Below are 57,140 nucleotides of genomic sequence, written 5' to 3'. Positions count from 1 at the left end.
GCATGTTGATGCCGGCCGCGGATCCGATGAGGATGATCGAGCCGCCCCGACCCCCGTCGATGATGTGGTGAGCGCCGGCCATCACGGTGTTCCAGGTGCCGATCACGTTGGTGTCGATGGTGTCGCGGAACGCCTGCGGCGTGATTTGATCCCAGGGCGCGGGGCTGCAGATGCCCGCGTTGGCGACGATGATGTCCAGGCGGCCCAGCTCGCCGACGGCCGCGTCGACGGCCGCTCGGAGCGCGTCGAGGTCACGGATGTCGACCGCCGAAGTGATGACCCTCCTGCCGTTGGCGCTGACCAGTCGCGCCGTCTCGGCGAGGTCGTCGGGTGTCGGTGAATCGTAGGGAACGCTGGGCGGCAACGGCCCCGCGATGTCGACCGCGATGACGTCCGCGCCTTCGGCGCTGAGCCGCACCGCGTGCGCCCGTCCCTGTCCGCGCGCGGCGCCGGTTATCAACGCCACCCTTCCCGAAATCGATTGGCTCACCGAACCCCTCCATGCTGAACGTCGTTTCTGAACAGTCGTAACAGTTCAACTCGGCGAAGCGTAGCGTCGACCTGGCGCCACCGGACGCCCGGAAGGAGACCAACATGACCGTCGAGGTTGTGGACGAGGGGCCCCGACAGGTGAGTCGGTCGGTCGAAGTGGACGCGCCGGCCGCGCAGTTGTACGCGATGGTTGCAGATCCCCGGCGCCACCACGAACTGGATGGATCGGGCACCGTCGGCGGCAACATCAAAGTTCCCGCGGATCTCGTTGTCGGCTCGAAGTTTTCGACACACATGAAGATGTACGGCGTGCCCTATCGCATCACCAGCACCGTGACCGCGCTCAAACCGGACGAATTGGTCGAATGGCGCCATCCCGTGGGGCACCGCTGGCGATGGGAGTTCGAGTCGCTCTCGCCGACCCGGACACGGGTCACCGAGACGTTCGACTACAGCCAGGCCGGTGCGGTCAAGAACGGGCTGAAGTACTACGAACGGATGGGTTTCCGGAAGGCCAACGCCGCGGGCATCGAGGCGACGCTGGCCAAGCTGCGCGACCGGTACGCGGCGCAGTAATTCGTCGCCGCCGCCGGGAAGCGATTGGGTGGCTGAACCCAATCGAGGTGTGGATCGTGGTCCGGGTGGAGTGACATCCCGTCGCCGCCCCGCCCCGCAGGAAGGACCCTCCGCCGATGATCGACCACGCCCTGGCCACCGCCGCGACACCCCATCGCCTCGCGCAGTCGCTTACCCGATCGGGGCAGCTGATCAGCCGATGCGGACTGGTGGTCGTGTTGGCCTGGATCGGGTTCGGCAAGTACGTGAAGATGGAATCCCGGGTGCTCATCGAACACAGCCCGCTGATGAGCTGGATCTACCACGTGGCCGGCGTCACCGTGGTCGCGCGCGGGCTGGGAACCATGGAAATCGTTGCCGCGCTTCTCATTGCGCTGCGCCCGGTATGGCCCCGCGCGTCGGCGGTTGGCAGCGCCCTGGCGGTGGTGCTCTTCATGGGTACGCTGAGCTTCTTGTTCACCACCCCGGGCGTGGTCTCGACGCACGCCGACGGCCTTCCCGTGTTGTCCGCGCTGCCGGGCCAATTCCTGCTCAAAGATCTCGTCTTGATCGGCGTTGCGCTGTGGACCCTCGGCGACTCGCTTGCGGCGCGAAAAGCGTTCCCCTGATCAGTTTCTTGGCCGATGCCACCGTGGCCGCGTAGGCATCCGGTGTCAGGTTGGCCGCACGCTCCGTCAGGCCGCGAGCCAGGGCATAGATCGCGTTGACCGCCGCGCCGGGGTCGGTGGCCGGTGGCAACGCTTTGCGCGCCAGGGCATCCTCGAGGATCTCATCGATGATGTCGCGCAACGCTTTTGAACCGGGGTTTCGCGCCCGGCCGCCGCGCGGGCGGGCGGTGCGTTCGGCCCGCATCACCCGATCGAACGCGGCGAGGTACGGATACTCGCGCATCAACCGCTCGATCTCGTCCAGCACCGCCTCGAGGCGATCGACGGCGTCGCCGGACTGCGCCGCGGCGGCCCGTAGCCGTGCCGACGTGATCTCGTCGATTTCCCTTGCGGTCGCCGCGAGCAACGCGGACTTGTTCGGGAAATAGTGATACAGACTGCCGCTGGTCATGTCCGCTGCCTTGGCGATCTCACGAATCGTCGCCTTGGAGTAGCCCACTTCGGCGACGCAGCGCATGGCCGCGGCGATTATTCGTGCCCGGGTGTGCTCGCCGCTGGCGCCGACGGGGCGGCCGAGCGGCGACGGCGTGGCGGTCATGCGGTCACTCACCGCGCACCTCCGCGCCGAAGCCGAGCAATAATTGATCGGCCGATTATATTCGAGGGGGCCGCCATCGGGCCGTCCCGGGAGCCGGCCGACCGGACGCAGGAGTGAGGACAGTGCGATGACGCGGGCGCAATTGGGCCGCCCGGTCGGTGCCAGCGGCGAAGAGACCCGCCGGCGGATCATCGTCGCCACCATGCGCTGCGTCGCCGACGTGGGCTACTCCAAGGCGACCATCCGCGAGATCGCCCGCACCGCGGAGGTGACCAGTGCCAGCCTGTACAACTACTTTCCCAACAAGGCGGAGTTGATCAAGGCGGCCGTCGCGGCCAGAACCGATATCGCGTTGCCGCGGCTGCGCCGGGCCGCCGCCCGCCCCGGCGACGCCATCGACCGGATCGAGGCGGTGCTCGACGAATCGGGCCGGTTGATGAGCGAGTTCCCCGACCTCGCGGCTTTCGAGTGGGCGATCCGCGCCGAAGGCGCGGTGGCGCTCGACTCCCGGTCGGCGGGCAGCGCGGGGTTCACGGCTTTTCGCGACATCATCGAGGGCATCGTCGAGGGCGCTCCGGAGGGCGCCGTGGAGGCGGTCTATTCGCTGATCTACGGCCTTACCGAGCTGGGCGCGTCCCTGCCGCCGGAGGACTATCAGGCGGCTTTGGGCTCGGCCAAACAACTGATCCGGGGCACGTTGCTGAGATCCAGGCGAACACCGCCGCGCTGAGCGCAGGGTCGAGCCGTCGCCGAAGAAATCGCTGACCATTGATATGATCAATTGATTGATTATATAGTCGGCTCACGATGAGGAAGTCCATGCCGTGACCGAGACGACCATTGGCGTGACGTTCGATGTCGACGCTCTGCGGCGGCGCTACGCCGAAGAGCGGGCGCGGCGTCTGCGCCCGGACGGCATCGCGCAGTACGTGGAGACGTCGGGTGCGTTCGCCCGCTTCGCCGAAGACCCATGGGTGGACGGAAAGTTCACCCGCGATCCGCTCACCGACGAAGTGGACGTCGCGGTCATCGGCGCCGGTTTCGGCGGGCTGTTGACGGGCGCGCGGCTGCGAGAGCTCGGTGTCGGCAGCGTGCGGCTGATCGACCGGGCGGCCGACGTTGGCGGCACCTGGTACTGGAATCGGTATCCGGGGATCGCCTGCGATGTCGAGTCCTACGTCTACATGCCGCTCTTGGAGGAGCTCGGCTCCGTCCCGTCGGACAAGTACGCCAAGGGCTCGGAGATCTTTGCGCACTGCCGCCGCATCGCCGAGAGTTACGACCTCTACCGCGACGCGTGTCTGCAGACCGATGTGCACGAGATGCGTTGGGATCCGGCGACTTCCCGCTGGGTCATCCGGACGAACCACGGGGACGAGATGCGGGCCAGGTTCGTCTCCATGGCCAACGGATATCAGGCCAAGCCCAAGCTGCCGGGGATCGACGGCCTGGGTCGCTTTCGCGGGAAGGCCTTCCACACCAGCCGCTGGGACTACGGCTACACCGGCCAAAGCCTGGAGAACCTGGCCGAAAAGCGCGTCGGCATCATCGGCACCGGCGCCACGGCGGTCCAGTGCGTCCCGCACCTGGCCGCGGCGGCGGAGCGCCTTTATGTCTTCCAGCGCACGCCGTCCTCCGTTGACGTGCGGGCCAATCGGCCCACGGATGCCCAGTGGGCCAACGCATTACGCCCCGGCTGGCAGCGCGAACGCATCCGCAACTTCCAGGTCCTGACGGCCGGCGGGCGGGCCGAGGAAGACCTGGTCGCCGACGCGTGGACGAGCATCACCCGGAAACTTCCGGTCATGCGGCACGACGGGGCCGGCTCGGCGGCCCCCGACATCGAACTGGCCGACTTCGCCAAGATGGAGGAGATCCGGGCGCGAGTCGACGAGATCGTGGCCGATCCTGCCACCGCCGAGGCGCTCAAACCCTGGTACGGCTACTTCTGCAAGCGGCCCTGTTTTCACGATGAGTACCTGCAGACCTTCAACCGCGACAACGTCACCCTGGTCGACACCCACGGTCGCGGGGTGGAACGCATCACCGAGGGCGGTGTCGTCGTCGACGGGGTGACCTACGAAGTCGACTGCCTCATCTTCGCCACGGGTTTCGAGGTGGGCACCGACTATTGCCGGCGCACCGGGTTCGAGCTGATCGGCCGCGACGGCACGACGCTGACGGAGCGGTGGCGCGACGGCGTGCGCACGTTTCAGGGCCTGTGCGCCAACGGTTTCCCGAATTGCTTCATCGAAAGCATCGCCCAGGCGGGGCTGACGGTGAACTTCCCGTACCTGCTTGACGTGCAGGCAAGCCATGCCGCGTGGATCATCGCCTGGGCGCTGGCCGGCGGCGCCACCGAGATCGAGGCGACACCCGGCGCCGAAGCCGCCTGGGTCGACATGGTTGTGGCCCGCTCGTCGGCGACCGCCGAGCGGGCGAGGACCTGCACCCCGGGCTACTACAACCGGGAAGGCAAGGCCGACGCCAAGACTCGGCAGGGCAGCTTCTTCATCGGCGCACCGACCGAGTACGCCGACATCCTGGAGGCATGGCGGGCGAAAGGGGACCTGGAGGGGTACCAGATCCGCCGCGGAACGGCCGGACCGTGACGAGCCGAGGGGCCCGCCGCCGCTATGCGGTCGGGCGGCTGCGGGCCGCGACGCGGCATCGCCGCCCGCCGAAGGTGGCGATCATCGGCGCCGGCTTCGGCGGACTCGGCGCGGCGGTGGCGCTGCGCCGCGCCGGCATTGACGACCTGGTGATCATCGAGGGCGACGACGGGGTCGGCGGCACCTGGCGGCGTAACACCTATCCCGGCGCCGCCTGCGACATCCAGAGTCACCTGTACTCGTTCTCGTTTGCGCCCAACAAGTCCTGGACCCGCACCTACGCCCGGCAGCCCGAGATCTTGGCCTACCTCGAGTCGGTGGCCGACGACTTCGATCTGCGCCGCTACCTCATGCTCGGCACGAAAGTGCTTTCGGTCCAGTGGAACCCCGACACGTGGAGCTGGGATTTCCGGTTGGACCGGGCCGGGCAGCCCGCGACGCTGAGCGCCGACGTCGTCGTCTGCGCCGTCGGATTGTTCGGCGCGCCGAAGCTCCCCGCGATCGAGGGCCTGACCGACTTCGCCGGCACGCTCATGCACACCGCGCGGTGGGATCACGGCGTCGGGCTGGCCGGTAAGAAGGTGGCGGTCATCGGGACCGGTGCCAGCGGCGTGCAGGTCGTCCCGGAACTCGCGAAGACCGCCGAACGGGTGACGGTGTTCCAGCGCACCCCGCCGTGGATGGTGCCAAAGGACGACCGCCCCTATACCGCAGCCGAATTGGCCCGCTTCCGGCGCAATCCCCTCGCGGTGCGCCGCACGCGTTGGCAGATCTGGAAATTTCAGCACGACAACACGGCGACCTTCGCCGACGACCCGGTGGTGACCGCGCGCACCCAGGTCGCCACGTCGTTCCTGGAGCGCACCGTGGCCGACGGGCGACTGCGCCGCGCGCTGACGCCGGACTACCCGTTCCGCTGCAAGCGGGTGCTGCTGGGCGACGAGTACTACCGGGCGCTGCAGGAAGACAATGTCGACCTGGTCACCGATCCCATCGTGCGGGTCACAAAGTCGTCGGTGATCACCGCGACCGGCCGGGTCGTCGACGCCGACGCGATCGTCCTGGCGACGGGATTCGAGACCTCCCGCTACCTGTCGGGCATCGACGTCACCGGGATCGGGGGGCAGCGGCTGCATGAGCGCTGGGGTGCCGAGCCGAGCGCCTTTCTGGGCGTGGCCGTCGGGGGCTTCCCGAACTTCTTCGTGTTGTACGGCCCCAACACCAACCAGGGCGGCAACTCGATCGTCTACATCCTCGAGGCCGGCGCGCGACTGGTGGTTAGCGCGGTGAGTCGGGTGGCGCGTCGGGGTGGCTACGTCGACGTGCGTCCGGAGGCCGAAAAGCGTTACAATGAACAGCTTTCCGCGGACCTGGAGCGGACGGTCTGGACGCAGTGCGACAGCTACTTCCGTTCCCCCACCGGGCGCATCGTGACGCAATGGCCTTATACCGAACTGGAATACGCGCGCCGCACCTGGCGGCTGCGGCCGCGGGAGTGGCTGCACCGCACGGACCGCTACCAGGCCGGATCGTCGGCCACCTCGATGTCGCCGGCCGCGGCCGCCGCGCGCAGTTGGTGAAAGTCATCGAGCGACTTGTCGGCGTATGCGTATGACCATTCGGCGACCGCTTGACGCACCGAGTCGTTGGTGCCGACGTATCCGCGCAGAATCGACGCATTAGCGCTCTGGGAGTGCGCCCGCGCCAGCAGCACCGCACAGGCGACGACGTATTCGCCGAATGTGGCGGCCGACATCCCCTCGATTTCGACGCTGCCCTTCATGTCGTGGAACTGGCGGATGTAGTAGTCGCGGCCGTCCCGGCGCGTCGTCCCGAGGAACACGTCCGACATCGCCTGCAGGACCTGCTGGCCATTGATGACGCGCACGCCCTGTCCTTTGGCCTCGACCGCGGCGTTGACGCTTTCCGGTTGAGCCCACCCGCCGTATTCCTCGAGCACTGATCGCGCGGCCTCCTTGATCTGCAGGATGAGTGGCGTGCCGTTAGGACCCACCAGGATGACCAAGTAGCAACGGGTGCCGACGCTGCCGACGCCGACCACCCGCAGCGCGACATCGGTGATCCGAAAGTGCGACAGCAGCAGCGCCACGTCGGCGGGGACGGCGGCCAGATACTCCCGAACCGCCTCCACCAATGGCGCCTCGGTCTGCTCGTCGACGTGCTGCAGCACGGGGGGCGCCTCTCGTAAGCGAGGGGTCCCGTCGGGCCCAATCTCGGTGATTTGCTTGAAGGTTCGCGCTGACGTCCGGGTGCGCGCGCGGGATATAGTTTTCTGGATCACCGCCTGCAGGCCCTTGGATACCTTCCCGGTGTAGTGCTCGGGCTCCACCCGCAGGTAGTAGCGCTGGAGAACGTCCATCTCCTCGAGCATCGCCTGCAGACTCTTCTGGTAGCCACCCACAGCATCCTCGACGCAACGGCGGATGGCGTCGCCGGGATAGCCGGCACGGCGCCCACCGACGATGGCGCTGGTGATCAGGCGTTTGACGTCCCACTCCGCGGGGGCCACGCCGGCTTCGTCGAAGTCGTTCAGGTCGAAGACGATTGATCGGTCCGGCGCGGCATACATGCCGAAATTCGACAGGTGGGCGTCACCGCAGCAAAGTATTTCGATCCCGGTCGAGGGGCCGGCGGCGAGGTCGGCGGCCATGACCGCCGCCGAACCTCGGTAGAACGAGAACGGGTCGGCGAGCAGCCGGGCGAACCGCAGCGGGACGAGTTCGCTTAGCCGGCCCGCGTTTTGGGTCACGAGAATTTCTGTTGCCGTTCGGCCGGCGGGAGTCAGCTGGGCAAGGGCGCGCCGCGGGACAGTTTCCCGCAGCGCCCGGCCGCGCGCCACATCGTCGCTGGGGACTTCGAGTTCGATCAGGCGATCGCGCAACACCCGTTGCGGCATTCGATCAGCATATTCCCGGTGGAAAATCCGTGAGGCGTGTATCTAGCCTGCCGGGTTGCCCGCCTTGATGGCTGCGATGACGCCGCCGTCGACGAGGACGTCGGTGCCGGTGACGAAGGACGCATCGGGGCCGAGCAGGAAGGCAACGGCCGCGGCGATGTCGTCTGGAGTTCCCAGGCGGCCGGTCGCGGACATGGCGACCATCGCGCGCATGCCCTCACCGACCGGGGACGCGAGTTCCTGCTGCCCCATGGGCGTGGAGATGATGCCCGGGCTGATCGAGTTGATGCGCGCCCCCCGTCGTCCCCAGTGCGCGCTGGCGGCGCGCACGCGGATGTGGTTGGCCTGCTTGGCGATTGGATAGGCGAAGTTCGGGTCCGTGATGCTGCTGATGAAGTCCAGTTGCAACAGTTCGCTGGGCGGGTTGTGGGCCAGCGCCCGCTCCTGCTCGGCGGAAAGCGGCGGAAACATGTGGCCCGCCATGCTGGCGATGACGACCCCCGCCCCGCCGGACGCGACGACGTCGCCGAATTCCTGCAGTACCAGCGCGGTACCCAGCAGGTCTACGGCCAGGATCGCCCCGGCCGGCGCCTGCGACGGGGACAGGCCCGCGGTGTGTGCCACCTGTGTGACCGCACCCAGCGAAGCGGCGTGCTCGGCAAGCGCGCGGACCGAGTCGGGCGACGCGACGTCGACGCTGCGGCTTTCGACGTGATGGCCGTCGGCGGACAACGATTCGCTGACCGATGCCAGCGTCGCTTGGTTGTAGTCGGCCAACAGCACCGTTTTGCCGGAGCCCAGCCGCCTGGCAATCGCCTGGCCCATGCCGCCCACACCGATAACGGTCAACACCTCGCGAGCCACGGCGCTCCCATACGTAGTTCCGCCCAATCCCGCGATGCTAGAGGCTGCCACCGTCTTCGGCGTGATGGGGGTGACCGCTGTGCCGGACAGCCCTCCCGACGAACGGGGCCTTTACGGTGCTGACCACGTAGCGGCGGTTGACGATCAGCCCGCCGACGGCCACCGCGGTGTAGACGCCACAGAGCACCAGACGCCCCGTCGTCGAAACGATCGGGAACTGGACGATGAACAACGTCAGCAGCGCGCAGGCCGAGGCCCGACTGAAACGCAGCCCAAGGATCAGCGCGACCCCCATCATGGTCTGGGTCGCCGTCAGCAATACCTCCTCGACCTGACGCGAATCGAGCACCAGAGCAGGTCCGCCCCCGCCGAGGATGTGGGCCACGGGCAACGAACCGATCAGCAGCGTCCACTGGTTGACCTTCGAAGAGATCAGCGTCGCGATCGCCGCCGTGCCCTTGCCGCGACTGGCGAAAATGACCGCGATGATGAACTCGGGGGCTTCGGAGGCCAGCGGGGCGAGCCACTGAACGAGCAGGAACCGGTCGATGCCCAGCTCCGTACCGGCCGCGACCAGGTTATCCGCGAACGGCTTGGCGCAGAGCACAATCACCGCGCCCGACACCAAAAACAGCGCGACGACGGCGACGCGCCGGGCGCGATCGGGTAGCTCCCCGAGCGCCGCGGCGGTACCGATGAGGTCGGGTTCCTCGACGTCGCCGTGGCCGATCTTGTACAGGTAGAAGCCGAACCAGGCCAGCAGCGTCAGCCCGAGCGCCAGGTGGATCTGTCCGGTCGCGGGCATCACGAACGCCACCACGCCTGCGAACAGCAAAAATCCGAGCTCGACGCGATTGGCGGGCTCGAGTGCCACCGCGTCGGTCTTGGCTCCGGATTTGCGGGAGCCCGCCTTGCGCGCCACGACGATGCTGACCAACACCACGACGGGCCAGCCCAACCCCATCAACAGCCGGTTGGAGCCGGTCATGTTGGCGGCGGCGTATTGGGTGTAATCCGGGTTGTGGCCGGACACGTACGCGTAGTAGAGGTCAACGGCGTACTCGGGCAACACCGCGACCAGGGCGAGGGCGGCGATGGCCAGCCCGCCGGAGACGTCGATCTGCGCGGCTTCGGCGGCCCACGCCAGCAGGAAGCTGGCCGCCACCACCGCGGCCCCATAGGTCAGCAGCGCGGCGACCGGGTCCAGGCGAAGACCGACGATCCGGACCACCACCGCCGGCGCGATGAACGCCGCGGTGATCACGGCCGAGCGGAGCAGGGTCAGCCGCCGGGCGCGTGACGGCGAGACTGTGGGCCGGTCTGTGGCCAGAATCGTCATCCTTCAACTCAAAGAGGGGTGCCGATCGATGATGCTTGCGCGGGTTCGCGGCCAAGGCTTGACCAGCCCGCTCAAACCTACCCGCCATACCGGGGCCCAGCAACGTGCTCGGCACGTGAACCCGCGGCATCTCGGATCCCGTCTTTGCTGGCTAACACGATCTATTTCAAAAGTTAGGGCCGGCTAATCGAAAACTTTGGCAAAGCTTGAGCGATGCACACGGCTCGATCAGGTTCGGGCGAGTGCCCTGCGACGGACAACCTTGGAACGTCAACATCCATTACGACGGGCTGCTGGACTCGAAGGTTCCGCTCACCGCCCGACGGTTCTCGACGTCGGGTGCAGTGACGGATTCAGCGCGCCCAGGCTCGATTTGCCGCAGCGCCCGTCAGGTGGGTGCGGGGTGACGTCATCACCTTCCCCGAGCGGGTTTCGACGCTGTCGTGTCCAATGCCGCCCTGCATCACATTGAAGACACTCGCGCGACACTGCAACGCCTCGCCGGTCCGGTCAACCCGGGAGGGACGCTGGCCGTCGTCACTTTCGTCAAACGGTCGCCCCGAAACGCCTTGTGGCACTTGACAAGCTGGACGGCGGGTGGCGTCGCCAACCGGATCAGGGGCAAGTGGGGACACACCGCTCCGATCAAGTGGCCGCCGGCGGACACCCTGCTACAGCTGCGCGGCCACGTCCGCGCGCTTCCCGGCGCCCAGGTCCGGCGGCTGCTCTACGGCCTGGCGCTGATCTCCTGGCGCGCGCCGGGTTAACCCGACCGACCCATCGCGGCGGCGCTCGCCTGTTTCATCAGTTCGACGATCTGATTGCGGGTGAGGGACACCATCATCTGCACGGCGGCGCGCATGTCCTCGCCCACCATCCACGTCGGACCGTTGGTCAGGTTTTCGAAGGCCTCCGCGATGACGTCGTCCACGGCGGCGGCGCCCGGCCGCACGTCGTCGGGCGAGCTGATCTGTCCGCGGCTGTGCTCGAGTCGTCGCAACGCGGGCGTGTTGGTCTTGCCCAGGATGAGACCCAGGACGTCGATGCCCTTGTCGTGCAGCTCGGCCCACAGCGCCTCGGCGAAGACCATATCGAACGCTTTGGAGGCGCCGTAGGCCACCATGTTGGGGCCGCCGGCCAATCCGGCGCCGGACCCGAAGATGACGATCCCGCCGCGGCCGCGCTCGACCATGGCGGAAGCGAAGTGGTGGCACAACTGCACCGGCACCATGCAGTTGCGTTGCACCATCGCTTCGGCGGCTTCGATCGGGCTGTCAAGGAACGGCTTGAAGTTCGGGTCGGCGCCGGCGCAATACACGAGGAGCCCGATCTGGAGGTCGCCGGTCGCCGCCGCGATCGCCGATGCCGCGCCCGGCTGCGTGAGATCCATGGCCAGGGTGCGGGTTTCGACGGAGTGTTGTGAGCTGAGCTCCGCCGCAACGTGATCCAGCGCCGACTGGCGGCGCGACAACAGCACCACGTTGACACCGCGCTCGGCGATTCCCGCGGCGAACGCGGCGCCCAGCCCGTCGGACGCGCCGGCGACGATCGCCCACGGTCCGTATCTGGTTGCAAACGTCACCTAAGCACTCCCAACGGTGGTCAGTCGAACCTGGGTGTACCGGCGGCGTGAGATGCGCCAGCCGTCTTCGGTGCGGACGATCTCGTCGTCGTAGAAGCCGATCGCGTTCACGCCGGATGTGTTGTCGGGCGCCATGATCAGCCCGTCGATGTACGTGCGGGCCGCGGCCTTGTCGCCGTTGACCGTGATGGCGTGGTTGCTCAGGCGGTGCATGGTGTGACCCGCCAGCGCATGCACCCGTTCCATGAAGTCGGTGACGGCGTCGACGCCCTTCCACGCGCCGATCACGCCGTAGTCGAGTTCGCAGTCGGCGGTGAACACAGTCCGGAACAGCGCCCAGTCGCGTCGGTCGATGCCGGTGGCGTAGCGGACCAGCAGATCCGAGATGTCTTGGCGGTCGTCTCGTTCGCTCATGCGACGTCTCCGTTCGGATGTACCACGATGCGCCGCGGGCCGTGCCTCGCGGACCCGTGACCGGCCGTCCCTCAGCACCACGGCACACAACGAAATCGACCTCGTTTATATTCTCGAATAATCGATATATAATCTCGAATCTTCGCAGTCACTGTATGAAGCTCGCCGCGAAGGAGTCAAGCCATCCGCGGATCGTCGTCGGCGCCGACCGCCCGCGTGCTCGACGTCGTCGAGCTCCTGGCGCGGTCCGCGCACGCCCGGCTGCGGTTCTCCGACATCGTGCGCGAGCTCGATCTCACTCAGGCGACCGCACACGCGATCCTGAAGACACTTTGTGACCGCGGCTGGGCCAGCCGCGATCCCGTCGCGAAAACGTTTACCCTGGGCCCCGCGCTCGCCGTGGTGGCCGCGCGAACGGACACCGCACGCCCGCTCGCGCATGCCGCGCGGTCGGCCGCGCTGCGACTCGCCCGCGACGTCGGCTATGCGGGCTCCGTGGTCGAGCGATTCGGTGATTCGCTGGTGGTCACCGCCTTTCAAGGCGACCCCGCCACGCAGCCGGCGGGCATCCCGGGCGATCGGATCCCCTACGCTCCGCCGTTCGGCGTCGCGCTCGCCGCCTGGGACAGCGAGGAGGAACAACGGGCGTGGATCCGTCGCGGCGCGGGCGACAACACCGATCGGATTCGACGCCTCGAACGCGTCTTGGAGCACACCCGGGAGCGTGGATACGACGTCGACTGGACGACGCCCGCGTTGGCACAGGCCGTCCACGTCGTCGGCACGCTGGACAGCCATGAGATGCCGACCCCAGTGCGGCACATCCTGGACCAGCTTCTGGCCGAGTTCAGCACCATCGGCTTCCTGTCCGACGACAATCCCGGGCGCCGCAAACAACCCGTGGTCACCATCGCCGCACCGGTTTTCGACCATCGGGGACAAGCCGCCCTGATGCTGGCCGTGCATCCGCTGTGCCCGCTCAGCGCAAGGCAGATCCGGGCCATCGGGAGGAAGCTCACCGACGAAACGACGGCCATCAGCGCATCTCAGCAACACCAGGCTGCGGCGGATCGTGTCGGCCGGCGCGCGCCTGGCTGAGCGCGCCGCCGCCCGCAGTGCAATTGATGCAATTGATCTGGTGAGCTGACAGCGACGGGGCGGGCTACACCGTCGTGCATCTGCGGTCGGCGGTTATGCTTCCTCGCGGCCGGGTACGCCGGCGTCGAACGCGTTCAGTGTCACGGCGACCATCGAGAAGCAGCCCACGAGAAACACGATCTCCGCAGGCCCCTGTGCACCGAATCGTGCTACGGCGGCTTGATAGGTGGTCTCCGGAAGGACCCCGCCGCGGTTGAGCGCGGCCGCCACGTCGTAGGCGACGCGTTCCTCATCGGTCAGGTCGGCGGGGCGCTCGCCGGCGGTGATGGTCGCGATTTTGTCTTCGGAAAGACCCGCGCGATGGGCGAAGTACTCATGGCCGTAGATCTCGTAGCGCGCCCCGAACTTCGCGGCGGTGACCAGGATGACCAACTGATGGATGCTGCCGGGCAGTAGGGCATGCTCCCACAGCGACCTGTTGAACGCCCAAGCCGGCGAGCCGAATTGGGGGAAATGCAGCCAGCCGTTGAACGGCCCGATCAGCGCGCCGTCGCCGCGGTAGGCGACGAGCTCGCCGAAGCCGCTGTCGATTACGTCCCGCATGTCGCCGTACAGGTCTTGTTGTGCCGCGGTCAAACTGTTCGGCGGCAACAGCGGGAGTCGCATCGAGCTGCTCCTCACGTGATCGCGTTGGTTTAGCCAAGCGAATCGTGACAAAGGCGGCGTGTCCACGACCCACTTCCGACCACTGGTAGGGGGTTCTTCCTACCGCAGCTTGAGCCACCTAGGCTCACCCTATGGAACTGCGGCAGCTGCGCTACTTCGTGGCGGTTGCCGAGGAGCTGCACTTCGGCCGGGCCGCCGAGCGGGTGCACATCTCGGGGCCGGCCCTGTCGCAACAGATCATCGCTCTCGAACGCGAGCTCGGGGCCGAGCTTTTCGCGCGAGACAGGCGTAGCGTCCGATTGAGCGAAGCGGGACGCACCTTGCTGCCCGATGCGCGCAGGATATTAGCCCTGGCCGACGACGCCAAACATCGGCTGCAGCGGGCGGCCGCCGAGAGTTCCCCGGTACGGCTGGGCTATGTCAGCTGGTTGCCCAACGAGATCACAGGCGCGGTGAGTCCGGCCGTGTCGTTGCGACTCGATGAATGGGTGCTGCCGTCGCACGTCCAGGTCGATCGCGTCGCGGAGGGCACTCTGGATGTGGCGCTGACGTGGGTCACTGCGCAGCAAGCCAGGGAGCGGGGCCTCACGACACACTTGTTGCGCGCCGAGCCGTTACACGCGGTGCTTCCCGGTGCGAGCTCGGCGGAACCCGTTGCGGCAGAGGGGATCACGGTATTGCTCGACGCCGACGAGTCGGCCTGGTCATCGTGGAACCGCTTCGCAGGGGAGTTCGCGGCCGGTACCGGCGCACGTGTCGTCCGGATTGACGACGGCGGCATCACCGGCGACGCGTTCTACGCGCACGTCCGCCGGATCGGTGTGCCGGTTCTGGCTTCGCCCAAGCGGCACACCGCAGTAACCCCACCGAGATTGGGCCAGCGGCCCGTCGCCGATCCGGTGCCGCTATGGACGTGGTCACTGGTACACCGCCGAAAGGACGACCGGGTCGGCGTGCGCCGCGTCGTGGGATCACTGCTGGAGCTGGCGCACAGCCGCAATTGGCGGACGCCTCCCGCCGACACGTGGTGGATCCCTTCCGACGACCCCAGCAGAAGCGTGCTCGACGGCACTGAGCAGCGGTGGGAAGTCTGAGCGAGCACATGTAGGCAACCTGTCCTGGACGCCGGGTTCGTTGTGGCGCTTAGCTGGTGGCAAACGCAGCGGAAGGGACCAAAGGTCATGTCACATAACTACGTTGTGGATGATCTCGCCGGCTTTGTCGTCGGCGCCGAACAGGCGGACCTGGGCGAGCGGCCCCGGGCGCTGCTGAAACGCAACGTGCTGGACAGCGTCGCCTGCGCCGTCGGTTCGCTGGACGGTGAGCTCATTTCCACGATCCGTGAGCACGCCTGCCAATTCAGCGGCGTCCCCACCGCCACGCTGGTCGGAGGGGGGCGGGCCTCGGTCGATCAGGCCGCGTTCTTCAACGCGGTGCTGGTGCGCTACCCCGACCTGCTCGACACCTACCTGACGGTGGGGGGACTGTGCCACCCCGCCGACAACTTCGGCGCCGTCCTGGCCGTGGCCGAGCATGTCGACGCCGGCGGGGCGGAGTTCCTGCTGGCCCTCGCGGTGGCCTACGAGGTGCAATGCCGGTTCAGCGCCGAGGTTCCGGTCATGGCACGCGGGCTCAATCATGCGCTGCAACTGGCGATGTCGGTCGCGGCCGGATCGGCGAAGCTGCTGCGGCTGGACGCCGAACAGACCGCCAACGCCATCGCCGCCGCAGCGGCCGACAACGTCTCCCTGGCGGCGGTGCACGCCGAACCGGTGTCGAACTGGAAGGGCATTTCGCCGGCGGTCACCGGGATGCGAGCGGTCTACACGACGATGTTGGCCGGCCGCGGCATCACCGGGCCCAAGTCATTGTTCGAAGGCCCGCACGGCCTGGTGCAACTTTTCGATCAGCCCATCGATTTCCACACCGCCGACCGGTCGCTCGCCTGCGTGGAACAGACCTACCTGAAGCAATACTGCTCACTTATCCACGGGCAGGCCATCATTGACGCGGTGTTGGCGCTTCGCACCGACAATGACCTGCATGGCGAAGACGTCGCGCGGGTGACCCTCGAGGTCTTCCAGGGTGCATATGACTTCGCCGGCGGCGGAGCCTACGGCGGCAAGGATCACCCGCTCACCAAGGAGCAGGCCGACTACAACCTGAAATACCTGAGTGCGGTCGCCCTGCTCGACGGCGGCGTCGGCCCCGAGCAACTCGAGACCGAACGCGTGTTACGCGGCGACGTTCAGGACCTGCTGGCCCGCGTCGATGTCCGGGCCGCCGCCGACCTGACCGCCGACTACCCGCAGCGCACGGCGGCCCGCGTGCACGTGGTGACCCGCGACGGGCGCGAATTCAGCCGCGAGCAAGCCGATTACGAGGGATCACCCACTCGTCCGATGTCCTGGGATCGCGTCGTCGACAAGTTCGGCTGGCTTGCCGAACCCTTCTGCGCAGAACCGCTGCGCAATGACATCATCGCCGCCGTCGATCACCTGGACGAGATGCCCGCCGCCGAGTTCGCCGCCTTGCTGGGCGCGGTAAGCCCCACCGGCCGGCGCCCGCGCAGCAAGACGCGCTTCTGACCCCCCGCTGACCCGCACTGTGCGCGCCCGCTTGCATCGGTCGCCATGGGCATTCAATGATCGGCCATGGCCAAAGATCGCGACAAGAACCGGTTTGAATTGGTGACCTGCGCCGTGGCGGGGCATGTCACGTACGCGCCGGACGAGGAAGGGCTCGCCTACCGGCTCAGCGGCACCACCGGGCAGGGCGAGGTCTGGCGTTGCCTGCGCTGCGCTGAATTCATAGTCGGTGAGCCGCATGGGCGGGGCCGCGCCGAAGACGCGCCGATGATCATGCGCGGCAAGGCCTTACGCCAGGCCATCATCATCCGCGCCCTCGCGGTCGAACGGCTGTTTCGCGCGGTGGTGATCGCGCTGGCGGCGTATGCCGTGTGGAAATTCCGCGGCGCCCGGGGAGCCATCCAGGCCACCCTGGACCGTGATCTGCCGATCTTTCGGGCGGCGGGGTTCAAGGTCGATCAGATGACCATCGTGCATGAGCTGGAGAAGGCGCTCGCCACCAAGCCGTCCACGCTGGCCCTACTGACCGCGATGCTGGTCGGCTACGCGCTGATCGAGGTCGTCGAAGGCGTCGGCCTGTGGTTGCTGAAGCGCTGGGGCGAGTACTTCGCGGTGATTGCCACGTCGGTCTTCTTGCCGCTGGAAATTCACGACCTGGCCAAGGGCGTCACGATGACCCGGCTGGTCACCTTCGCGATCAACGTGGCCGCCGTCATCTATCTGCTGGTCTCGAAACGGCTGTTCGGCCTGCGGGGTGGCCGCAAGGCCTACGACGAGGAGCGGCGAGGCGAGCAGCTTCTCGACGTCGAGCGGGCCGCGGCCGGCGGCTGACGGGCATACTGCGCCAGGAACGGAGGTCTTCGATGGGCACCTATGCGATCAGCGGATCCGCGTCGGGGATGGGCCGCGAGACCGCGCAGCGGCTGCGGTCCGGGGGACACACCGTGATCGGCGTCGACGTCAAAGACGCCGACATCTTCGCCGACTTGTCGACGCCGCACGGCCGCACAGCGGCCGCCGACGGCATCCTGGCGGCCTGCGGCGGCAGGCTGCAGGGCGCCGTGCTGGCCGCCGGTCTGGGACCGAGCCGGGGCCGCGATCGGCCCCGCCAAATCGCTCAGGTCAACTACCTCGGGGTGGTGGATCTACTCGCCGCCCTGCGACCCGCCTTGGCCGCGGCCGAACGCGCCAAAGTGGTTGTTGTTTCGAGCAATTCGTCGACGACAGTGCCCGCGGTGCCCCGGCGCACGGTGCGAGCGTTGCTCGCGCACGACGCCGACAAGGCGCTGCGGTCCGTGCGGCCCTTCGGCCCGGCCGCGCCGACGATGATGTACGCGGCCTCGAAGATCGCCGTCGCCCGCTGGGTGCGGCGGCACGCGGTGCTGCCCGAGTGGGCCGGTTCGGGTGTGCGGCTGAACGCCATCGCGCCGGGCGCCATCATGACGCCGTTGCTGGAGGAACAGCTGTCGGACCCCAGGCAGGCCAAGGCGGTCCGGTCGTTCCCGGTCCCGGTCGGCGGCTTCGGCGACGTTCGGCACATGGCCGACTGGATGTGCTTCATGCTGTCCGACTCCGCCGACTTCCTGTGCGGCAGCGTGATTTTCGTCGATGGCGGGACCGACGCGTACTTCCGCGCCGACGACTGGCCGAAGCCGGTGCCGGCGCACCGGCTGTTCGGCTATCTCCGCCGGTTCAGGGGCAACGTGTGACGGGAGCGGCATGTCGTGGCTAATGTGGGTTACGCCACACCATGCCTTTTCGTGATGTTTACCGCGGCGCGGCGCGTCCGTAAAACGGCCACGGTGCAATTCAATGAGTCAGCGAACTGGCCGAACGGACAAGGGATCAGAACCGTGCCAACACTGCAGGACGGGATGGGTCGGCGCCCAACCAACCGCGGCGTCGTCGCCCCGATCAAGGCAGGTGCCTGCGACGCCCTGCTGGCCGTGCTGAAAAGCACGCGACGGCAAACGGCCGCCGACCCGCGCATCATGCCCAGGGGTGTCGAGCGCTGCTGACCGGCCCGGGCCCCTATCCGCCCGCAGGCTCCCGCGCCGCGCGGTCGCGTTCGCGTCGACGGGCGCGGGAAGCCCGCAAATTGGCGGCGTTGCCGCACGTCTTCACGTCGTGCCACACCCCGCTGTTGTTCTTCGAGCGGTCGTAAAACGTCGACGCGCACCGGGGGTTGTGGCATCGCTTGATCCGCCGCCAGCTGCCGTCATGCTGGCTCAGCAGAATCTCACCCCACAGCGCCGACGCCAGCCAGCGCCAGCCGGTGCCGGCGGGTTCGAGCCGCACCTGACCGGTTTCCGGCAGCGCCAAGGACGCCACGACGGGGCCCGGTCCTCCCCGCGCCGGCGGTTTCCCGTCGACCAGCCCGGCGATCGTGTCGCGCAGCGCGCGAAGCCTCGCTACGTCCGCGTCGCCGAGCGGCGGCGGTTGCGCGTCCAGCTCCCGCGCGGCCGACCACGCCCGCACCGCGCCGGCGATCCAGTCGCGCGCGAGCGCGGAGTCGGCCAGCAGGTCCGGTCCGTATCCCTCGATGGCCGCCGTGTTGAGAAAGTCCTGAACCAGGCCCAGGCCGCCCGGCGCCGGAGCCAGCCCGAAGCGCTGTGACGCACACCATTCACCAGACATAACCAAAATATACTTGCCTATGTCGGACATCGTCAACTATCCTGACAGAGGCAAATAGCTTTTGATTACGTCAGAAAGGATCATCATGGTCAACATCAAGGGTTCGACGGTCGTCGTCACCGGCGGGCAGCGCGGGCTGGGCAAGGCCGTCGTGGACGAGTTCTTGCAGCGGGGCGCGGCCAAGGTGTATGCCACGGCGCGGTCGCCCAAGCCCAGCGAGGACCCCCGGGTGGTCAGCGTCGAGCTGGACGTCACCAAGACGGATTCGGTTGCCGCGCTGGCTATCACCGCGGCCGACGCCGACATCGTCATCAACAATGCCGGCATCATCGGTGGGCGCAATCTGCTCAGCAGCGACATCGAGGAAGTGCGGGCGGTGTTCGAGACGAACTACTTCGGCGCGCTTCGGGTGGCCCAGGCGTTCGCCCCGATCCTGGCCGACAACGGCGGCGGAGCGCTCGTCGACATCGCTTCGATCTTGTCCTGGGTGGCCGGCTTCGGCGGCTACGGCGACTCGAAGGCGGCCCTGTGGTCGGCGACGAACTCGTTGCGCGTCGAGCTGGAAAAGCAGGGCACCCTGGTCACCGGCGTGCACCTGAGCTTCACGGACACGGATATGGCCTCGGGTTTCGACGTGCCGAAGAACACCCCGCAGCAGGTGGCGCGGCAGATCGTCGACGGCATCGAGCGCGGCGACATCGAGGTGCTCGCCGACGACGACACCCGCCACGTAAAGGCGGCGCTGTCCGGACCGGTCGAGGCGCTTCGGGTGGCCTGAGGGGCAGGGCGACGTGGAAAGCCTGTCCGAAGGCAGGTCCCCGTCTGGTGACGGTGGGTCAAGCAGGCCGTGGGGGCCTCACCCAAAAATGGGCTTGCTGCACTTCGGACAGGCCAACCGGGTGGTCCCGGCACGACCACCATCGCAGCCGACCCGGGGACGCTTCGACGGTCGAAGGTCCCCAACGTGCCGGGGCCAAAGTCACATCCGCGCGACGAGGCGCGCCCGCCCGGGCGGCGTGTTTGGATAGCGGCATGGAACCGGAACGCATCGTGAGCGCCACCCGCGTGATCTCGGCCAGCGCCGAGCGGATCTTCGAACTGATCGCCGATCCCGCTCACCAGCCGAGCTGGGACGGCAACGACAACCTTGCTTCGTCCGCTCCGGGGCAGCGCATTCGGCAGGTCGGTGACGTGTTCAAGACGACGCTGACCAATGGGGCCGTGCGGGAGAACCACGTGGTGGAATTCATCGAGGGCAGCACGATCGCGTGGTGCCCGGCGGAACCGAAAAGGCAGCCGCCCGGCCACCTCTGGCGCTGGGAGCTCCACCCGATCAACGCGAGCCTCACCAGCGTGACCCACACCTATGATTGGACGGCGCTGACGGACAGCACCAGGCTGGCCAAAGCCAGTTCGACGACGCCCGAGATGCTGCGCGAGTCGATCGACCGGCTCGCCACGCTCGCCCAGGCGAACCAGGGGTGACATGGCCCTGCCGCCCCCCGCCAACGACCGCGCCGCCATCGTCGCCGGCGCATCGTCGGGCATCGGCGAACAGTTCGCCGAGATCCTTGCCCGGCGCGGCTATCAGGTGGTGTTGGTGGCCCGCAGCGCCGAGCGCCTCGAAGCGCTCGCCGGACGGCTGGGCGCGCAGGCGCACCCGCTACCGGCCGACCTGGCCGACCGAGCCGCGCGGGCGGCCCTGCCGGACCGCGTCGCCGCCCTCGGACTGGTTCCCGACATCCTGATCAACAACGCCGGGTTCTCGACGCTCGGACTCGTCGCGAAATCCGTTCCGGAGCAGGAGGTCAACCTGGTCGAGGTCGACGTGGCCGCCGTGGTGGACCTGTGCAGCCGGTTCCTGCCGGGCATGGTCGAACGCCATCGGGGCGCCGTGCTGAACGTGGCGTCGGTGGCCGGATTCGGTCCGCTGCCGGGACAGGCGGCGTACGGCGCCGCCAAGGCGTTCGTGTTGTCCTACACCCACAGCCTTCGCGGTGAGCTGCGCGGCACCGGGGTCAGCGCGACCGCGCTGTGCCCGGGGCCGGTGGATACGGGGTTCGGCGAGGCGGCCGGTTTCTCCAAGGAGGAAGCCGAATCGGCCCTGCCGCGAGTGATGTGGGTTCCCGCCGCCAAGGTCGCGCGGGCCGGGATCGACGGGCTCGCGGCCGGCACGGCCGTCGTCGTCCCCGGTCGCGTCAACCGGGTGGCGGCGGCGTTGTTCCGGGTCGCGCCGCCCGAACTGCTGTTGCCGGTGCTGGCCCGCGGCCACCCGGCTCTGAAACGGGACTGAAACGGTACTGACTCAGCCGTTCTTGCCCCGCACCCACTGAAACGTGCCGTAGTTCTTGATCCGCACGCTGACGAATCCGTTGCTTTCCAGGATGTCGCCGATTTCGTCGTCATCGAACACGTGCGCACCGACGTCCGGCAGCCTTTGCCACAACCGAGCCGCCCGCCCGACGGTCGGGACCAAAATAGCCAGCCGGCCGCCCGGCCGCAGCACCCGCGCCATCTCGGCGACGGCCGCCGCCGGATTCGGAACCAGCTGCAGCACGCCGATCGAGACCACCGCGTCAACGGTGTTGTCCCGCAGCGGAAGTCGTTGCGCGTCGGCCTTGATGAAGCCGACCTGCGGCCCGGCCTCGTTGCGCACCGCGCGGGCCAGCATCGGCTCGGAGATGTCGACACCCAGGGCCAGCCCCCCGGGACCGGCCGCGCGTGCCAGCGACGCGGTGACGTTGCCCGGGCCTGAGCCGACGTCCAGCGCCACGCCTCCCGGCGGGATGTCCAGCCACTCGATGGGCAATCGCCATAAACTGAACAGCCGGCGCGACAGGGCCTGGACGTTGTCGTAGAGCATCGAACCGATCGGCGACGCCCACACCGCCTGGATCGGGCCGGAGTTCTTCGGGACGGCGTCGTCCGCGCCCGATTCGGCGCCGAGCAGATCCAGGTAGCCCTTGCTCACGTCGGGATCCGCCGGCGGATCGGTCAGCAGATCCAGCGCTCGGCGCAACGCGGGCGACATCGAGACGTGCACGTCGGTCACGCGTACTCCTTCGATCAAAAACCATGCTGTAGAACGACAGTCGGGCCCGGGACGAGCTTCGAACGAGCCCGGAACAAGCCTAGCCGAGCGGTCGGGTGCGTCGACCGTCTCCAGGTGTCGGGTTTGTTACCGCCTGACGATGGCGCGCTCGCGGACCAGCGCGTGCAGGCGCCAGTGACCCGGAACGCCCTTGAGCGCGCTCTCGCCGCGGTCGGCGAACCTGTGACGCGAGCCGGTGACGATGTCGCGCACCGTCGAGGAGACCAGCACCTCGCTGGCCTCGGCGAGCGCGGCCACCCGCGCACCGATGTGCACGGCCATCCCGGCGATGTCGTTTTTCAAGGCGCCGCGCACCTCGACTTCTCCGGCGTGAATGCCCACCCGCACCTCGATGCCCAGCACCCGCACCGCGTCGACGATGTCGTCGGCGCAGGCGAGCGCGGCGCTGGGGCTGGAGAACGTGGCGACGAACCCGTCGCCGGCGGTGTTGACTTCACGCCCCCCGAACCGCTGCAGCTCGTGGCGAATGATGGTGTCGTGGTTGTCCAGCAGGTCGCGCCACCGGCCGTCGCCCAGCACGGCGGCCCGCTCCGTCGAGCCGACGATGTCGGTGAACACGATCGTGGTCAGCAGGCGCTCGGCGTCGGAACCGCCCCGCATGCCGGTGATGAACTCTTCGATCTCGTCGAGCATCGGCCCGGTGTTGCCGACCCAGTACAGGGTGTCGTCGCCCGGTAGCTCCACGAACCGCGATCCGGCGATGTGCTCGGCGAGGTAGCGACCGTGCGCGACCGGGGTGAAGTCGGAGTCGGTGCGGTGCAGGATCAGCGCCGGCGCGGTGACGCGCGGCAGCGAGTCGCGCACGTCGGCATGCCGGACGGCCATGATCATCGCGCGCGCCATGCTGGGCGAGGCCGCACGGTTGCCGGCGGCGTCCCACCAGGCGCGGAACGCGTCGTCGCGGGCGACGCTGGGAGCGATGATGCCGAGCATGTCGAAGCCCTGGTCGACGGCGTCCGGGTCGATCGCCAGAGTCGTGAACGGGTCGAGAATCTCGATCGCGGCGCCCATCGGGTAGTCCGGGGCGTACAACGTGCGGGCCGCGCCGTTGATGATCACCAGGCTGCTGACCCGTTCGGGATACTCGGCCGCCAGCACGAGGCCCGTCATCGAGGTGAAGCCCGGCGCCACGATCGTCGCCCGCTCGCATCCCACCGCGTTCATGACCGAGATGACGTCCTTCGCCCAGAATTCCGGCCCGATCACGTCGGTCGAGGGGACGCGGGACGACAGCCCGATCCCGCGCTGGTCGAGCCGGATCACCCGGGCGAACGACGCCAGCCGCCGATGAAAGCGGTACATCGAGGGCTCGGCGTCGACCGAGTCGATCGGGATCGACGGCCCGGGCAGCAGCAGCAGGTCGATCGGTCCGTCGCCGAACACCTGATAGGCGACGTCCGCATCGCCGCAACTGGCGTATCGGGTTCGTGGTGCGCCAGAAAACCCAGCCACGGCTATCAGGCTAATTCAGGGCTGTGACAAGTCGAAGACAAGTCGAAGCCCGCTAGCGGCCGATGATCGGGACCAGGTACCGGGCGGCGTAGTCGCGCACGGCCGCCTCGTTCGAGGTGTCGAGCCGGTCGGTGGGGAAGACGATGATGCCCAGCGCGACGCGCAGCAGGATGTCGGCGATTTGGCCAGGTCGGGTTCTGCGATGTCGGCCCCGCAGCGCCGCAGGGTATGGGCGATTCCGTCGGCGAATTGGCGAATCGGGAAGACCTGCGACCGGGAAAACATGCCCAGCAGCTCGGGCTCGCTTTCGGCGATCCGCGAATACAGGGGCGAGTCCTGGACCAGGCGCACCCCGAGCGCGAACGCCTCGATCACGGCCTGCCGCGGGTCACAGCCCGCGGTGGCCCGATCGAGCGTCCGGAAGAACAGTTCGGCCTCGCGGCGCACCACGTGTTCGAACAGGTCGTCCTTGGTGGGAAACCGCCGGTAGATGGTGCTGCGGCTGACCCCGGCGCGGGCGGCGACATCCTCGATGTTGGCGCGCCGCACGCCGTAGGTCTCGAAGACCGCTCGCGCTGTGTCCAGGATCTTCTCGTCCAGAGTGCCCTCAAGGCTGTGGTTCTGCATGAACACGACCCCCTCGGCAATCTCGGCGCACCGCTGCTACGGCGGACCGCACCGCCCCTGATGAAGACCGTCTACTCCGACCACCCGCACGAGTGGGGCCGCAGGGTCCGGGACTTCCACAAGCCGATCAAGGGCACCGTCAGCGACGGCTCCAGGTATCACGCGCTCAATCCGGAGTTGTTCTATTGGGCGCACGCCACGTTCGTCGACCAGGTCATCTACACGACCGATACGTTCATTCGCCGGTTGTCGCGTGCGGAGAAGGAGCAGATCTTCAATGAGGGCAAGGTCTGGTTCGGGCTCTACGGCGTCAACGACCGCGGACAGCCGCGGACGTATGACGAGTTCCTCGCCTACTGGGACGAGATGCTCGAGCGGTTCGTCCCGCACAAAACCATCCTGTACGGCACCGGCTACATCCGAAAAGGGATACCGGGCCCGCGGTGGATTCCCAAGGCGGTCTGGAGGGCGCTGTCCGCGCCGTTGAACGCCTACACCCGCCTCGTTCTCGTCGGGACCCTGCCGCAGCAGATGCGCGACGTATGCCAGCTGGAGTGGGATGCGAAGAAGGAGAAGCGATTCCAGCGGTTCACCGCCGTGGTGCGCGCGCTCAATCCGCTCATCAACCGGCTGCCGCTCGCGCTCGTCTACCTGCCCTGGGCGGCCGAGGCGTGGCGCCGGGCGGGCGTCGACCCGCGCCGGCTCCATAACCACGCGGCTTAACCGATGCCCAGCAGCCGTTCGGCGTTGCCGTGGGCGATCCTCTCCCGGTCGGCGGCCGGCAGCGTCGTCCGCTCGAATCCTTGGACCGCCTCGCGGGAGGACTCGTAGGGATAGTCGACGGAAAACATCACGGCGTCGGCGCCGACCTCCAGCACCGCTCCCAGCATGACCGCCGGCGAGAACACCCCGCTGTTGGTGAAGACGATGTTGGTGCCCAGGTACGCCGAGGGCGAGCGCTGCAGCGGAGTGGTCGTGTGCATGCCCCGGGAGCGGGAGTCCAGTCGGCTGCGCTGAAACGGCAGGAACTCACCCATGTGCCCCAAGATCAAGGTGGCGCCGGGATGCCGGTCGAACACGCCGCTGAACAGGATCCGCAGCGCGTGCCCGCTGACCTCGGCGGCCCAACTCCAGGTTGCCCCGTAAAGTTCCGGGCGGCCGTCGAGGACGCGCCAGCGATCGGCCGGCGGTGCCCCTGGGTGCAGGTACAGGGGAACGCCAAGGGATTCCAGCGCCGACCACACCTCGTCGTATTCGGGTGCATCCAGGTAGCGCCCGCCCGGCCCGCTGATGCAATCGTTGACCAGCGCCCCGCACAATCCGTCCCGGTTGACGGCGCGCTCCAGCTCAGCCGCGGCCGCGGCCGGGTCCTGCAATGGCAGAGCGGCGAACCCACGGAACCGATCCGGGTGTCCGCCAACGATTTTCGCCAGGTAGTCGTTGGCGAACCGTGCGCTGTCGCAAGCCTCTTCGGCGTCGACGTCGACCTGCAGTCCCGGGACGGTCAGGGACAACACCTGGATGTCGATGCCGGCGTCGTCCATCTCCGGCAGCCGGTATTCGGTGAAATCCGTCAGCCGGCGTTCATAGTGCTCGCCCATTCCGGGCTTGAACCCGAGCGACTGCAGCAGCCGCCGGCTGTCCGACATGGGCAGGCGCTCGACCAACTCCGGAATGACAAAGGCTTCCTCCAAGGCGATGTAACGCATCGGTCTTCCTCGCTGTCGTCACTGTCATCGCTGTCGCTGTCGCCTTCGACTGTGCGCGGCACCCGCGGATTTGGGAAATGAACAGTCCGTATCGCCCGTAGGCATCGACGATCCGGGTGACACGCGGTTCCACGCGGTATGGTTCCGGCTCTACCCAGCGGTCCCCGAAGGGACGAAAGTGGGTGGGGTTGGTACGACTGATCGGCGGTTACACAGGACTGGATCCGACGAGGGGAGCGGCCATGCAGATGACGGGCAATACGGTGCTGGTGACCGGAGGCGGCAGCGGGATCGGTCGCGGCCTGGCGGAGGCGTTCCATCGGCTCGGCAACACGGTGGTCATCGCGGGCCGGCGGCGAGAGCCGCTGGCGGAGGTCGCGAAAGCCAACCCGGGCATCCGGGTGCTGTCGCTGGATCAGGGCGACCCCGCCGACATCCGCCGCTTCGCCACCGAGGTGACCGACCACTATCGGGACCTCAACGTCCTCATCAACAACGCCGGCGTCCAGCGCTTCGAGGACCTCACCACGACCGGTCCCAGCGTGGCGGAGCTGACGGTCGCGATCAATCTGCTGGGCCCGATCCGGCTCACGGCGGCGTTGCTGCCGTCGCTGCTGAAGAAGCCGCGGGCGGCGATCCTCAACGTCACGTCGGGCCTGGCCTTCATGCCCAGCGCCGTCACGCCGACGTATTGCGCGACCAAGGCGGCGCTGCATTCCTACACCGAGTCGCTGCGTTTTCAGCTCCGCGGGACTGCGGTCCAGGTGATCGAGATCGTTCCACCGCACCTGCAGACGGGGCTGCAGCGTGGGCGGGGATTCGACACCAGCGACCCGCGGGCGATGCCGCTGGACGAGTACATCACCGAGACGATGGCCCTCCTGCAGGCGCAGCCGGACGCGGAGGAGATCCTGGTGGAGCGGGTCAAGCCGTTCCGGTTCGCCGAACGCGACGGCCGCTACGACGAGATGTACCCCGCCTTCAACGAGGCGATCACCGAAGCCGTCCGCCAGGCGCGCGACGGCTGAAACCGGTTGGCCACCAGGCGTTCCCCGCACCGTGGGGCAACGTTCACCGCCCGTGTGTCCGGCGCCCCGGCGCGCGGGGTTGCCGGGCCGGTCCTGTGACAGGATCGGTGCCATGGGCGATTTTTCGCTGCTGGACGTTCCCCGATCGGTCCCGATCGAAGACCCCGAGGCCTACCTGGCCGCCGCGATGGCCTGGCACTTCGGCGAGGACACCGGTTCCGCGTTCTGGCTGCGGACCGCCCGGACCCTGGACTTCGACCCGCTGACCGATGTCAAAGGCTTTGGGGATCTGCGCCTGTTCCCCAACCTGGTCAACGAATTGCGCGCCGTGCCGGTGGAGGATCTCATTCCGCGCGGTTATGGATCGTCTCCGCCGCTGCCCCAGATATTCGAATCCGGCGGCACCACCGGGGCCCCGAAACGGACGGTGCAGATGCCGGACTGGATCGCGCAGGTCGTGCAGTGGCAAACCGAGGACTTCGACGGCGGCGGCTTTGTCCGCGGACGGGGGTTCCTGTGCCTGATGCCCGCCGGCCCGCACGGCGTCGGCTACTTCTCGCGGCTGGTCTCCGAGCGACTCGGCGCGGTCTTCCACGCGGTCGACCTCGACCCCCGCTGGGTGAAAAAGGTCGCCGCGCGCAACGCGGCCGCCGAAGTCGCCGCCTACGTCGACCACGTCGTCGAGCAGGCGGTGTTCGTGCTGCAGACGCAGAACGTCGCCAATCTGCACACGACCCCGCCGCTGCTGGAGGCCATCGCGCGCAACGACCGCGTGGTGGATCTGGTAAACGACAAGATCCGCTACCTGCTGCTCAGCGGCGCGCACGTGGACGCCGACACGCTCGACGTGCTGCGCGAGATCTTCCCCGACACGACGATCACGATGGCCTTCGGCAGCACCATGGTGCTCTCGCAAGCGGTCACCCGAAGCGACGGCGACTCGTTCGTGTTCGACCCGCGGACACCGTACGTCGTGTTCTGGGTGGTCGATCCCGACGCCGGGGAACGAGTGCCATACGGGCAGCGGGGCCAGGTGGTGATGAACCACGTCAGCAAGGGAATGTTCATACCGAACAACCTGGAGCGCGACCTGGCGATCCGGATGCCCGGCCCGGCGGGCCAACTCAGCGATTCGGTCAGCGAGGTGCGGCCGGTGACCACCTTCGACGGCGAGGCCGTCATCGAGGGCGTCTACTGAACATGGCGCGCGAACGAGCCGTTGCCGCGACCGATTTGGTGTGTATCGACGCGCTCGGAGCCGGTGGCGATTACCGTACCCGCAACCGCGAGCTCATCATGAGCACCGCCGGTGTTGCGGTTGCCGAGCTGAGCATTGTTCCGCCGCTGTATGTTTCGCGTACCATCGGCGCGCAGCGCAAATGCCGGCCGCTACCGGTCGCCCAACGCGAGGCGGCGCTGGGCAACGCGGCCGAGGTCTTTGCCACCGCGACCATCGGCGGCCTCGGCTTCGACGACTACGTTCGCCTGGCCAGCGGCGTATCCGGGCTCCCGATCGCGGTGACGCGGGCCGGGGCGCGCGGCGTTGCCCGCGCCGTCGCCACCGCGTTCGATACCGTGCGACCGGCCCGGCCCACGGGCGCCGCGCTCGACTGGCGCGAGGAGGGTGCCCGCGGCGGCGGCGCGGTGTGGGTCCGGCGCGGAGAGGTGTTTGCCGTGCACGCGGCCGGAAACGGCCCGGGCGTCCACGCCCTGTGGCCCCAGGCGCTGGCGCTGGGCTACCGCGTGGCGGTGCGGCCGTCGCGCCGCGAGCCGCTGACCGCACACCGGCTGGTGAACGCCCTGCGCCAGGCGGGATTTCGTCGCGAAGACGCGGTGTATCTGCCCACCGACCATGGCGGCGCGGACGAGCTCATCCGGCGGGCCGACCTTGCCATGGTCTACGGCGGCCAGGACGTGGTGGACAAGTACGCCGGCGACCCCGGGGTGGTGGTGAACGGCCCCGGGCGCACCAAGATCCTGATCACCGCCGACCAGGATTGGCGTGACCACATCGACCTCGTGGTCGACTCGATCGCCAACCTGGGCGGGATGGCGTGCGTCAATGCCACCGCGGTGCTCTACGAGGGCGACCCCGCCCCGCTGGCGCGGGCGATCGCCGGGCGGCTGGCGGCGATCCGGCCGCTGCCCACCGACGACGAGCGCGCGATCCTGCCCACCCAGCCCCTCGAACAGGCGCGGACGCTGGCGAACTACCTGGCGGCCAGGGCCGCCGGGACGACGCCGCTGCTCGGCGCCGACCAGGTGGTCGCCGCGGTCGGGGACGGGTACGCCGCGCTGCGTCCGGCGGTGCACCTGCTGGCCGAACCCGGCTCCGGCCAGCTCACGGACAAGCTCAACGTCGAGCTGCCGTTTCCGTGCGTGTGGGTGTCGTCGTGGTCGCGCGCCGCCGGAGTCGAGCCGCTGCGGCACTCATTGGTCGTCACTGCCATCACCGGCGACGACCGGCTGGTCGACGACCTGCTCGCCGAACCGACGGTCGCCAACGTCTACCGCGGCCGGCATCCGACCCTTTACGCTGCGCCCGAGATCCCGCACGACGGGTTCCTGGCGGATCACCTGATGCGCACCAAGGGCTTCATCAGGGACTAGCCCTGATGGTGGCGACCCGCTTCGCCCGGCGACGCCGCGCTCGCGATCGCCACGTAGTGGCCGACGGTGCCACCGCGAGCGTCGTTGGTCGCGGTGGCGACTCAGGCGCCTCAATCAGCTCAGCTGCCGAAGCCACCGCCGGGAGCCCCGACGGTCGTGGCGGCTGAACCGCCGAGGTGGCTGGCGGCGAATGCCGCGCCCTTATCGATCATCTGGCCGTCGGACGCGTAGGTGTCGTGCGCGGCGAAGTTCATCCCGTCGGAGCAGACCGGGTCCTCGGGCGCGCAGACCTTGATGGTCTTGGGCTGGTAGAGCGGGCCGATGGCGACCGGGGGCTCGTTGAGGAAGTTCATCGCGCGGACGTTGGGCATGCCGAAGAGCACGACCGAGGACACGTGGTCGGCCACCGCGGGGTCCATCGGCTTGGGCACGGTGTTGGGGTCGACCCCGTCGGGCACGGCGGCGGAGGTGACGAAGCCCATCACGGCCGCGCCCTGGGAGAAGCCGCTGAGCACCATCTTGGTGTTGGGGCAGTCGTGCGCCATCGAAACGACGTGCGCGCCGGCGTCCCGGATGCCGTCGAGGCCGGTGTCCCAGTCGTTGCTGGCCGGATAGTTGACCGGATAGACGTCGAACGACTTTCCGCCGACGCGCGAGCGCAGGTCGTCGGCGAATGCCTGTCCGGTCGCGCCAAGACCGGGGGGCTCACCGGTGCCGCGGGCGAATACCACCTGCACGTCCGGACATTGGGCGGAGGCGAAGGGGAGGGCAGGCGCGAGGACGGAGGCGCTGAGGCCCGACGCCGCGACTACCGCGGGACCAAGGAAACGAGCGAGTTGACGTGCGATCATGCCGCAATTGTGCCCTGGTGCACCGTCGGCTAAACAGAGATTTCTCTGGCAATTGTTTCAGAGTCGTAAAACGTCCCGTCGGCGATGCGCCGGCTCGCTCCGCCAACCGCGCGAACTGCCGATAATCGCGGGCCGGGCGGCGGAGCCGAACCCCGATGTGGTCTGCTAGCTGTAACCCGAGTCGAGGCACACGGTCAAGCCAGAGCCGCACCCCTCGGCGCGCAATCCGGAGTGAATGCGGCACCGAACGTGAACCTGATAGCACAGCCCTTTCAGCGAGCCTTTGCGGCGGCCACGGACCGACTGGCCAACCCGGCGCGGGTCTCGGACCCCGACAAGCTGCGCGACACCGTTTCGGGCAAGACGGTATTGGTGACCGGCGCGTCCTACGGAATCGGCGAGGCCACGGCCCGCACGATGGCCGCCGCGGGAGCGACGGTGCTGGTCGTCGCCCGATCGGCGGAACGGCTGGAGGACCTCGCGGCGGCGATCAACGCGGGCGGCGGGCGGGCGGTCGCCTACCCCACCGACCTCACCGACGAGGCCGCCGTGGGCGTGCTGACGAAGCAGGTCACCGAGAACCACGGCGCGGTCGACGTCGTGGTGAGCAACGCGGGCAAGTCGTTGCGCCGGTCGCTGCACGACCAGTACGACCGCCCGCATGACTTTCAGCGCACCATCGACATCAACTACCTGGGACCGATCTGGCTGCTGCTGGGGCTGCTGCCGGCCATGCGAGAGCGCGGCGGCGGGCACATCGTGAACGTGTCGAGCGTCGGGGTGCGCGTCGTACCGGGGCCGCAGTGGGGCGCTTACCAGGCGTCCAAGGGCGCCTTCGATCGCTGGCTGCGCAGCGTGGCACCGGAATTGCACGCCGACGGTGTGGACGTCACGACGGTCTACTTCGCGCTGGTGCGCACCCGGATGATCGCACCCACGCCGATGCTGGGCCGGCTTCCCGGCATGTCCGCGGACGAAGCCGCCGACGCGATCGCCAAGGCGGTCATCGAGCGCCCCCGCACCAACGAACCGCCCTGGGTGTGGCCGGCCGAGCTGGCGTCGGTGCTGCTGGCCGGGCCCGCCGAGCGCGCGGCCCGGTGGTGGCACCGCCGCTTCTTCGCCAATTCCGGTGTGCGCGAGGGCCGGCCATGACCCTTCTGGTGTCCCAGAACGGTGTGGTCGCGACGGCGGCGCGGGCGCTGCTGCGGTCCGGGTTGCTCGGCCCGCCTTCCCCGGCAGCGGTGGTCCGGGTGATTCGCGAGGCGCGACGCGGCGGCACGAATCCCTACACGCTGCTGGGCGTCACGGCGGCCCGGTGGCCGAACCGGGCGGCGATCATCGACGACGACGGCGCCCTCACCTACCGGGAGCTGCGGTCGGAGGCCCGAGCGCTGGCGGGCCAGCTGTCCGGCGCCGGAGAAGGGCCCGGTCGCGCGGTCGGGGTCATGTGCCGCAACGGACGGGGTTTCGTCAAGGCGTTCTTCGCCGCCGCCCTGGTCGGCGCCGATGTCGTGCTCGTCAACACGGATTTCCGCACCGATGCGCTGGCCGCCGCGTTGGGCGCACACCGGATCACCACGATCGTCGCCGACGACGAGTTCGCGGAGCGGGTGCGCGCCGCGCAGGCATCGGTGACCGTCGTCGATCCGGCGACGGTCGATGCGCGCGACGGGGACCCGCGATCCCCGCGACCCGCAGTGGCCGCACCCGGCCGGATCATTCTGCTGACGTCGGGCACGACCGGCAAGCCCAAGGGCGTGCCCCGCACTCCGCAGCTGCGTTCCGCGGTGGGCGTCTGGGTGACGATCCTCGATCGCACCGGGCTGCGAACGGGTTCGCGGATCTCGGTGGCAATGCCCATGTTCCACGGGCTGGGCCTCGGCATGCTGATGCTGACGGTGGCCCTGGGCGGCACGGTGCTGACGCATCGCCACTTCGATGCCGAGGCCGCGCTGGCGCAGGCGTCGCTGCACCGCGCCGACGCGTTCACCGCGGTGCCGGTGGTGCTCGCGCGCATCCTGGACCTGCCGCAGCGGGTGCGGGCGCGAAACCCGTTGCCCTACCTGCGCGTGGTGTTGTCCAGCGGGGACCGGTTGGATCCCACCCTGGGGCAGCGGTTCATGGATGCCTACGGCGACATTCTCTACAACGGCTACGGCTCAACCGAAGTCGGCATCGGTGCGCTGGCAACACCGGCCGACCTGAGGGAGGCTCCGGAAACCGTCGGAAAACCGGTCGCCGGCTGCCCGGTGCGCATCTTCGACAAGAAAGACCGACCCGTCGGTCCGCGCGTCACCGGACGCATCTTCGTCGGCGGCGAGCTGGCGAGCGAGGGCTACACGGAGGGCTCGGGGGAGGCCAAAGCCGTCGTCGAGAACATGACGAGCACCGGGGACATGGGTTACCTCGACAATGCGGGACGGCTCTTCATCGTCGGCCGTGAGGACGACATGATCATCTCCGGGGGAGAGAACGTCTACCCGCGCGCGGTGGAGAACGCACTCGCCGAGCACCCCGACGTCGCCGACAGTGCGGTCATCGGCGTTCCCGACGAGCGGTTCGGTCATCGACTGGCCGCCTTCGTGGTCCCGCAGCCGGGAAGCGGCATCGACCCGTCGGCATTGCGGGATTACTTGCAGGGCAGGGTTTCCCGCTTCGAACAGCCGCGCGACATCAACATCGTCGGGAGCATTCCGCGCAATCCCGCGGGCAAGGTCGTGCGCAAGGAGCTATCGACCTGAGCCTGCCCCGGGCTCGAGCTGCTTGGGTTCGAGCGCGGCGACCCTCTTGGCCAGCCAATTGGGCGCCAGCACCGACACGGCGGTGGTGCCGGCCGTCGCGCCGATCACACCGGACCAGGCGACGGGCCCCAGCGGTGTACAGCCGAAGAACTGGCTGACGCCGGGGGTCTGGACGATGGCCACCAAGACGCCGGCGCTGCCCAGCGCCGTGGCGATGACCAGCGGGCTGTGGCGCCGCGTTAGCAGGGTCTGCGCGAGCTGCGTGGTCACCAGCGCGGTGAGACCCATTGTCGACGTGCGGCGTTCGGTGCCCGGAGTCCAGCGCCCGATGGCCCAGGCTGCCGTCGCGCCGGCGGCGGTGACGGCGCCGCGGGTGACGATCTGGCGCATGAGCGGCGCGTCGAGCGACGGCGGGGGTTCGGACAGCGCCGCAAGCTGGAAGGCGCGCTGGGTCTCGTCGGCATCGCGGTCCGCGCCGTCCTCGTCCTCTTCGGGCTGGGGGTACTGCGGGGTGACGGCGACCGCGAGCGCGGGGAACATGTCGGTGAGCAGGTTCACCAACAGGAGTTGACGCGTGCCCACCGGCGCGCGACCGGTCCCCAACGCCGTCCCGATGATGGTGAAGAGCACCTCGCCCACATTGCCGCCGACCAGGATGCTGACCGCGTCTTTTACGCCGCCCCACATGCCGCGGCCCTCGACCAGCGCGTCGACCAGCACGCCGAGATCGTTGTCGGTCAAGACGATGTCGGCGGCGCCGCGCGCGGCCGACGAACCGCGACCGCTCACCCCGATGCCCACGTCGGCCATGCGAATCGCGGCGGCATCGTTGGCGCCGTCGCCGACCATCGCGACCGCCTGCCCGCTGTGTTGCAGCGCGGCGACGATCTGCACCTTCTGCTCCGGGCTGACGCGTGCGAAAACCTGCACGTCGGAGGCGAGTTTGGCCCGGTCGTCCTCGTCGAGGGCGGTGAGCTCGGCCCCGGTGACCTCGCGTGCGTCCGACGGCAGGCCCAGCTGGCGGGCGATCGCGCGGGCCGTCACCGGGTGGTCGCCGGTGATCAGCACCACCCTGCGACCGGCTTCCACCAGCGTTTCGATCAGCGGCCGCGCCGAGGGCCGTGCGGTGTCCGCCAATCCGACGTAGCCGACCAGTTCCAAGTCGTGCGCGGCGGCGTCGACTTTGTCGACGTCGGTGTCGTCCTCGGTGGTCCCGCCGTCCCAGCGCCGCTTTGCGACGGCGAGCACGCGCAGGCCTCGCTCGGCCAGGCGCATGACCAACGACTCCGCGTGCTCGAGGGCGGCGTCCTGATCTTCGAACCGGCAACGCGGCAAAACCTCCTCGGGGGCGCCCTTGACCATCAGCATCGCGCCCGCCGCGCCGTCGGTGCCGATCGCGGCGGAGTAGCCGCGACTGGACTCGAATGGCACCTCCGCGAGCACCGTCCACTCCGAAACCCATTGGCCGTCTAAGGCATTGGCCGCCTCGAGGATGGCTTCGTCGGTGGCGTGCGCGTGTCCGCCCCCGTTGTGGGGTTGGGTGCTGCTGCGCGCGGCGGCCCGCAACACCTCGGCGCCCCCGGGGTCGGCCGGATCGAGAAATGGGCCGTCCGGACTTGTTCCGTGCGGCACGCTGCACACGACGCGCAGGTGGTTTTCGGTGAGCGTGCCGGTCTTGTCGAAACACACCGTCTGGACCCGCCCCAGCGCTTCGATGGCGCGTGGCGTGCGGACCAGCGCCCCACGCCGCGACAACCGCTGGGCGGCGGCGAGCTGGGCCAGGGTGGCCACCAGCGGCAGGCCCTCGGGGACGGCGGCCACGGCGATGGCGACGCCGTCGGCGACCGCTTGCCGCAGCGACCCGCGGTGCGCCAGCGCCAAACCGGTCACCGTGGCACCGCCGGCCAGCGTCAGGGGAAGCACCTTGCTGGTCAGCTCCCGCAACCGGGCCTGCACGCCCGCGGCGGACTCGACATCGGCGATCGCCGTCAGCGCGCGTTGCGCGGCGGTGCCGGCGCCGGTGGCGACGACGATCGCCCGGGCCCGTCCCGCGACAATCGTGCTGCCTTCGAACAGCATGCTGGCCCGGTCGGAGTCGGCGGCGGCGACGGGCTCCACCTGCTTGTCCACCGGCAGCGATTCCCCGGTGAGGAAGGACTCGTCGACCTCCAGGTCCTCGGCTACCAGCAGGCGCGCGTCCGCGGGCACCACCTCCGGGGCGGCGAGGTCGATGATGTCGCCCGGGCGCAGCGATTTCGCGCTGACCGTGACCGTTCGCTCCGTCGTGCGGGCGGCCTCGAGCCGCCGGTGCGCGGTCGCCACGGTGGGGAGCACGACGCGCCGCGCGTGCTTCTCCTGTTCGGCGAACAGCTCGGCGACCGCGGCCTCGGCACGCAAGCGCTGCACGCCGCCGGCTATGGCGTTGGCCGTCATCACGCCGGCCACCAGCAGCGCGTCGACGTTGCTGCCGACGATCGCCGACGCCGCCGCGCCGACGGCCAGGATCGGCGTCAGCGGGTCGGCGAGCTCGGCCCGCGTCGCCGACAGCAGCCGCCCCACCCGGGTTGCCGGACCCCGCAGCGGCGCGACGACCGGGTTGTAGGACAGGTCGTCCAGCATCTGTCGCCAGGGCGCGGTGCCGGGCTCGACGGCCAGCGGACGGGTGCGGCTGGTCAGGCGGGAGTAGACGATCTCGGGGTCGAGGGCATGCCAGGCGGTCAGCGGCTGCGGTGTGGGATCCGCCAGCCGCAACACCCTGCCGGCCGAGAACGTGCCCTGAATCAACGCGGCCGCGGCCGCGGCGTTGACCGGGTTGAGCCAGCGCTGCAAGGCAACCGGGTTGGCCGAGCCGGGCTCGCCGGTGACCAGCAGCAGGCCGGCCAGGGTGCTGCCACCCTTGGCAAGGCGAACCGCGGATTCCGTGGCCGCCCGGGCCACCGGCAGCGCCGACAAGATCCGCACCGCAGCGGCCAGGTCGGTGCCGGTGATGATGTCCGCGGTCCAGGGCGTCGCCGCCTGGGGATCGTCGAGGGCCACCGCGACGTCCGCGATGGCCAGCGCCGCCAGCGTGTCCGTGGACGCGAAGTCCCGGTGCAGGGCCGTGATCAGCAACACCGGTCCGCGATCCGTGCGCAGGTCGCGAACCAGCTGCAGCAACGGGGTGCCCGGCGGGTGGCTCACCGCGACGCTGGCGGTCAGGTCTTCGGTGCCGGCGACGTGGCGCAGCACCACCCGCGCCCCGGTCCGGGCAGCGGTCTGCAGCAGCGGGATCGCGAAAGGGTCGACCTCCCATCCCACGTCGACGCTGCCGACGCGTTCGCCGTCGACCACGAGGTCGGCATGCTCGAGCCCCTGGGCGGGCATCGCCGAGGGGCCCTGCGCCCGGATCCAGTGCAGGCGTGCCCCGGTGGCCGGCAACTCGTCGGGGTCCGGCTCGGGCGCCTCCTCGCCGTGGAGCAGGGCGTCGGCGACCTCGTAGACGCGATCCTCGTCCCAGCCGGGTATGTCTCCCTGCGCCCGCAACACCGCGCGGTTGTCGCCACGCAGCGCCGCCCCGTCGATGACGACCACCTTCACCCGATCCATCCGGCGCAGCGCGCCGGGGTCGAGGACCAGTTGTCCGGCGTTGGCCAGCCCGCGGCCCAGTACCGCGGCGAACGCCTGCCGGCCCGCGTGGGCGGCCCGCGGCACGCCGGCCAGCAGCGCGCCGGCCGCGTCTTCGGTGCCACCGCCGGCCAGCAGCGCGCCGGCCGCGGCGATCAGCGACGCGTTGGCCGCCTGGTCGACGTACTCCTCCACCGGCCCGGCCATCGATCCCTTCGCGGTGTCGATGGCCGCGTCGATGGCCCCGCCGACCACGACGTGGGACACCTCGCCCGCGGCGGCGGCGGCCCAATTATGCCGGGGCGCCTGCGATTTGGGTCCCGCCGAGGAGATGACGGGAACCACCGGGGCCTGCGGCCGCTTCGGGGACGCCAGCTCGGGCTCGCGCTCCCGCCATCTCTGCCGGTGAGCCGACGCTTCGGAGATCTGCAGGCTGCGTTGCGCCAAATCGATCACGGGTGTTCCGATGGCATGGGTGAGCCCGTTGGCCACCGCCGTCGAGGCGCTGAGGGCGATGTCGGTACCGACGCGACCCAGCCGCGACTCCAGCACGGCAACCACCCGCGGCTGATGATTGAGCAGGGCGGCCGCGGCGCGCGCGCTGCGCGGCGCGACGGGCAACCGGCCCAGCCAGCCGGTGACCGCCGCGCCGATCGCCGCGACGTCCATCGCCGCCGCCGTCATCGGGACCAGGATCGCCAACGGGTTACCCGGGTCGGCGAACGGCGCCGTCCGGGGTGCCGACCTGGGTCCCGTCAAGTTCAGGTCGGCGGCGACATCACAAACCGCTTCCCGCACCTCGTCGAGGACGGTGTCGCTGTCGGCGTCGCTGTCGAGCTCGACCACCAGCCGGCCAAGTGCGCCCTCGACGTGGGCGCTGGCCACTCCGGGGATTCTGCGAACCGGTTCCTCCACCACCGCCGCATGCTCGTGCCAGCGGGGGAAGGGCAGCAATGGGTCGAGATCGAAATGCACCCGCCGCCCGCTCTGCCAGCGCACCGGAGGCGCGACGCCGTTCGGTGAGCCGTCGGACGCGGAGCCGATGCCGATCGCCCGGCCCGTCGTGTTGGCCATCGACTGAACCACCGGGCCGGCCAGTTCCACCACCGGGCCGGCGAGCATCTGCACCGCCCCGGCGGCGTCGGCCGCGGTGGAGACGCCGGCTCGCACTGCCTGCGCGGCCCCGCCGGTCACGCCAGCGACGACGCTGGCCACGCCCGGAATCTTCATCCGTCACCCTTCACATACGTCTACCGCGCCCAATGATCCTGGCGTGTCAGGGGCCTGTCCACAGCTGGGCTGCGTGGACGGCGCACGATGACACCGACGAGTGCGGCGCGTCGGGATTCGCTCGGTTGCCAGGGGTGCAATCGCTTCCTGGAAGAAAGGTTACCGGGTCGGAGCCCGACCAAACCTGGGAGAACGATCACGCGTCGGCATCATGGCGGTACGGGGGGTCCGGGTCGGGATGCCGGGGCCGCCGAAGCGCATTGGCGGAAAAGACATTTCGAGCGCTTCCGAGTTATTGGGTGCCAAAACACAAATGCGCGGTAGCCGTCGACCGGCTACTCGCGCATTGGTGGCTGCGGAAATTCGGCTACAGAATCCGGTGGTTCGCCCTACCGACCTGGTAGCCCGCCGGGAAGGACTTCTCGATCACCTGCAGCTGGTGATCCACCCTGGACTCGAGCTCGAGAACCACGCAGCTGTCGCTGACAGTTTTCGATTCGAGGACTATGTATCGCTGACCGCAATCGGTGATCGGGTCGCCCGAGTGCAATTTCTCGACCGGCACCGACTCCGGTGTTCCGTCTGCCTCCATCCATGACACGTTAGGTCAATTCAGTGAAGGAGGGAATAGACCGCTACGTGGTGTCGCGCCCGGGTTGCTTGAAGAACACGCTGACGTGAAGGATCAGGCCGTCGTCGCCTTGCTCGAAAACGATGCATTCGGGCCACGTCGCGACGACGCCGTCGATCTCGAACGCCTCGGTCAACTCGGCGTATGACACCCGGGAGTCGACGTGCGAAACCCGCTGCACCTCCAGCCGGTGGCCCTGGAGATTGGTGCACACCTTGCGCAGGTAGGCGACGTAGTGCTGCTTGCCCTCGACGACGTCGCAGAACGGCCCCTCGCGGACCAGGCCTTCGTCGGCAATCGTCGCGGCCAGGCCGTCCCAATCGTGTCCGGCCAGGCAGTCCAGGTAGCGCTCGACAACGCCGGCGCCGGCTCCCGTCACCTCGGTGACTCCACGGGAAACACATTAGGGCACCGCGGCGGTCTGGAAAATGCCGAGCAATAGCGCGACGCGGGCGAGAATGGTGCGATGAGCGCAGCCAGCGCGCCGGAGTCGCCGGCCGCGGCCCCGAGTTGCTACCGGCATCCCGGTCGTGGCACCCACCCCCGCTGCTGCGACCGCTGCATCTGCGTGGACTGCATGCGCACCGCCGCGGTCGGCCACCCGTGTGCGGAGTGCGTGCGGGGCGCCCGCAGGATGCGGCGGCCGCGCACCCTCCTGATCGCCATCAACGCACTGATGTTCATATGGCGCACAGGTGTTCTCGTCGCGGAGTCGTCCCGGTGAGCTGGTGGGTCGCGCGTGCCGAGCGAACGCTGTCAGAGCAGGTGCCCGCGCCGCCGGTCGACGTCCGCGATTTCTACGTGGATCTGGACAACATCAAGCTCGTGCACCCGCTGATCGTGTCCGTGCAGGCCACGTCGCGCACCGAAACGCCGGACGGTTACGTGCAGAGCTACCAGGTGGTGGACCGGATCCCGTTGGGGCCGTTCAGGATGCGGATCACCTACCGGGCGCGGCTGCACGTCCGCGCCGACGGCGACGTGACGACCGAGGCCGACCAGTCACCGGGGGTGCGGCTGCGCGGAGCGGTGAGCTTCGCTGCGAGCGACGGCGGCACCCGGATCACCGAGCGGATACGGATCGCCGCACCCCGGCCGCTGGCCCCGGTCACCACGCGCGAGGCGGTCAAGGCGCACATCGAAATGCTCGCGGGCATCCGGCGTCACTTCGAATCCGGCTGAACGGTGACTACGGGCCGGTGAACTCGATGATCCCGCGAATGTTGCGACCCTCGCGCAGGTCCGCGAATGCCTCGTTGATCTCGTCGAGCCGGTAGTGCCGAGTGACCAGCTCATCGAGTTTCAACGCGCCGGCCTGATACAGCGACAACAGCATCGGCACGCTCGTGCGCGGATTCATCCCCCCGTAGAGCGCTCCCCTGAGTTGCTTGGCCGACAACGTCATCTCCTGCAGGACCAACGGAACCGGCGGCTCGGTGAACGGAGTGATGCCGGTGAGCACGCATATCCCGCCCTTGCGAAGCAGCGCCATCGCCAACGGGATCAAGTCCACATGCACCACGCCGGGACAGACGACGACCCGGTCGGCCATGACGCCGGCGGTGATCTCCTTGACCAGGGGGATCGCCGCCTCGGCGCAAGCGGCGGTGTGCGTGGCACCGAAGAACTTGGCCGAATCCCGCTTGGAATCAACCGGATCCACCGCGATGACATATTTCGCGCCGACGGCGCGCGCACCTTGCAAGGCGTTCATCCCGACCCCACCGGTGCCGATCACGACGACTGTGTCGCCGGGTTCGGTGCCCGCCGATATCGTCGCGGAGCCCCAGCCGGTGCTCACACCGCACGACACGAGTGAGGCGGCATGGAACGGGATCGCGTCGTCGATCTTGATGACGGACCTTTCCGACAGCACCGCGTATTCGGCGAACGTGCCGAGTTGGCCATACGCCAGGAGGTTTTCGTTGCCGAGATGCCTGCGGCACGTCCCGTCGGTGGGCATCTCCCGCACGAACAGGCTCGCACCGATATCGCAGATGTAGCTTTGACCGTTCACGCAGAACCGGCAATTTCCGCATGCGGGAATGAACGAAAGCGCCACGCGGTCCCCCGGCCGCACCGTCGTCACGCCCGGTCCGATCTCGGCGACGACACCCGCACCCTCGTGCCCGCCGAGCAGCGGGAACCAGTCCGGCGCGGGTTGACCGCTCGCGGCCAGCGCCTCCGGGGTGGGCACTACATCGCCGGTGAACAAGTGGTCGTCGGAGTGACAAACTCCGGCAACCGCCATCCGCACCAGGACTTCACCGCTGCGGGGCGGATCGAGATCGATCTCGTGGATCTCCCAGTCCCTGCCAACCCCGCGGATCACGGCGGCACGACACCTCATTGCGACCTCCCTGCTGGCGCCCCGGCCCGTCAGGGCGCGTAGCCCAAGGTGCTCTTGACCTCTAAATATTCGTGGAAGCCGAACTCGCTCCACTCCCGACCGTTGCCGCTGTGCTTGTAGCCGCCGAACGCCGAGTTCATGTCGAAGGCGTGGTTGATCGTCACCCATCCCGCACGGATCTTGCGGGCCACCTCGCGGGCCCTGTCGAGGTCGGCTCCCGAGACATAGCCGGCCAGGCCATAATCGGTGTCGTTGGCGATCTGGACGGCCTGATCGATGTCGTCGTAGCCGAGGATGCACAGCACCGGACCGAAGATCTCCTCGCGCGCGATCGTCATGTCGTTGCTGACGTCGGCGAACACGGTCGGCTTGACGTAGTAACCCTGGTCCAGCCCCGCCGGCCGGCCCAGGCCGCCGGCGACGACGGTCGCGCCCTCGTCGATGCCCTTCTGGATCAGGCCCTGGACCTTCTCGAATTGCGCCCTCGAGGCCACCGGTCCGATCGCCGTCTTGTCTTGCGGGTCGCCCACCTTCACGTGCTCGGCGACCGCGCGGGCGATGCCGATGGCCTCGGCCATCCGGGAATTCGGGACCAGCATGCGCGACGGGGCGTTACAACTCTGCCCGGTGTTCGGCATCATGTTGACCACGCCGGCGCGGACGCTGTCGGCAAAGCCCGCGTCGTCGAGGACGATGTTGGGGCTCTTGCCGCCAAGCTCCTGCGTCACCCGCTTCACCGTCGGGGCGGCATTCCTGGCCACCTCGACACCGGCGCGCGTCGACCCAGTGAACGACACCATGTCGATGTCGGGATGGCTCGCCAGTGCGACGCCGACCCCGGGGCCGTCACCGTTGACGAGGTTGTACACCCCGGCCGGCACGCCCGCGGCATCGAGGATCTCGGTGAAGACGTAGGCCGAGAAGGGCGCCACCTCGGACGGTTTCAGGATCATCGTGCACCCGGTTGCCAACGCCGGGTACACCTTGACCGCGATCTGGTTGAGCGGCCAGTTCCACGGCGTGATCAACCCGCAGACGCCGATGGGCTCCCTGGCGATCAGCGTCGCCCCGTGTTGTTCTTCGAAGGGGAAGTTCTTCAGCACGTCGATCGCCGTCACCAGGTGGCCGAGCCCGAGCTGAACCTGCGGGCCCGCGGCCAGCGAGGGCGGCGCACCCATTTCCTCGGTGACCGCATCCGCGAGATCGCCCGCGCGCTTGCCGTATTCGGCCAGGATCGCCTCCAGTAGATCGAGGCGCTGTTCGCGATTGCTCTGCGACCAGCCGGCGAAGGCGCGTCGGGCGGCGTTGACCGCCACGTCGACGTCGGCGGCCGAGCCGAGCGAGATCCTCCCGGAGACCTGCTCGGTCGCTGGGTTCTCGACGTCAAAGGTGTTGGGCCGCAGCGGGTCGACCCAGCGTCCGTCGATGTAGAACTTCAGGTAGTCGCGCATGACTGCTCCTTTTCTTACTGGGTGCCTTCTGCGTACCAGGTGCGGAATTCGCCGTAGTTCGGCATCTCCTCGGAGTTGGCCTTCGGGTCGATGCAGACGTGCACGACGGCTGTGCGTCCGCTGGCATAAGCGCGTTTGATCGCCGGACCGATCTCCTCTTCCTTCTCGACGTATTCGCCGTGGCAGCCGAAGCCTTCGGCGATCTTGTCGAAGCGCACGTCCTTGCTCCAGTGCACGCCGGGCTGCGGTGACGGCTGGTCGAAGGTGCGCTTGTAGACGCCGACCTCGAGACCCCACTGGTGGTCGACGCCGACGACGCAGACCAGCGGCAGCTTTTGACGTGCGGCGGTCTCCAGCTCGGCGATGTGGAACATGAACGAGGAGTCGCTGGTCAGCAGCATCACCGGCCGCTTGCCGCCGTCGGCGACCGACGCGCCGACGGCATAGGGCAGGCCGGTGCCGAGGTGGCCGAAGTTCTGGTTCCAGATGACGTCGTGCGGTTTGGCCAGCGAATAGGTCCATTGGAAGATGACCGTCGCGCCGCCGTCGCGGACCATGATGCCCTCGGCCGGAAAGGCTTTGGTGGCCTCGACCACGAAGCGTGCGGGGTGGATCGGGGTCCGGCCGCTCGGCGCTGCCTCGGCCAGTTCGGCAAGCTGGTCGGCATCCTGTTTGATCCAGCGCGCAAGCTCGGCCGACGGCGAACGCGGGCTGTCCTTCAACGCGTCGACGAGCTGGGGCACCACGCCACGCAGGTCTCCCACCAGCGGCACGTCTACCGGCCGGTTGACGCCGATCGCCATGGGGTCCTGCTCGACGTAGATCCACTTGCGGGTGGCGTTGTTCTGCGCCCAGTGGCGCGTTTTGCCGTAATGAACCGGCTCGCCGAGTTCCGTGCCCAGCGCGATGCACAGGTCCGACGCGACCACGGCCTCGACCGCCGCGGACGAAAAGCCGTAGGGGAAGGTGCGATCTTCCAGGCCCGGAATGAACGACGTGCCACCGGATGTCTGGATCACCGGACAGGCCATCAGCTCGGCCAGTTCCCGGACCGCTGCACCGGTGCGCGACGTGTGGACTCCGTGTCCTACCAACAGGATCGGGGTCTGCGCCTCGCGCACCAGCCTGGCCGCCTCGGCGATCTCCCGCGCGCCGGCCCCGTGGTTGGCGAGGCGGTACGCGCTGGGAGGCTGGGGATCTGGGACGTTCAACTCCTCCAGGATCACATGGGATGGGAACTCGATGTAGGCCGGGCCGGGCGTCGTCGACATCGCGCGCCGAAGCGCCTCCCGCACGATCTCGTCGGTCTGGTCGGCATACTCTATTGACGCGCTATACTTCACCGCTGGCGCGAAAAGCGCTTCCTGGCGAACGAATTGGATGCGCCCGCGCCGGACCCGCCGTTCGGTGATGCGGGCCCGTTGGCCGCCGAGGAAGATGACCGGCGAGTTCTCCACCTTGGCGCACATCATCGCCCCGGCGATGTTGGCGACTCCCGGCCCCAGCGTGCCGATGCACAAGCCGGGCTTGCCCGTCATCCGCGACACGGCTTCTGCCATGAACCCGGCGCTCTCTTCGTGGTGGGGCGAGACCACGGACCAGCCGCGCGACTCCGCCTCGAGGAACATGTGCACGAAGTTCGGGTCCGGGATTCCGAACAAGATCTTCACACCTTCGGCCTCGAACAGGTCGAGGATGCGTTTGTAGACGGGCACAGCCATGGTTAGAACTCCTTTGCCTCGCGAGCAGACACAAAAGCCCCCTCTGACGGCCCATTTCGGGGGATTTTGCGTCTGCTCGCGCCAAGTTCGGCGAGCACTTCCGCGGTGTCGGCTCCGAGCTCCGGCGCCGGGCCCGCAACCCGACCCGGTGTCCGGGAGAACCAGGTGGGTACGCCCGGGAAGCGCACCGGGCCGTGCGGGGTATCCACGGTCTCGAACATGCCGACGGCGTTGAGATGCGGATCGTCGAACAGCGCGCCGGGCGTATTCAATGGGGCCGCCGGTATCTCGAGCTCGCGGAACAGCGTTAGCCATTCGTCGCTCGACCGCTGTTTCAGGGTCTCGGCCACCAACCCGTAGACGGCGTCGATCTGGCGCGCGCGCTGTTCCAGCGTCGAATACAGCTCACCGGCCCACGGCGGCCGCACGGCGTCGACGAACGCGTTCCAGTGCTTGTCGTTGTAGATCAATGCGGCGATGTGGCCGTCACTGGTGCGATACGGACGACGGTTGGGTGCCACGGTGCGCGGATACACCGCCGGCCCCAGGGGCGGGTCGAACAGAGCACCGTTGGCGTGTTCGACGAGCATGAACGAGGCCATGGTTTCGAACATGGCGACCTCGACTTCTTGACCGTCGCCGGTGCGCTCGCGGTGGTACAACGCCATGGTCGTCGCGTAGAGCGCCGTCAACCCGGCGACCTTGTCGGCCATGATGGTTCCGACGTAGTCGGCCTCGCCGGTCAGCTGCTGTTGCACCGCGGGCAGGCCGCACTCGGCCTGAATCGTGTCGTCGTAAGCGGGCCGGTCCCGCTCGGGGCCGCGGCGCCCGTACCCGTAGCAATTGGTGTAGACGATCGCCGGGTTGATCGCGGCGACGTCGTCGTAGGCGAAGCCGAGCCTGGCGATCGCCTTGGCGCGCATGGAGTGGATGAACACGTCCGCGGTCTCGACGAGCGCCCGCAGTGCGTGCGTTCCGGCGTCGGTGTGCAGGTCCAGGACGACGCTGCGCTTGCCGCGGTTGACGTTGACGAACACCCCGCTCATGCCCGGTGCGGGGCCGACCGAGATGTAGCGGGTGTTATCGCCTTGGGGCGGCTCGACTTTGATCACGTCGGCGCCCATGTCGGCCATGATCTGCGTGCAGTACGGTCCCATCACCATTGCGGTGAGGTCGATGACCCGCACACCGGCGAGCGGGCCCGCCCGGCTAGCCACGGAGCACGCCCCGATCGCCGGAACGGTGTGCGAGGTCGAAGCTGTAGCGGATGTGCTGGCCATGACCGTCGGGAACCACCGGAAAGACCAGCGGCGCCTCGATGTTTCGAATCGCATCGATTTGCTCGCCAACGTCCTCGACCGTCCACGCCGGCCGATGCACGCCGGGGCTTTCGGCGATGACCGCCCGCGCCACCCGGCCCGCCAGCGCGATGAACACCTCCCCGGTGACCGAACAGCTTTCGTGGGCGAGCCAGCCCACCGCGGGCGCAACGAGTTCGGGGTCCATCGGTGGGTAGGCCGAGGTGTCGATGCCGGCGGCCATTCTCGTCAGCGCGGCCGGCACGATCACGTTGCACGCCACGCCCTCGGCCGCGCCTTCGAGCGCGGCGACATTCGACAGCCCTATCACGCCGGCCTTGGCGGCCGCGTAGTTGGCCACATTGTGGTTGCCGTACAGTCCGCCGATCGACGACGTGAGCACGATGCGCCCGTAGCCCGCGTCGCACATCACCGGGAACGCGGGCCGCAGCACATGGAATGCGCCGCGCAGGTGAACATCGAGCACCGCGTCGAAGTCCTGGTAGCTCATCTCTTTCAGCGATGCGCGGCGCACGATCCCGGCGTTGTGGATGAGGATGTCGACGCGGCCGTAGGCGTCGAGTGCCGTGTCGATGATCGCCTTGCCGCCGGCCGCGGTGGCCACCGAGTCGGTGCTGGCGACGGCTTGACCACCGGCGGTGACGATCTCGCGCACGACCTCGCCGGCGGGACCCGCGTCGGTGCCGTCACCCGTGAGGCCGCCGCCCGGATCGTTGACGACGACCTTCGCGCCCCGTGACGCCAGCAACAGGGCGTAGCAGCGGCCGAGGCCTCGGCCGGCCCCGGTGATGACGGCGACGTGCCCGTCGAATCTCAGATCCGCCATCTAAGTTCCGAGCACCAGGCCATTCAGATCACCCTTGACACGCCATTCCCTCAGCAGGTCGTCGAACGCGTAGAAACCGGGCGAGTAGGGCTCCCCGAGGAAGGAGCGGATGCCCTCTCCGCCTCCGCCGCCCTCGTTGTTGTAATAGCCAGGCGTGCAGGTAACTTCGAACGCCGAGTTGTCGATGGCGAGTTCCCGGATCGTGGCAACCCAGTCGTCCTGACCCTCCTGGCTGGGTTCGACGGTGGTGGCGCCGCGCTTGATGGCTTCGGAAATGATGTGGGCGATGTGTTCGGCCTGCTGCTCAAACATCGCGGTGGTGTTGGCCGAAACGCCGCCCTGGAGGAAACCGGTGTGGAACTGGTTGGGGAAGCCGCGAGTGGTCATGCCGTGCAGCGTCTTGTAGCTGTCGCGCCAGTGATCGAAGAGCGAAAGGCCGTCGCGGCCTTCGATCGCCTCCATCGCGTAACGACGGCTGATCTCGGTGGAGATCTCGAAGCCGCTCGCGAAGATCACGCAATCGACCTCGTACTCAATGCCGTTGGCGACTATGCCGTCCTCCGTGAGCCTCTCCACCCCCTTTGACTCCGACACGTCGACCAACGTGACATTGGGATTGTTGAAGGTCGGCAGGTATTCGTCACTCGAGCACGGCCGCTTGCAAAGGAACCGGTAGTACGGCTTGAGCGCCTCGGCGGTATCGGGGTCCTCGACGATGTCGGCGATCCGGCGCCGCAGCCGCTCCATGATCTTGTAGTCTTCCTCCTCGCGGATCGCCATGATCTGCTCTATCCCCAACGACGCGGGGTCGTCACTGGCGGCGATCCGCGCGGTCATGTTGCGTCCCAGCTCGGTCCAGAAGTCGCAAACCTGGTCCGCCGCATCGAACACCACGCCCTCGAACGGCGACCACCGATGGAAATTGCGCTTGCGCTCCGCCTGCCACCCGGGCTGCAGCGACTTCACCCAGTCCGGGTTCGTGGGCTCGTTTCCGCGCTCGTCCACCGATGACGGTGTCCGCTGAAACACATACAGATGCTGGGCATCCCGACCCAGGTGGGGAACCAGCTGAACACCCGTCGCCCCAGTGCCGACGAGGGCGACCCGCTTGTCGGCAAGCTTGTGCAGGCGGCCGTTGGCGTCGCCGCCGGTGTAGTCGTAGTCCCAACGCGCCGAGTGGAAGACGTGGCCCTTGAAGTCCTGGATACCGCGGATCCCGGGCAACTTCGGCCGGTTGTACGAGCCCTGCGTCATCACCACGAAGCGGGCGCGAATGTCGTCCCCGCGATTCGTCCGTAGCCGCCAGCGGTTGATCGAGTCGTCCCAGCGCACCGTGCGCACCTGAGTAGAGAAGATCGCGCCGTCGTAAAGCCCGAAATGTTTGGCGATGCGGCGGCAATGCTCGTAGATCTCCGCCCCGTCGGCGAACTTCTTGCTCGGCATGAAGTCGAGCTCTTCGAGCATCGGAATGTAGCAGTACGCGTCGTTGTCGCACTGGATTCCGGGGAAGCGGTTCCAATACCAGACGCCTCCGACGTCCCCGCCCATCTCGATGATGTGCACGTCATCGACGCCGGACTTCTTCAGGTAGGCGCCCGCCAGCAGGCCGGCGATGCCACCGCCGAGAACCGCTACCTCGATGTCCTCGGTGATCGGCGTGCGCGGCGTCACGGGTGTATGGGGATCGACTTCGGCGAACTCGGCGAAATCGCCTGTGAGTTCCAAATACTGCTTGGACCCTTCGGGGCGCAACCGCTTGTCGCGCTCGTGCAGGTACTTCTCGCGAAGCGCGTCGATGTCGATGTCTTGTGGCACGTCGGTTGGCCCACAGATGTCGAAGTTCGTCATCAGATGCCTGCGGCGTGGATGCGTCCGGCTTTAGCCGTGGGGAGGAAACGCCGCTGCCTCCTTTCCATCATGTTGTCGGTGGTGCTGGATACGGTGGCGGCGTGAGTGTTCGCCTCGCGGACCGCATCGTCGAGACGGTGCGCTACACCTACCGGCTGCGCCCTGGAAAGCAAGCCGAGGCGGCGCTTGAAGCTGAATGGCACCGCTGCCGCTGGCTGTGGAACGAAGCTGTCCACCAAGAGAAATCGGGCAGCAAGCCAACTTTTTGCAAACTCTCCAAACTGCTGACCGCCGCCCGAGCTAGCTGCGAATGGCTGCGCGCAGGTTCGCAGACCGCCCAACAGCAGATGCTGCGAACCTACGCCCGCGCGTTGAACGACTCGTTCACAGTTAAAGGCCGCGGCAAGCCGACAACCAAGAGCCGGAAGAACTCCCGCCCGTCGCTGGAGTACACAATCAACGGATTCGCGGTGCGTGACGGACGACTGGAATTGGCCAAGTGTCATCCTATCCCTGTGGTGTGGTCCCGTGCGCTGCCCTCGCAACCCAAGACGGTAAACGTCTACCGCGACAACCTCGGACACTGGTATGCCAGCTTCGTGGTCACCCGGCAGACCGAAGGGTTGCCGGACGTCGACACCGGTATTGGAATCGACTTTGGAGTCACAACTACCGCTGTGACAACCGATTCCGCCTACGACCAACCGCACCGGCAGCGGCGCCGGTTCGTCGATTGCGAGCTGGGTAGAGCGCAGCGGACTATGGCGCGTCGGCACCGACCCGCAAGGGCGCAGTCCAAGCGGTACAAGAAGGCGAAGCTGGCTGCTGGCAAAATCCAGAAGAAGGCGGCCCGGCAAGCCAAACACGACGCCCGGTTGTGGGCACGCCGTGTCGTGAACGACCACGGACTGATAGCGGTCGAGGACTTCAAGCCGACCTTCCTGACGAAGTCCACGATGGCGCGCAAGGCGGCCGACGCCGCGATCGCGGCTACCAAACGGACGTTGATCGAGTATGGCCGTCGGGCCGGCCGGAAGGTGGTGTTGGTCAGGCCCATGTACACGACGATGACCTGTAGCAAATGCTTTGCGAGAAACAAGCGGCTGTCGCTTAAGGTGAGGACTTTTCAGTGCGCGAGCTGCGGTTACACCGCAGACCGCGACCGGAACGCTGCCAGGGTGATCCTGGCTGTGGCAGAGCGGGGCCACACTTGCGTCGATGATCTCGTCTCCTTTCCTTTCGAGACTTAGGTCGAAGCCTGAAATCCCCCGGCGTTAGCCGTGGGGAACCGTTAACGAATCTCTTTCGGCTCGCCGGTGCTCATGTATTTCGACAGTTGGTAGTGAAGGTTGACGGTGCTGCGTTCCCGGTACGGGTTGGGTTTGGTGCCCGGGAAGCCCAGCGATTTCATGCCCTGCTGCACCGCCGCCATGTTGGAGAAGTCCTGCGGCAAGACCGAGCGCCACCGCGGGTCTCCGACCGGCGTGTACTCCCATTCCGTCTGGGGCTCTTGTCCTTTGGGAAACAGTTCGAAAACCGATACCTCGAAGATGCACTTGTCGGGATTGTAGCCCGGGTCCGGCCGGGCGCCGTAGCACAGCGCGACCGTCAAACCCTGACCGATCTGGAAGTTCGGGAAGATCTGCCACGCGGTGCCGGCCTGCCCGAGGATGTCGGGCGGAATCGTTGGCCAGATCACGCCGCGGGCCTCGTCGTCGCGGCGCGCGGACGCCAGCCAGTACTCGAGGACCTTGTCGGCCGTTGTGCCCTCGGGCAATTCGTCAACCAGCCGCTTGGCGGCGTTCACCAGCGTCTCGGTGGTGGAGGTGTTGGTTTCCTCCATCGTGTAGATCTGCATCTCCGCGGTTGATATGCGGGGATCGGCGCCCGTTCCGAGGCGGATCTTGGACTTGGTCGCCGCCAGATCGTCCGGGGCGTCGTAGCCGATGTTGCTGTGCTTGCCCTGCGCCTTGGCCCACCCCTTGAATTCGCCGAATTTGTTGAACTCCGGATGGGTTGTGTAGACGTGGTAGGTCTCGTTGAACGCCTCCAGCGCGACCTTCCAGTTGCAGTCGAAGGACAGCCATTTCCGCCATTTGCAGCGCATGTTCTCCAGGCCGAACGGGTCGAGAATCTTGGCGGCGGGAAACAGGTAGTCGGCCAGCGGCTCGCAATCGGGGTCCATGTTGATCCACAACCAACCGCCCCAGGTGTCGACCCTGACCGGCCGAAGGTGGGTGTTCTCGGGAGTCAGCGCGCCCTCCCAGTCTTGTTGCTCGCGGATGTGGGTGCACGTCCCGTCCAGCCCGTACGTCCAGCCGTGGAACCCGCACACGAACGACTTGCGGGCGCGGCCGCACGCGTTCTTCGCGCCCTGCGGCGTATCGATCAGCCGGCGGCCCCGGTGCATGCAGACGTTGTGGTGCGCGCGAAATTCGTTCTCGCCGGTGCGCACCACGATGACCGAGTCGTCGAGGATGTCGTAGGTCAGATAGCTGCCCACCTCCGGCAGCTCTTCGACGCGGCCCACCTGCTGCCAGACTTTTCGCCACAGCCTGTCGCGCTCGGCGCGCGCGTAGTCCTCGCTTATGTACGCCTCCACGCCGATCGTCATCGGCTTCGAGAGTTCTTCGGCCCCTGTGCGATTCGAGTCTTTGGCCAGGTCGGTCAACACATCCTCCTGATGGCCGCGCGGAAGGATTCGTCTTTGAGAAACAACGAGGTGTTGTCGGCGCCGAGATGGCTCCATCTGAGGTCCAGTCCACCGTCGACGAGCAGCGTCTGGCCGGTGATGTAGCTCGACAAGTCAGAGAGCAGGAAAAGGATGGCGCCGGCCTGCTCCTCGGGCCGGCCCCGCCGGCCCATCGCGATCGCCTGACGGTCCCGGTCCGGGTCCTCGTCGACGTACGTGCGCGACGCCGCCGTCTCGGTCACGCCCGGCGCCACGGCGTTCACCCGGATTCCGGACAACGCCAGTTCGAGTGCCATCGTGCGGGTCATCGCGGTGATCGCGGCTTTGGCTGTCCCGTAGGCGATGTGGAACGGCGCGGTGTTCATGCCGCTGATCGACGAGATCGACACGATCGACCCGGGACGCTTATGTGCAGCAAGTTCGGCCGCCACGGCCTGGCTCGTGAAAAACGCCGTTTCGAGATTGTCGGCGAAGATCTTGCGCCAGTCGGTGCGCGTGACGCGTGTCGACGGCATCCAGGTTGCCGGCTCGGCGCCTCCCGCGACGTTCACCAGACCATAGAGTGTCCCGTCGGCGCGCCGTGCCTGGTCGATCACCGCGGCGATGCCCTCGTCGGTCGACGCGTCCGCCGCGACGGGCACCACGGGAAGGCCTTGGTGGGCCAGCGGAGCGACGTGCTCGTCAAGGTTTTCCTTCGACCGGCTGACCGCGATCACCGTGGCCCCGGCGCGGGCGGTCATCGCCGTCACGCTCGTGCCGATGCCGCCGCCGCCGGCACCGGAAACCACGACGACGCGGCCTTCCAGTCCTAGGAGGTGCCCGAGAAGATCCGCCATGACCTGCTTTCCCCGCCGGTACAAATCTGTCCGGACAAGATATTGGGTTCTGCCGCTAGGAGAACACTATTCCCATCGGCAGACACCCCTGTCAAGGTCGGTCCAGCGTTGGTGGCGAGCTATTGTCTGGACTACGAGGACTTGATAACGTCCAGCTCAAACTGCTGACGGAAGGACCTCCGCGGGAGCATGGCCATTTCAACGCAGCCGTCGCGGTATGCGGTCGCGCGCGCCGTCGACGTCGCCGAGGGCTGGGGACTCGAGAGGGTCACGGCCCCCAGCCGGCTGTTCGGCGCCAACGGCCTGCGCACTGGCCCCGACGGGCGCGTCTACATCGCGCAGGTCACCGGCAGTCAGATCAGCGCGCTGGATTACCGCACCGGACAACTGGAAACGGTGAGCGCCAAAGGCGGCGACATCGTGGCGCCCGACGACGTCGCGTTCGACGCGAGTGGGAACCTGTACGCGACCGAGGTGATGGACGGCCGGGTTAGCATGCGCGACACCGCCGGCCGCACCCGGGTGCTGCGCGACGACGTTCCGTCCGCCAACGGGATCACCTTTCATCGGGACCGGTTGTTCATCGGCGAATGCCGCGAGGGTGGGCGCCTGCTCGAGCTCGACCTGACCGGCGGGCCGCCACAGGTGCTGCTGCACGGCGTGCCCTCACCGAACGCGATGGAGGTGGGCCCGGACGGGCTGCTGTATTTCCCGGTGATGGGCGCCAACGCGATCTGGCGCGTCGATCCCGACGGCGGCGAACCACAGTGCGTCGCAAGCGATCTCGGTGTGCCCGACTCGGTCAAGTTCGACCCGCGGGGCAACATCGTCTCGACGCAGGTGGCGAGCGGGCAGGTGCTGCGCATCGACCCGCGCAGCGGCGAACGGCGGGTGCTGGCGCAGCTGAGCCCGGGGCTGGACAACTGCACGTTTGCCGGCGAGAAGGTGCTGGTATCCCACTTCACCGGCGAGATCACCGAGATATCACCGGACGGTGCGACGCATACGGTGCTGCCCGGCGGCCTGAACTGGCCGCTGGATCTGAGCGTGGGGCACGACGGGCGGCTCTACGTCGCCGACGGCACGTACTTCCATGCGGCCCTGCCCGATGGCTCGCTGCAGACGGTGGGGATGTTGTTCAGCCCGGGCTATCCCGGGTTCCTGCGCGGCGTGGCGGCGAGCGGGCCCGGCGAGTTCGTCGTCACGACCTCGGGCGGCCAGGTCGGCCGCTACCGGCCGGGGGCGAACGAAACCGAGTTGCTGGCGGACGGTCTCGACCAGCTCTACGGGGTCGCGGTCGGTCCCAACGGTGTGGTCGTCGCCGAGTTGGGCACCGGCCGGGTGCTGTCGTTGCGGTCGGGCAATACCGAGGTGCTGGCCGCGAGCCTGCGTGAGCCGGTCGGTGTCGCGGTCGACGCGGGCGGGGCGTCCCTGGTGGCGGAGGCCGGCGCGGGACGGGTGGTGCGGGTGAGCGGGTCCGCGGCCGTCGGCACCGTCGTCGCCGACCTGGTTCGCCCGCAGGGTATTTGCGTGCACGACGGGGTGCTCTACATCGTCGACGCCGGCGCCAAGGAGTTGATCGCGTTCGATCTGAACACCAAGGTGCGGCAGACGGTCGCATCGGGGCTGCCGGTCGGCGCCCCGCCGGGTGTGGTGCCCAGGCCGCTGAAAGGCATGCCGCCGTTTTCGGGTCCGCAGGGGCCCTTCGCCGGCGTCGCCGCCGCGGCTGACGGCACGCTCTACGTTTCGGCCGACGGTGACGGCAGCGTCCTGGCGTTGCGCCGGTCGCGGGGCGGCCGCTGATGTCCCAGGCCATTTCGAGCGAACACCGCTATCTGCAGATCGCGCGCACGCTGCGCAAGGAGATCGTCGACGGCGTCTATCCGGTGGGGTCGCAGCTCCCGACCGAACACCAATTGTGTGAGCGATTCGCGGTCAGCCGCTACACGGTCCGCGAAGCGCTGCGCCGGCTGCGTGAGGACAACCTCGTCGCGTCGCGGCCCCGCGCGGGCACCCGGGTAGTGCCCCGGCCCGCGTCCAGTTCCTATGCGCAGGAAACGATGTCGATCGACGACCTGCTCGCGTTCGCGGCCGGCGCGCGGCTGACCATCGAGTCCAACGAGATGGTGGAGATCGACGACGAGCTCGCCGCCCGGACCGGCCTGCCGGCCGGCACGCAGTGGCTGTCCGTGCGGGGCTACCGGCAAGCCGACGGCGCGCAGGTGCCCCTGTGTCGAACGGAGTACTTCATCAACCGCGATTTCGCCGCCGTCGGCAGGCTGCTGCAGCGCCACACCGGTCCGATTTTCCCGTTGATCGAGGACCTGTTCGGCGTGAGCATCGCCGAGTTGCGCCAGGAGATCGCCGCGGTGCTGCTTCCCGCCGAGCTGGCCGACGGCCTCGGAGTCGCGGCGGGCACGGCCGCGCTGCAGATGCGGCGCGCATACAAGACCTCCGATGGCGAGATCGCGCAGGTGACGATCAACACCCACCTGTCGTCGAGCTTTCGGTATGCGATGACCATGCGACGCGTGAATGACGATTGAGGTGAGCTGGCAGTGACGACCCGGGCCCACCCCGACGCGGCGCGCACGGCGGAGGCGTACCGGCGCGGGTTGTGGGTTCCCACCACGCTGGCCGACGCACTGCGCGCGGCCGCGGAGACCTCACCGCGGCGAACGGTTTTGGTGGACAAGGACACTCGGCTGGACTGCGCCACGCTCTATGCCCAGGCCGCCGGGTTGGCCAACGCTCTGCTGGCGCGCATGCCAACCGGTAGCGTCGTGTCGTTCATGCTGCCGAACTGGCACGAGGCCGCCGTCATCTATCTGGCGTCGACGCTGGCCGGGATGGTGGTGAACCCGATCCTGCCGTCGCTGCGCGACCACGACCTGCGCGTCATCCTCGAAGACGCCGAAGCCGCCGCGATCTTCATCCCGCACCGCTTCGGCGGCCATGACTACGCGGCGATGCTCGAACGCGTGATCGCCGCGCTGAGCCGCGCCCCCGAAGTGGTGGTGCTGCGTGGCGAATCCGGTGCACACACGCCGTACCCGGCGCTGCTGGAGGACCCGCCGGATCCCACGAAGCTGCCAGCGCTGGATCCCGACGCCGTGCGCATGGTCCTCTACACATCAGGCACCACCGGCCGCCCGAAAGGCGTGCTGCACAGCAGCAATTCGATACATGCGCTGATCTGCCAGATCCGCGACCAGTGGAACGTCGAGCCGGGGGACGCGTTTTTGGTCCCGTCGCCCATCGCCCACATCGGTGGGTCGATATACGCGTTCGAATGCCCACTGCTGCTGGGCACCACCGCGATACTCATGGACCGGTGGGACCCGTCGGTCGCGGTGGCACTGATGAACAGTGAACGCTGCACCCACATGGCCGGGGCGACACCGTTTCTGCAGCAGCTGCTGTCCGCGGCCGGACGCGCCGGCAGTCGCCTGCCCGACTTGAAGGTATTCGTCTGCGGCGGGGCCTCGGTGTCGCCGTCGCTGATCCGGCGCGCCGCCGAACATTTCGACCGAGCGGTCGTCACCCGTGTGTATGGCTGCACGGAGGTGCCGGTCGCGACCGTCGGCGCACCCCGGCCAGACGAGGCCGACCGGGCCGCCGACACCGACGGCCGGGCCGGGATCGCCGAGATCAAGCTCGTCGCGCACGCGGTCGCGCCGGCCGGTGACGGCGAGATCTGTGTGCGTGGCCCGCAGATGCTGCTGGGCTACCGACACCCCGAAGACGATGCCGATCGCTTTGACGCCGAGGGGTTTTTCCGCACCGGGGATCTCGGGCGCTGGGTCGACGACCAATACCTTGTCGTGACCGGCCGGGCCAAAGACGTCATCATCCGCAACGGCGAGAACATCTCGGCCAAGGAGGTCGAGGATCTGCTCGCCGACCACCCCGGCATCGCCGAAATCGCGGTCGTCGGGCTGCCCGACGACCGAACCGGAGAACGGGCGTGCGCGGTGATCGTGCCCGCCGGTGAGCCCCGGCCCGATGTCGCCAACCTGCTCGCGCTGCTGAAAAGCAAGGGCGTCGCGAAATTCAAGGCCCCGGAGCAGGTGGTCATCTGGGATGCGTTGCCCAAGAACGACGCGGGCAAGGTCCTCAAACATCAGATCAGAGCGGTTCTAACACAGGCTGGGCCACGGGGATGGGTGAGATGAAGGTCGCAATTGTCACGGGCGCAAGCAGCGGCATCGGTCTGGGATGCGCAAAGCGGCTCGCCGAGCTGGGTATGGCCATCCTCGGCACGGGCCGCGACGAGGACCGGCTCGCCGAGCTGCACAGGTCCATCGACGACCCGGCGCGGGTGGCGACTTTGGCCGTCGACCTGACACATGACGATGCGCCGCGACGCATCGTCGACCTCGCCGTCGACCGGTGGGGTCACGTCGATTTTCTGGTCAACAACGCCGGAGTCGGCAACCCCAAACCGCTGCACGAAACGGACGACGAAACGCTGGACTACTTTTTGGGTTTGATGCTGCGGGCGCCGTTTCGGCTCGCACGCGAGGTGCTGCCGCACATGGGGCCCGGATCGGCGATCGTCAACATCACGTCGACGTTCGCGGTCGTCGGCGGGCTTCGCGGTGGCGCCTACTCCGCGGCCAAAGGCGGGCTGACCGCGCTGACCACTCACATCGCCTGCCAGTACGGCGCCTCGGGCATCCGCTGCAACGCCGTCGCGCCCGGCGTGACGGTGACGCCGATGGTCGAAAAGCGCTTGGAGGACGAGCGTTTCCGCAAGATCAACACCGAGCTGACGCCGCATCAGCGGTTGGGCACCATCGATGACATCGCCAGCACCGTCGCGTTCCTGTGCTCGCCGGGTGGCAGTTTCATCAACGGGCAGACGATCGTCGTCGACGGCGGTTGGAGCTCGACCAGGTACCTGTCGGAGTTCGCGCTGGCCTCGGAGTGGATCGCGCGGTGAAGGTTTCGCCGGCCGCGTTCGTGCGCACCACGCTCCCGCTGCACCTGTCGGCCTGGCCGAGCTGGATACCGGGCGATACCACTCGATCTGGCTGTCCGATCACATGGTGAGCTTTTGGCCCGACGCACTATGGACGCCGGAGTTCACCGACCTCGCAACTTCATCGCCGTCGCCGCATCGCCACCTCGACGGCATGGCGGTCGCCGCCGCCGCGGCCGTGCTGACAGATACCGTGCTGCTGGCCACCAGTGTTGTGGACACGGTGCGCCGCCACCCCGCGATGCTGGCCCAAAGCGCGCTGACCATAGACCATCTGTCCCGCGGGCGGTTCATCCTGGGCCTGGGCAGCGGTGAAAGCGAAAATATCCTGCCCTACGGTTTCGACTTCGCCCTGCCCGTCAGCCGTTTCGAGGAAGCGCTGAAGGTCATCCGCCTGCTCTGGGACAGCGACGCTCCGGTGGACTTCGACGGGCGGTTCTTCCGGTTGAATCATGCCCGGCTGGACACCGAGTCCTACGAGGGACGCTTCCCGCCGATCTGGATCGGTGCCAGCGGGCCACGAATGCT

Annotated in this window: 52 protein-coding genes and 2 pseudogenes (1 of these 54 running past the window's edge); 29 read left to right on the top strand and 25 right to left on the bottom strand. The window is 68.2% G+C overall.

From position 1 onward, the window contains the following. Positions 1–490: the 5' portion of a mycofactocin-coupled SDR family oxidoreductase gene (locus VMD50_RS05380; protein ID WP_325425582.1), read on the bottom strand. 332 nt of this gene lie to the left of the window's left edge; only the first 490 of its 822 coding nucleotides appear in the window; its start codon is at positions 488–490; the stop codon falls past the left edge of the window. Between the two features lie 104 nt (positions 491–594). Between VMD50_RS05380 and VMD50_RS05375 the strand changes: the two genes are divergently transcribed. Together VMD50_RS05375 and VMD50_RS05370 are read left to right on the top strand one after the other, a co-directional pair. Further along, entirely contained in the window at positions 595–1,068 is a 474-nt protein-coding gene (locus VMD50_RS05375) for an SRPBCC family protein (protein WP_325425580.1), read from the top strand. Between the two features lie 116 nt (positions 1,069–1,184). Beyond that, complete coding sequence (locus VMD50_RS05370) at positions 1,185–1,676, top strand: DUF417 family protein (protein WP_325425578.1); 492 nt, start codon at positions 1,185–1,187, stop codon at positions 1,674–1,676. On the opposite strand, the gene VMD50_RS05365 is transcribed toward VMD50_RS05370, so the two are convergent. After that, a complete protein-coding gene (locus tag VMD50_RS05365; protein WP_325425610.1) occupies positions 1,600–2,274 on the bottom strand; it encodes a TetR/AcrR family transcriptional regulator in 675 nt (224 codons plus the stop codon). The genes VMD50_RS05370 and VMD50_RS05365 overlap by 77 nt on opposite strands. 127 nt (positions 2,275–2,401) lie before the next feature. Here VMD50_RS05365 and VMD50_RS05360 point away from each other — a divergent pair, with 127 nt between their 5' ends. The 3 genes from VMD50_RS05360 (at position 2,402) to VMD50_RS05350 (ending at position 6,466) form a co-directional block, all read left to right on the top strand. Further along, on the top strand, positions 2,402–3,004 hold the full coding sequence (locus VMD50_RS05360) for a TetR/AcrR family transcriptional regulator (protein ID WP_325425576.1): 603 nt from the start codon (positions 2,402–2,404) through the stop codon (positions 3,002–3,004). A 94-nt stretch (positions 3,005–3,098) separates the two neighbouring features. Beyond that, entirely contained in the window at positions 3,099–4,886 is a 1,788-nt protein-coding gene (locus VMD50_RS05355; RefSeq protein WP_325425574.1) for a flavin-containing monooxygenase, read from the top strand. Then, complete coding sequence (locus tag VMD50_RS05350) at positions 4,883–6,466, top strand: flavin-containing monooxygenase (RefSeq protein ID WP_325425572.1); 1,584 nt, start codon at positions 4,883–4,885, stop codon at positions 6,464–6,466. The genes VMD50_RS05355 and VMD50_RS05350 overlap by 4 nt, the downstream gene beginning before the upstream one ends. On the opposite strand, the gene VMD50_RS05345 is transcribed toward VMD50_RS05350, so the two are convergent. Genes VMD50_RS05345 through VMD50_RS05335 form a run of 3 tightly spaced genes read right to left on the bottom strand, consistent with a single transcriptional unit; the run spans position 6,403 to position 10,006 of the window. Then, positions 6,403–7,803, bottom strand: coding sequence for a DUF2252 domain-containing protein (locus VMD50_RS05345; protein ID WP_325425570.1), 1,401 nt, complete (start codon positions 7,801–7,803; stop codon positions 6,403–6,405). The two genes, VMD50_RS05350 and VMD50_RS05345, sit on opposite strands and share 64 nt — an antisense overlap. A gap of 42 nt (positions 7,804–7,845) precedes the next feature. After that, positions 7,846–8,667 (bottom strand): SDR family oxidoreductase, encoded by an 822-nt coding sequence (locus VMD50_RS05340; protein ID WP_325425608.1) that lies wholly within the window; start codon positions 8,665–8,667, stop codon positions 7,846–7,848. A 37-nt stretch (positions 8,668–8,704) separates the two neighbouring features. Next, complete coding sequence (locus VMD50_RS05335; RefSeq protein ID WP_325425568.1) at positions 8,705–10,006, bottom strand: sodium:proton exchanger; 1,302 nt, start codon at positions 10,004–10,006, stop codon at positions 8,705–8,707. Positions 10,007–10,248: 242 nt separating this feature from the next. Between VMD50_RS05335 and VMD50_RS05330 the strand changes: the two are divergent. Continuing rightward, positions 10,249–10,773: pseudogene (locus VMD50_RS05330) on the top strand (class I SAM-dependent methyltransferase). Here VMD50_RS05330 and VMD50_RS05325 read toward each other — a convergent pair. Together VMD50_RS05325 and VMD50_RS05320 are read right to left on the bottom strand one after the other, a co-directional pair. Then, positions 10,770–11,588 (bottom strand): SDR family NAD(P)-dependent oxidoreductase, encoded by an 819-nt coding sequence (locus tag VMD50_RS05325; protein ID WP_325425566.1) that lies wholly within the window; start codon positions 11,586–11,588, stop codon positions 10,770–10,772. The pseudogene VMD50_RS05330 and the gene VMD50_RS05325 sit on opposite strands and share 4 nt — an antisense overlap. Further along, entirely contained in the window at positions 11,589–12,002 is a 414-nt protein-coding gene (locus tag VMD50_RS05320) for a nuclear transport factor 2 family protein (RefSeq protein ID WP_325425564.1), read from the bottom strand. A gap of 216 nt (positions 12,003–12,218) precedes the next feature. Between VMD50_RS05320 and VMD50_RS05315 the strand changes: the two genes are divergently transcribed. Then, on the top strand, positions 12,219–13,100 hold the full coding sequence (locus tag VMD50_RS05315) for a helix-turn-helix domain-containing protein (RefSeq protein ID WP_325425562.1): 882 nt from the start codon (positions 12,219–12,221) through the stop codon (positions 13,098–13,100). A gap of 93 nt (positions 13,101–13,193) precedes the next feature. On the opposite strand, the gene VMD50_RS05310 is transcribed toward VMD50_RS05315, so the two are convergent. Next, positions 13,194–13,766 carry a carboxymuconolactone decarboxylase family protein gene (locus tag VMD50_RS05310; protein WP_325425560.1) on the bottom strand — a complete coding sequence of 191 codons (573 nt, stop codon included), beginning with the start codon at positions 13,764–13,766 and terminating at the stop codon, positions 13,194–13,196. A gap of 131 nt (positions 13,767–13,897) precedes the next feature. On the opposite strand from VMD50_RS05310, the gene VMD50_RS05305 reads away from it, so the two are divergent. The 5 genes from VMD50_RS05305 to VMD50_RS05285 all read left to right on the top strand — a co-directional run bounded on the left by VMD50_RS05305 (position 13,898) and on the right by VMD50_RS05285 (position 18,372). Beyond that, complete coding sequence (locus VMD50_RS05305; RefSeq protein ID WP_325425558.1) at positions 13,898–14,860, top strand: LysR family transcriptional regulator; 963 nt, start codon at positions 13,898–13,900, stop codon at positions 14,858–14,860. Between the two features lie 105 nt (positions 14,861–14,965). Next, positions 14,966–16,354 (top strand): MmgE/PrpD family protein, encoded by a 1,389-nt coding sequence (locus VMD50_RS05300; protein ID WP_325425606.1) that lies wholly within the window; start codon positions 14,966–14,968, stop codon positions 16,352–16,354. Positions 16,355–16,420: 66 nt separating this feature from the next. Next, the gene (locus VMD50_RS05295) at positions 16,421–17,185 is read left to right on the top strand and encodes a DUF2127 domain-containing protein (protein WP_325425556.1); all 765 of its coding nucleotides are present in this window, start codon (positions 16,421–16,423) and stop codon (positions 17,183–17,185) included. Positions 17,186–17,217: 32 nt separating this feature from the next. Beyond that, the gene (locus tag VMD50_RS05290) at positions 17,218–18,063 is read left to right on the top strand and encodes an SDR family oxidoreductase (RefSeq protein WP_325425554.1); all 846 of its coding nucleotides are present in this window, start codon (positions 17,218–17,220) and stop codon (positions 18,061–18,063) included. Positions 18,064–18,207: 144 nt separating this feature from the next. Then, positions 18,208–18,372 carry a hypothetical protein gene (locus VMD50_RS05285; RefSeq protein WP_325425552.1) on the top strand — a complete coding sequence of 55 codons (165 nt, stop codon included), beginning with the start codon at positions 18,208–18,210 and terminating at the stop codon, positions 18,370–18,372. Positions 18,373–18,385: 13 nt separating this feature from the next. Here the strand turns inward: VMD50_RS05285 and VMD50_RS05280 are convergent, their stop codons facing one another. Next, positions 18,386–18,991, bottom strand: a complete 606-nt coding sequence (locus tag VMD50_RS05280; protein ID WP_325425550.1) for a CGNR zinc finger domain-containing protein — start codon at positions 18,989–18,991, stop codon at positions 18,386–18,388. A gap of 85 nt (positions 18,992–19,076) precedes the next feature. On the opposite strand from VMD50_RS05280, the gene VMD50_RS05275 reads away from it, so the two are divergent. The 3 genes from VMD50_RS05275 to VMD50_RS05265 all read left to right on the top strand — a co-directional run bounded on the left by VMD50_RS05275 (position 19,077) and on the right by VMD50_RS05265 (position 21,284). Beyond that, entirely contained in the window at positions 19,077–19,769 is a 693-nt protein-coding gene (locus tag VMD50_RS05275; RefSeq protein WP_325425547.1) for an SDR family oxidoreductase, read from the top strand. Between the two features lie 254 nt (positions 19,770–20,023). Then, positions 20,024–20,476, top strand: coding sequence for an SRPBCC family protein (locus tag VMD50_RS05270; protein ID WP_325425545.1), 453 nt, complete (start codon positions 20,024–20,026; stop codon positions 20,474–20,476). Between the two features lies 1 nt (position 20,477). After that, a complete protein-coding gene (locus tag VMD50_RS05265) occupies positions 20,478–21,284 on the top strand; it encodes an SDR family NAD(P)-dependent oxidoreductase (RefSeq protein ID WP_325425543.1) in 807 nt (268 codons plus the stop codon). 12 nt (positions 21,285–21,296) lie between these two features. Here VMD50_RS05265 and VMD50_RS05260 read toward each other — a convergent pair whose 3' ends face one another. The 3 genes from VMD50_RS05260 to VMD50_RS05250 all read right to left on the bottom strand — a co-directional run bounded on the left by VMD50_RS05260 (position 21,297) and on the right by VMD50_RS05250 (position 24,104). Then, on the bottom strand, positions 21,297–22,043 hold the full coding sequence (locus tag VMD50_RS05260) for a class I SAM-dependent methyltransferase (RefSeq protein WP_325425541.1): 747 nt from the start codon (positions 22,041–22,043) through the stop codon (positions 21,297–21,299). Positions 22,044–22,169: 126 nt separating this feature from the next. After that, positions 22,170–23,555 carry an adenylate/guanylate cyclase domain-containing protein gene (locus VMD50_RS05255; protein ID WP_325425539.1) on the bottom strand — a complete coding sequence of 462 codons (1,386 nt, stop codon included), beginning with the start codon at positions 23,553–23,555 and terminating at the stop codon, positions 22,170–22,172. Positions 23,556–23,570: 15 nt separating this feature from the next. Next, complete coding sequence (locus tag VMD50_RS05250; protein ID WP_414686005.1) at positions 23,571–24,104, bottom strand: TetR/AcrR family transcriptional regulator; 534 nt, start codon at positions 24,102–24,104, stop codon at positions 23,571–23,573. Between VMD50_RS05250 and VMD50_RS05245 the strand changes: the two genes are divergently transcribed. Further along, on the top strand, positions 24,006–24,905 hold the full coding sequence (locus tag VMD50_RS05245) for an oxygenase MpaB family protein (RefSeq protein WP_414686004.1): 900 nt from the start codon (positions 24,006–24,008) through the stop codon (positions 24,903–24,905). The genes VMD50_RS05250 and VMD50_RS05245 overlap by 99 nt on opposite strands. Here VMD50_RS05245 and VMD50_RS05240 read toward each other — a convergent pair. After that, the gene (locus VMD50_RS05240; RefSeq protein WP_325425536.1) at positions 24,902–25,891 is read right to left on the bottom strand and encodes an amidohydrolase family protein; all 990 of its coding nucleotides are present in this window, start codon (positions 25,889–25,891) and stop codon (positions 24,902–24,904) included. The genes VMD50_RS05245 and VMD50_RS05240 overlap by 4 nt on opposite strands. 242 nt (positions 25,892–26,133) lie before the next feature. On the opposite strand from VMD50_RS05240, the gene VMD50_RS05235 reads away from it, so the two are divergent. The 3 genes from VMD50_RS05235 to VMD50_RS05225 all read left to right on the top strand — a co-directional run bounded on the left by VMD50_RS05235 (position 26,134) and on the right by VMD50_RS05225 (position 29,529). Beyond that, on the top strand, positions 26,134–26,919 hold the full coding sequence (locus tag VMD50_RS05235; RefSeq protein WP_325425534.1) for an SDR family oxidoreductase: 786 nt from the start codon (positions 26,134–26,136) through the stop codon (positions 26,917–26,919). A 112-nt stretch (positions 26,920–27,031) separates the two neighbouring features. Next, a complete protein-coding gene (locus VMD50_RS05230; protein WP_325425532.1) occupies positions 27,032–28,117 on the top strand; it encodes a phenazine antibiotic biosynthesis protein in 1,086 nt (361 codons plus the stop codon). A 35-nt stretch (positions 28,118–28,152) separates the two neighbouring features. Continuing rightward, complete coding sequence (locus VMD50_RS05225) at positions 28,153–29,529, top strand: aldehyde dehydrogenase family protein (protein ID WP_325425604.1); 1,377 nt, start codon at positions 28,153–28,155, stop codon at positions 29,527–29,529. Between the two features lie 119 nt (positions 29,530–29,648). Here VMD50_RS05225 and VMD50_RS05220 read toward each other — a convergent pair whose 3' ends face one another. After that, entirely contained in the window at positions 29,649–30,380 is a 732-nt protein-coding gene (locus tag VMD50_RS05220; protein ID WP_325425530.1) for a cutinase family protein, read from the bottom strand. A 249-nt stretch (positions 30,381–30,629) separates the two neighbouring features. Between VMD50_RS05220 and VMD50_RS05215 the strand changes: the two genes are divergently transcribed. Both VMD50_RS05215 and VMD50_RS05210 read left to right on the top strand, forming a co-directional pair. Beyond that, on the top strand, positions 30,630–31,532 hold the full coding sequence (locus tag VMD50_RS05215) for an SDR family NAD(P)-dependent oxidoreductase (protein ID WP_325425528.1): 903 nt from the start codon (positions 30,630–30,632) through the stop codon (positions 31,530–31,532). Then, entirely contained in the window at positions 31,529–33,121 is a 1,593-nt protein-coding gene (locus tag VMD50_RS05210) for an AMP-binding protein (protein WP_325425526.1), read from the top strand. Before VMD50_RS05215 ends, VMD50_RS05210 begins: the two co-directional genes overlap by 4 nt. Here VMD50_RS05210 and VMD50_RS05205 read toward each other — a convergent pair. The 3 genes from VMD50_RS05205 to VMD50_RS05195 form a co-directional block, all read right to left on the bottom strand. Beyond that, on the bottom strand, positions 33,110–37,954 hold the full coding sequence (locus tag VMD50_RS05205; RefSeq protein ID WP_325425524.1) for a cation-translocating P-type ATPase: 4,845 nt from the start codon (positions 37,952–37,954) through the stop codon (positions 33,110–33,112). The genes VMD50_RS05210 and VMD50_RS05205 overlap by 12 nt on opposite strands. A 367-nt stretch (positions 37,955–38,321) precedes the next feature. Beyond that, positions 38,322–38,546 (bottom strand): hypothetical protein, encoded by a 225-nt coding sequence (locus VMD50_RS05200; RefSeq protein ID WP_325425522.1) that lies wholly within the window; start codon positions 38,544–38,546, stop codon positions 38,322–38,324. 43 nt (positions 38,547–38,589) lie between these two features. After that, entirely contained in the window at positions 38,590–38,964 is a 375-nt protein-coding gene (locus VMD50_RS05195; protein ID WP_325425520.1) for a nuclear transport factor 2 family protein, read from the bottom strand. 87 nt (positions 38,965–39,051) lie between these two features. On the opposite strand from VMD50_RS05195, the gene VMD50_RS05190 reads away from it, so the two are divergent. Further along, the gene (locus VMD50_RS05190; RefSeq protein ID WP_414686003.1) at positions 39,052–39,309 is read left to right on the top strand and encodes a hypothetical protein; all 258 of its coding nucleotides are present in this window, start codon (positions 39,052–39,054) and stop codon (positions 39,307–39,309) included. Then, on the top strand, positions 39,306–39,767 hold the full coding sequence (locus tag VMD50_RS05185) for an SRPBCC family protein (RefSeq protein ID WP_325425518.1): 462 nt from the start codon (positions 39,306–39,308) through the stop codon (positions 39,765–39,767). Before VMD50_RS05190 ends, VMD50_RS05185 begins: the two co-directional genes overlap by 4 nt. Positions 39,768–39,774: 7 nt before the next feature. On the opposite strand, the gene VMD50_RS05180 is transcribed toward VMD50_RS05185, so the two are convergent. From VMD50_RS05180 to VMD50_RS05155, 6 genes are read right to left on the bottom strand one after another with little or no spacing between them, the layout of a single operon-like run. Beyond that, the gene (locus tag VMD50_RS05180) at positions 39,775–40,917 is read right to left on the bottom strand and encodes an NDMA-dependent alcohol dehydrogenase (RefSeq protein ID WP_325425602.1); all 1,143 of its coding nucleotides are present in this window, start codon (positions 40,915–40,917) and stop codon (positions 39,775–39,777) included. 47 nt (positions 40,918–40,964) lie between these two features. Then, on the bottom strand, positions 40,965–42,386 hold the full coding sequence (locus VMD50_RS05175) for an aldehyde dehydrogenase family protein (RefSeq protein WP_325425516.1): 1,422 nt from the start codon (positions 42,384–42,386) through the stop codon (positions 40,965–40,967). 14 nt (positions 42,387–42,400) lie between these two features. Continuing rightward, entirely contained in the window at positions 42,401–44,107 is a 1,707-nt protein-coding gene (locus VMD50_RS05170; protein ID WP_325425514.1) for a thiamine pyrophosphate-binding protein, read from the bottom strand. A gap of 2 nt (positions 44,108–44,109) precedes the next feature. Then, a complete protein-coding gene (locus VMD50_RS05165) occupies positions 44,110–45,324 on the bottom strand; it encodes a CaiB/BaiF CoA transferase family protein (RefSeq protein ID WP_325425513.1) in 1,215 nt (404 codons plus the stop codon). Beyond that, positions 45,317–46,252, bottom strand: coding sequence for an SDR family NAD(P)-dependent oxidoreductase (locus VMD50_RS05160; protein ID WP_325425511.1), 936 nt, complete (start codon positions 46,250–46,252; stop codon positions 45,317–45,319). The genes VMD50_RS05165 and VMD50_RS05160 overlap by 8 nt, the downstream gene beginning before the upstream one ends. Next, complete coding sequence (locus tag VMD50_RS05155; protein ID WP_325425510.1) at positions 46,253–48,100, bottom strand: flavin-containing monooxygenase; 1,848 nt, start codon at positions 48,098–48,100, stop codon at positions 46,253–46,255. It abuts the gene before it with no gap. 101 nt (positions 48,101–48,201) lie between these two features. Here VMD50_RS05155 and VMD50_RS05150 point away from each other — a divergent pair, with 101 nt between their 5' ends. After that, positions 48,202–49,350 (top strand): RNA-guided endonuclease InsQ/TnpB family protein, encoded by a 1,149-nt coding sequence (locus VMD50_RS05150; RefSeq protein WP_325425508.1) that lies wholly within the window; start codon positions 48,202–48,204, stop codon positions 49,348–49,350. A 41-nt stretch (positions 49,351–49,391) separates the two neighbouring features. On the opposite strand, the gene VMD50_RS05145 is transcribed toward VMD50_RS05150, so the two are convergent. Further along, positions 49,392–50,771 (bottom strand): aromatic ring-hydroxylating oxygenase subunit alpha, encoded by a 1,380-nt coding sequence (locus VMD50_RS05145; protein WP_325425506.1) that lies wholly within the window; start codon positions 50,769–50,771, stop codon positions 49,392–49,394. Continuing rightward, on the bottom strand, positions 50,768–51,628 hold the full coding sequence (locus tag VMD50_RS05140; protein ID WP_325425504.1) for an SDR family NAD(P)-dependent oxidoreductase: 861 nt from the start codon (positions 51,626–51,628) through the stop codon (positions 50,768–50,770). The genes VMD50_RS05145 and VMD50_RS05140 overlap by 4 nt, the downstream gene beginning before the upstream one ends. A 189-nt stretch (positions 51,629–51,817) precedes the next feature. Between VMD50_RS05140 and VMD50_RS05135 the strand changes: the two genes are divergently transcribed. From VMD50_RS05135 to VMD50_RS05115, 5 genes and pseudogenes are all read left to right on the top strand, one after another. Further along, positions 51,818–53,431, top strand: coding sequence for a Vgb family protein (locus VMD50_RS05135; protein WP_325425502.1), 1,614 nt, complete (start codon positions 51,818–51,820; stop codon positions 53,429–53,431). Beyond that, positions 53,431–54,174 (top strand): GntR family transcriptional regulator, encoded by a 744-nt coding sequence (locus VMD50_RS05130; protein WP_325425500.1) that lies wholly within the window; start codon positions 53,431–53,433, stop codon positions 54,172–54,174. The genes VMD50_RS05135 and VMD50_RS05130 overlap by 1 nt, the downstream gene beginning before the upstream one ends. 12 nt (positions 54,175–54,186) lie before the next feature. Further along, entirely contained in the window at positions 54,187–55,803 is a 1,617-nt protein-coding gene (locus VMD50_RS05125; protein ID WP_325425499.1) for an AMP-binding protein, read from the top strand. Continuing rightward, positions 55,791–56,573 (top strand): SDR family NAD(P)-dependent oxidoreductase, encoded by a 783-nt coding sequence (locus tag VMD50_RS05120; protein ID WP_325425497.1) that lies wholly within the window; start codon positions 55,791–55,793, stop codon positions 56,571–56,573. Before VMD50_RS05125 ends, VMD50_RS05120 begins: the two co-directional genes overlap by 13 nt. Then, positions 56,570–57,140 (top strand): annotated as a pseudogene (locus VMD50_RS05115) (LLM class flavin-dependent oxidoreductase); the annotation flags it as partial. The gene VMD50_RS05120 and the pseudogene VMD50_RS05115, both read left to right, overlap by 4 nt.

Origin of the sequence: Mycobacterium sp., assembly GCF_035506235.1 — a bacterium.
Lineage (GTDB): Bacteria > Actinomycetota > Actinomycetes > Mycobacteriales > Mycobacteriaceae > Mycobacterium.
Note: the sequence above shows the minus strand (reverse complement) of the source record. Positions and strands in the feature narration are given on the sequence as shown.

What these genes read in the sequence shown, in the direction of transcription:
- VMD50_RS05310 (WP_325425560.1), bottom strand. Translation starts at nt 13,766, where the DNA reads ATGCGACTCCCGCTGTTGCCGCCGAACAGTTTGACCGCGGCACAACAA.
- VMD50_RS05190 (WP_414686003.1), top strand. Translation starts at nt 39,052, where the DNA reads ATGAGCGCAGCCAGCGCGCCGGAGTCGCCGGCCGCGGCCCCGAGTTGC.
- VMD50_RS05370 (WP_325425578.1), top strand. Translation starts at nt 1,185, where the DNA reads ATGATCGACCACGCCCTGGCCACCGCCGCGACACCCCATCGCCTCGCG.
- VMD50_RS05205 (WP_325425524.1), bottom strand. Translation starts at nt 37,954, where the DNA reads ATGAAGATTCCGGGCGTGGCCAGCGTCGTCGCTGGCGTGACCGGCGGG.
- VMD50_RS05230 (WP_325425532.1), top strand. Translation starts at nt 27,032, where the DNA reads ATGGGCGATTTTTCGCTGCTGGACGTTCCCCGATCGGTCCCGATCGAA.
- VMD50_RS05295 (WP_325425556.1), top strand. Translation starts at nt 16,421, where the DNA reads ATGGCCAAAGATCGCGACAAGAACCGGTTTGAATTGGTGACCTGCGCC.
- VMD50_RS05210 (WP_325425526.1), top strand. Translation starts at nt 31,529, where the DNA reads ATGACCCTTCTGGTGTCCCAGAACGGTGTGGTCGCGACGGCGGCGCGG.
- VMD50_RS05320 (WP_325425564.1), bottom strand. Translation starts at nt 12,002, where the DNA reads ATGAGCGAACGAGACGACCGCCAAGACATCTCGGATCTGCTGGTCCGC.
- VMD50_RS05265 (WP_325425543.1), top strand. Translation starts at nt 20,478, where the DNA reads ATGGCCCTGCCGCCCCCCGCCAACGACCGCGCCGCCATCGTCGCCGGC.
- VMD50_RS05135 (WP_325425502.1), top strand. Translation starts at nt 51,818, where the DNA reads ATGGCCATTTCAACGCAGCCGTCGCGGTATGCGGTCGCGCGCGCCGTC.
- VMD50_RS05275 (WP_325425547.1), top strand. Translation starts at nt 19,077, where the DNA reads ATGGTCAACATCAAGGGTTCGACGGTCGTCGTCACCGGCGGGCAGCGC.
- VMD50_RS05280 (WP_325425550.1), bottom strand. Translation starts at nt 18,991, where the DNA reads ATGTCTGGTGAATGGTGTGCGTCACAGCGCTTCGGGCTGGCTCCGGCG.
- VMD50_RS05170 (WP_325425514.1), bottom strand. Translation starts at nt 44,107, where the DNA reads ATGGCTGTGCCCGTCTACAAACGCATCCTCGACCTGTTCGAGGCCGAA.
- VMD50_RS05240 (WP_325425536.1), bottom strand. Translation starts at nt 25,891, where the DNA reads ATGCGTTACATCGCCTTGGAGGAAGCCTTTGTCATTCCGGAGTTGGTC.
- VMD50_RS05155 (WP_325425510.1), bottom strand. Translation starts at nt 48,100, where the DNA reads ATGACGAACTTCGACATCTGTGGGCCAACCGACGTGCCACAAGACATC.
- VMD50_RS05290 (WP_325425554.1), top strand. Translation starts at nt 17,218, where the DNA reads ATGGGCACCTATGCGATCAGCGGATCCGCGTCGGGGATGGGCCGCGAG.
- VMD50_RS05140 (WP_325425504.1), bottom strand. Translation starts at nt 51,628, where the DNA reads ATGGCGGATCTTCTCGGGCACCTCCTAGGACTGGAAGGCCGCGTCGTC.
- VMD50_RS05365 (WP_325425610.1), bottom strand. Translation starts at nt 2,274, where the DNA reads ATGACCGCCACGCCGTCGCCGCTCGGCCGCCCCGTCGGCGCCAGCGGC.
- VMD50_RS05305 (WP_325425558.1), top strand. Translation starts at nt 13,898, where the DNA reads ATGGAACTGCGGCAGCTGCGCTACTTCGTGGCGGTTGCCGAGGAGCTG.
- VMD50_RS05360 (WP_325425576.1), top strand. Translation starts at nt 2,402, where the DNA reads ATGACGCGGGCGCAATTGGGCCGCCCGGTCGGTGCCAGCGGCGAAGAG.
- VMD50_RS05120 (WP_325425497.1), top strand. Translation starts at nt 55,791, where the DNA reads ATGGGTGAGATGAAGGTCGCAATTGTCACGGGCGCAAGCAGCGGCATC.
- VMD50_RS05345 (WP_325425570.1), bottom strand. Translation starts at nt 7,803, where the DNA reads ATGCCGCAACGGGTGTTGCGCGATCGCCTGATCGAACTCGAAGTCCCC.
- VMD50_RS05270 (WP_325425545.1), top strand. Translation starts at nt 20,024, where the DNA reads ATGGAACCGGAACGCATCGTGAGCGCCACCCGCGTGATCTCGGCCAGC.
- VMD50_RS05175 (WP_325425516.1), bottom strand. Translation starts at nt 42,386, where the DNA reads ATGCGCGACTACCTGAAGTTCTACATCGACGGACGCTGGGTCGACCCG.
- VMD50_RS05130 (WP_325425500.1), top strand. Translation starts at nt 53,431, where the DNA reads ATGTCCCAGGCCATTTCGAGCGAACACCGCTATCTGCAGATCGCGCGC.
- VMD50_RS05335 (WP_325425568.1), bottom strand. Translation starts at nt 10,006, where the DNA reads ATGACGATTCTGGCCACAGACCGGCCCACAGTCTCGCCGTCACGCGCC.
- VMD50_RS05220 (WP_325425530.1), bottom strand. Translation starts at nt 30,380, where the DNA reads ATGATCGCACGTCAACTCGCTCGTTTCCTTGGTCCCGCGGTAGTCGCG.
- VMD50_RS05375 (WP_325425580.1), top strand. Translation starts at nt 595, where the DNA reads ATGACCGTCGAGGTTGTGGACGAGGGGCCCCGACAGGTGAGTCGGTCG.
- VMD50_RS05160 (WP_325425511.1), bottom strand. Translation starts at nt 46,252, where the DNA reads ATGGCGGATCTGAGATTCGACGGGCACGTCGCCGTCATCACCGGGGCC.
- VMD50_RS05200 (WP_325425522.1), bottom strand. Translation starts at nt 38,546, where the DNA reads ATGGAGGCAGACGGAACACCGGAGTCGGTGCCGGTCGAGAAATTGCAC.
- VMD50_RS05235 (WP_325425534.1), top strand. Translation starts at nt 26,134, where the DNA reads ATGCAGATGACGGGCAATACGGTGCTGGTGACCGGAGGCGGCAGCGGG.